This is a genomic window from Microbispora hainanensis (assembly GCF_006874475.1).
Taxonomy (GTDB): domain Bacteria; phylum Actinomycetota; class Actinomycetes; order Streptosporangiales; family Streptosporangiaceae; genus Microbispora; species Microbispora hainanensis.
Map to the genome: position 1 here is coordinate 114,940 of NZ_VIRM01000009.1, position 57,266 is coordinate 172,205.

The following is a 57,266-nucleotide window of genomic DNA, read 5'->3' on the forward strand; positions in this document are numbered from 1 at the left end:
AGCGGGTCCCGCCGTGCTCAGGTCACCGGGATCCGCCCGTCACTAGTTGCCGATGTCGGCCAGGTTGTCGTTGTACGGCTGGGCGATCTCGTCCAGGACCTCCTCGGGCTTCTTGCTGCCGTTGATCAGTTCCTGGATGCCGGCGACGAGCACGTCGTAGTAGCCGGGAGCCGGCCAGTCAGGGTAGAAGGCCAGGCCGTCCTGCGTCGAGAGCTTGTTGAAGTTCTCGATGAGCTCCTTGTTCCGCGCGTCGGTGATCGCCGCTGGGTCGGCCGCGACCGGGACACCGCCCGAGTTGCCGAGCAGGTTCTGGATCTCCTTCTTCATCGTGATGTCGATGAAGTCGTAGGCGAGGTCCTTGTTCTCGGACTTCTCCGGCACGACCCAGATGTTGCCGCTGGATCCGGGGGCGAACTGGCCGGGCCACAGGAACGAGCCCCACTCGAAGTCCTTGATCTCCTGCTGCATGCGGCCGAACCACCAGCTGCCCGACACCATGATCGGATACTTGCCGCCGATGAACGCCACGCCCATGTCCTCGGCCTTCATGCCGGCCGAGTCCTTGCCGATGTAGCCCTTCTTCACCCAGTCCGAGATGGTCTGCGCGGCGTAGGTGAACTCGGGACCGTGGAAGTCGACCTTGCCCTTGTAGAGCTCGAAGGAGTCGATCCAGGCACGGTTGGCCTTGTTCAGCGCGAGCAGGTAGAACAGCTGCTGGGCCGGATATTCGGCGCCCGCCGTCGCGATCGGCGTGGTGCCCTTCTTCGCGAACGCGTCGAGCGCGGCGGTGAACTCGTCGAACGTGGTGGGCACCTTGATGCCCGCCTTATCGAACATGTCCTTGTTGTAGTAGACCATCACGTACTCGCCGTAGTTCGGCACGCCGAACCACTTGCCCGAGCCCATGATGCCGCGCTCGTCATACTTCGCGGTGGTCTGCAGCGACGGGCTGAGCAGCTTGTCCCAGCCGCGCTTGGTGGCCTCCTCGGTCAGGTCGGTGAGCAGACCTTGCTTGGACAGCAGGCCCGCGGTGGCGTTGCCCTTGTTGTACTCCATGATGTCCGGGGCCTGGTCGGAGTTGAGGACCATGCCCGCGGTCTTCTGGATCTGCTCGAAGCCCTTCTCCTCGAACTTCACCTTGACGCCGGGGTGGCCGGCCTCGAAGTCCTTCATCGCCTGCGCCCAGGCGGTGCCCATGGCGCTGTTGCCGGTCTCGTAGTGCCAGAGGGTGAGGGTCCTGCCCTCCGCGGAGCCGCCGCTGCCACCCGAACTATCCGAAGAGGAACCGCCGCACGCGGTGAGCGCGAGCGCGGCCGCGGCCAGCGCCGCCACCACGCTCCTGCCTACTCTGAACATGGTCTTTCTCCAGGGGGTTTCTCGTTGATGACGACCGGGGCGCCGGGGCCGACGAACTCGACGCCGTCGATCTGCTTGGGGCCCTCGGCGGTGACGACCAGCCGGTCGCCGTCCCGCACCGCCGTGACCGTCGTGTCCCCGTCCAGGTCCCTGATCGTCGTACGGCTCTCGCGCTCCGGCAGGCCGAAGGCGAGCAGCGAGACCCGTGGGGCGTCGGCCACCGTGTCGCCCGGCTCGGTGACCGGGATCAGCGAGCCGTGCCGTACGAACAGGGGGATCTGGTCGAGCGGCGGCGACACCGTGACGTAACGCCCGCCGTCGACGGCCTCCCCCGTCCAGTAGTCCACCCACACCCCCGAGGGCAGGTAGACCTTCCGGGTGCCGTCGGCGGAGGTCATCGGGGCGACGAGCAGGTCGGTGCCGAGAAGGTACTGCAGGTCCGCCTGCCAGGCCACCGGGTCGTCCGGGTAGTCGACGCACAGGGCGCGCAGGATCGGCGCGCCCGTCTCGGCCGCGGTGACGGCCGCCGAATAGATGTACGGCATGAGCCGGTAGCGCAGCCGCAGCGCCTCGATGGCGGCCTGCTCGGCGTGCGGCGGGAACTCCCAGGGCTCCCGCGTGGTCGTGCCGTGGAACCGCACGAGCGGGGACAGCGCGGCGAACTGCGACCAGCGGATGTAGAGGTCCGGGCTGGGCGTGCCGCTGAAGCCGCCCGCGTCGTGGCTCCAGAACGGGATGCCGGACAGGCCGTGCGAGAGGCCGCCCCTGATCGTGCTGCCCATCGCGGGGTAGGTCGTGTCGGAGTCTCCGCTCCACTGGGCCGAGTGGCGCTGGCCGCCGAGGTAGGACGAGCGGGCCCAGACCAGGCCGTGCCCGTTCACCTCGCGGGTCACGTCCGAGACGATGTCGTTGAACAGCAGCGCGTAGACGTTGTGCAGCTCGGTGCCGGTCATGCCGTTGAAGGCCACGGCGTCGGCGGGCACCCCCTCGGCGAAGTCGGTCTTGAACGCCGCCACGCCCTCGCGCAGGCGCTCGCGCAGCAGGCCCTTGAACCACTCCACCGCCTCCGGATTGGTGAAGTCCACGATGCCGCAGGCGGGGTAGGAGCCGTGCCAGGTGTCGGCGACGTACGTCTCGCCGCCGGGCCGCTTGAGGAAGTAGCCCTTCTCCGCGGCCTCCGCGAAGGCCGGGCTGAGGTGCGAGATGTAGGAGTTCATCCAGAGGCAGACCTTGAAGCCCTGCTCCTTGAGCGTGGCCAGCATGCCCGCCGGGTCGGGGAACGTCTCGGGGTCCCACTGGAGATCCGACCAGTGCCCGTCCGCCTGCCAGTAGCAGTCGAGGTGGAGCACGTCACACGGGATGCCCCGCTCCCTGATCTTCCTGGCCCGATCCAGCACGCGTTCCTGGCTGTCGCGGAAGAAGCCCGAGGAGATCCAGGTGCCGAACGCCCACTTCGGCGGCAGCTCGGGCCGGCAGGTCAGCCCGTCGAACCGGTCGAGGACCTCGGCGGGGGTCGGTCCCGCGATCACGTAGTAGTCGATCAGGTCGTCGGGCACGATGATCTGCACGGCGCTGTGCGTCGACTGGCACACGTCGAACTCCACCGGCGTGCCGCTGTCGACGCAGATGCCGTACCCCCTGCTGGACAGGTAGAAGGGCACGTTCTTGTACGCGCGCTGCGACTCGGCGCCGAACGCGTCGAAGTTCCACATGAGCGGGCGCTGGCCGCGCTTGTCGAGCGGCGTGAACGACTCGCCGAAACCGCCGAACGCCTCGTCCGCCGGGGCCGCGAACGTGTCGTGGTAGGCGACGGGGGCGCCGTCCAGCGTCGAGCGGCCGAACGGCAGCGTGCGCAGCCGGCCGCTGATGTCGGGGTGGCCCGGGTCCTGCTCCACCAGCGTCCGGCCGGCCCGGTCGGTGAAGCGCAGCTTCCAGGGGTTCAGCCGCACCTCGGCCCGCAGCGACCCGGCGTCGACCACCACGCGGCTGTGGCTCGCCTCCACGACGGCCCCGCCGTACTCCCCGGGGGCGACCATCGAGATCGCGCGGGAAGACCGGGTGCGCGCGTCGGGGTCCTCCGACAGGCGCACCCGGATCACCCCCTCACCCGCGACCGTGATCTGCACGACGAGCGTCTCCTCGGCCGAGGTGGAGCCCTTGAGCGTCACGCCCTGCCCGTCGAAGGCCACCACCTCCGCGCTGGTCAGCGCGGACAGGCCCTCCTCACCCGGCTCGCGCACCGGAAGCTCTGGAGGATCCGCCACGAAGAACTCGCGCGCGATCAATGGGGGACGGTACGGCATTGCGGCACTCCATCGGCTCATCCGGCGATTTGGAGTTAGTTTGCCGTCCATCCCAACAAAGGTCAATGGGTTAGCAGGGCTCCAGATTTGTCCAAGTAATTCCTATTTATGTCCGTTTGGGGTAATGTGACCGCAATTCCCCGTCTAGGTAGGTGACATGGACAGGTTCGTACACGTGATGCCACTCGACGACGTGATCGACCACGAGGGCAGCCCCGAGTGTGTCTGCGGCCCGGGCGGGCAGCCCGTCACCGCCGCCGACCTCGGCGAGCCGGTCCCGCACACGGAGCGCGAAGCGGTCATCCTCGGCTGGCCCCACCCCGCCGTCGGCGTGATCTACCAGCACCACCCGCTCAGCCCCTGCCACGAGTGGGAAGCCGTCCCCGAGTCCTGACCCCGCCCAGTAAAGCCGCCAATCACCGCCATTTTCGAGAACACGCGGTAATCGACTGACAACAATCAGTAACGTCTCCGTCATGCCCGGTATTGATCACGAGATGCCGCTCGAACTCATCCGCAACCGGCCGGAGACCGCCCTGGAGCTGCTGCGCTGCGCGCAGGAGGTCGACATCCCGCCGCACGCCACCGCCCGCCTGGAGACGGTCGACTGCACTCAGACGCCGATAGAGTTCCGCGCCGATTCGGTGGTGGTGCTCCGGGACGAGACCGGAGCGGCGTTGATGGCCGTCATCGTGGAGGTGCAGCTCCGCAGAGATCTCGGCAAGCGCTTCAGCTGGCCGGTCTACGTCACGACGCTGCGGTCCCAGCACAGGTGCGACACCGTGCTGCTGGTCATCTGCCCTGACCGGTCGATCGCCCGATGGTGCGAGAGAGCCATCAAGCTGGGCCCGAGCGGCGTCATCACGCCACTGGCGATCGACCCCGGCCGCGTGCCCCTGATCACCGACCCCGACCAGGCCCGCGCCTGCCCGGAGCTCGCGGTGCTCTCGGCGGTGGCGCATCCGGAGGAGGCCGAGGACGGCCCCGCACTGGAAGCCATGCTGGCAGGGTTGAAGACCCTGGATCGGGAGCACAGGAACCTATATTTGAACTACGTGTTCAGATCGCTACCCGAAGTGACGATCAAGCGTCTGGAGGAGATGGTGACCACCATTCGGGACTTCGAGGACCTCGGCAAGAAGTACTTCTCCCACTGGGTGGCGGAAGGCGAAGCGAAGGGCGAGGCCAAGGGCGAGGCGAAGGGCGAGGCGAAGGCGATTCTCCTCGTGCTCGACTCCCGCCGTCTGGAGGTCTCGGACGACGCGCGCGAACGGATCCAGCGATGCGAGGACACGAACCAACTGGACGCCTGGGCCAGCAAGGTCGGCATCATCACCTCGGTCGAGGAACTGTTCGCCGAGTAGTTCTCCGGCCTGTCGGCACCGCCCCGCCAGACACCGAGGTGCCTGGCGGGCCGCCTGGCTCGCGGAGGTGGCCGGATATCCGGGGTACGGCCCGGCGGACGGCAGCGGAAATCTCCCGGATCGGATCAGACCCCCGGCACCGCGCCGCAGGTCAGGTGCGGCACGACGCCAGGGCGTCAGGTGCGGACGACCACCACGCCTCCCGCCGGCACCGTCGCCGAGCCGTCGTACGCCGCGCCGTCGAGCACGCCGGCGCCGGTCACCCCGTCGACCGTCACCGGCGCGTCCGCGTGGTTGATGAGGAACAGGTGGTCACCCCTGCGTACGAGCTCCAGCGTGTCGGGCAGCCCGCGCGGCCGGGAGACGCCCGCGTGGTCGAGCACCTCGGCGACGAGGTCGCGCAGGCCCGACTCGCCGTCGAGGGCGGTGGAGACATACCAGGCGCTGCCTGCTCCGAGGTCGTGCCGGGTGACGGCGGGATGCCCCGCGTCGGGGCCGTCGGCGAACTCGCGTACGGCTTCCGCCCCCGCGAGCCGTACGCGCTCGGACCAGATCCGGCCCGTCGCCGCGGGCTGCGACACTTCCGGCGACCCCGGCGAGCGCAGCATCACGGTCTCGTGTTCGCGGAGCGGGTGGAACTCCTCGACGGCCACGCCGAGCACGTCGCGCAGCGCCCCGGGATACGGCCCCGGGTGGATGGTGTCATTCTCGTCCACGATGCCGGAGAAGTACGACACGAGCAGGTGGCCGCCCGCCTCCACGTAGAGGTGCAGGTTCTTCGCCGCCGCCTCGGCGAGCAGGTAGGAGCTGGGCGCGACGACCAGCCGGTACGGCGACAGGTCGGCCGACGAGTGCACGAAGTCGACGGTGACGTGCTCGCGCCACAGCGCCTCGTAGTAGGCCTCTATCCGTTCCCGGAAGCGCAGGTCGGCCGAGGGACGCCACTCGAATTCGAGCGCCCAGTAGGACTCCCAGTCCCACACCACGGCGACCTCGGCCGTCACCCGCGCGCCCCTGACCTCCGCCAGTGCGCGCAGGTCCGCGCCGAGCGCCACCACGTCGCGCCAGATCCGGGAGTCGGTGCCGGCGTGCGGCACCATCGCCGAGTGGAACTTCTCCGCGCCATATCGGGAGGCGCGCCACTGGAAGAACATCGCCGAGTCCGAGCCGCGCGCCACGTGGGCGAGGGTGTTGCGGCGCATCTCCCCCGGCCGTTTCGCCAGGTTGCGCGGCTGCCAGTTGACCGCGCCCGTCGAGTGTTCCATCAGCATCCACGGACGGCCCCCGGCCACCGACCGGGTGAGGTCGGCGGCCATGGCGAGCTCGATGTGCGGGTCGGCGCGGGCCGAGTCGAGGTAGTGGTCGTTGGCCACGACGTCGACCTCCGCCGCCCAGCGCCAGTAGTCCATGGGCTTGCAGTTGGGGATCATGAAGTTGGTCGTGACGGGCAGGTCGCTGAACCGCCGGATCGTGTCGCGCTCCCTGCGGAAGCAGGCGATGTGGGCGTCGACCGAGAACCGCATGAAGTCGAGCTGGAGCCCGGTGAGCAGGCCCACCGGCGCGGCGACGGGCGGCTCGACCTCGTCGAACGAGCCGTAGGTCAGCCCCCAGAAGGTGGTGCCCCAGGCGGCGTTGAGCGCGCCCACGTCTCCGTACCTCTCGCGCAGCCAGGCGCGGAACGCCTCGGTCGACGTCGCGCAGTAGCAGTGGGCGTTGGCCCAGCCGTATTCGTTGTGCACGTGCCACATCGCCACGGCGGGGTGGGCGGCGTACCGCGCGGCCAGGGCGGCGACGACCCGCTCGGACGCGGCGGCGTAGTCGGGCGAGCTCGGGCAGAAGCTGTGCCGCGAGCCGCCGCCGAGCACGTGGCCCTCCCTGTCCACGAGGCGGCTGCCGGGGTAACGGCGGCGGAACCACGTGGGCGGCGATGAGGTGGGGGTGGCGAGGTCGGCGTACACCCCGGCCGAGTGGAGCAGGTCGAGGATCCGGTCGAGCCGGGAGAAGTCGTACTCGCCCTCCCGCGGCTCGATCAGTCCCCAGTTGAAGACGCCGACGGTGACCAGGGTGACCCCGGCCTCGCGCATCAGGCGGACGTCCTCCCGCCACACCTCTTCCGGCCACTGCTCGGGGTTGTAGTCCCCGCCGTAGGCGAGCCCCTCGGGCAGGACGGGATATCCGGGCACGTCTCCCCCTCGATTCTGCTTCTGTGAACGTGCACAGTAGCGCAGAACCGCCTCGCCGAGAAGGTAGGACCGATCTGTCCTGATCAACGCGGGTCGTTAACAACCGCGTAACGACCATTGACAGCAAACCGGGCACCTTTCAGTCTGTGAACGCTCCCAGACGTTCCAGCCTCCTGTCCCCCTCCCCATCCGCCTGGAGGAACATATGCGCGTGAACCGGTTAGCAGTGGCGGCGGCCGCGATCCTCACCGCCACGCTCGCGACGGCCTGCTCGGGCGGCTCCGAGGAGCCGTCCGTCCCCGCCGCGAGCCAGAGCGCGGCGCCGGCCGGCCCGGTGAATCTGACCTATTGGACCTGGGTCCCGAACATGGACAAGATCGTCGCAGTGTGGAACCAGGCCCACCCGGACATCCAGGTCACGGTCAGCAAGCAGGCGGGGGGCGACGACGCGGCGGCCAAGTTCCTCACCGCCGCCAAGGCGGGCAACCCGCCCGACCTCGTCCAGGCCGAGTATCAGATGCTGCCCTCCTTCGTCGCCGCCGACGCCGTGGCCGACCTCAAGGCCGAGACCGCGCAGGTGAAGGGCGAGTTCAGCGAGGGCGTCTGGGGCCTGGTGACCCTGGGCACCGACGCCGTCTACGCGGTGCCGCAGGACAGCGGGCCGATGATGCTCTACTACCGCAAGGACCTGTTCGAGAAGTACGGCATCGCGGTGCCGAAGACCTGGGACGAGTACGCCGAGGCCGCCCGCACGGTGCACAAGAAGGACCCCAAGGTCTTCCTCGGCACCTTCTCCAGCAAGGACCCGGGCTGGTTCGCCGGCCTCTCGCAGCAGGCGGGCGCGCAGTGGTGGTCGATCAGCGGCGACGCCTGGAAGGTCGCGGTGAACGACGAGGCCACCAAGAAGGTCGCCTCCTACTGGGGTGGCCTGGTGAAGGAGGGCGTCATCGACGGCATGCCCTACTTCACTCCGGAGTGGAACAAGGCGCTCAATGACGGCAAGCTGCTCACCTGGCCGTCGGCCGTGTGGGGCCCGGGCGTGCTGTCGGCCAACGCGCCGAAGGGCAAGGACAAGTGGGCCGTCGCCCCGCTGCCGCAGTGGAACGCGGGTGAGAACTACAGCGGCTTCTGGGGCGGCTCCTCCACCGCCGTCGCCGCCAAGTCGCCCAGCAAGGCGGCCGCCGCGCAGTTCGCCACTTGGCTGAACACCGACCCGGAGGCGCTCGGACTGCTGATCAAGGAGGGCGCGATCTATCCGGCCTCCGCCAAGGGCGCCGCGCTGATGACCGAGGCTCCCGGCTACTTCTCCAGCCAGCCCGACTTCTGGCAGCAGGCCGCCTCCATCGGTGCCACGGCCCGCGGCTTCACGTTCGGCCCCAACGTCAACGTGACGTACAACGCGTACAAGGACGCCTTCGACAAGGCCGTCGCCGCCACGTCCGACTTCGCCGCCGCGGTGCAGACGATGCAGGACGCCACCGTCGCCGACATGCAGAAGTCCGGCTTCACGCTCGCCCAGTGACCATGACGTCGCGGAACAAGAGCGCCCGCGCGCACCGCGCGGGCGCCGTGCCCTACCTGTTCCTCGCCCCGGCGATGGCGCTGTTCACGCTCTTCATGGCCCTGCCCATCGGCTACACGGTCTATCTGAGCCTGCGGCGCACCAAGGTCTCCGGCCTGGGCCTCGGCAAGGGCGCCCGCAAGGAGATCTTCGCCGGGCTCGCCAACTACGCCGCCGCCGTCGGCGACGGCGAGCTGTGGGCCGGATGGCTGCGCGTCCTCGCGTACGGAGCCCTCGTGCTCGTGCTGATGCTGGGGCTCGCCCTCGTGTTCGCGCTGATGCTCGACGCGGCGCACGTGCGGCTCGCCCGCCTCACCCGGATCTCGATCTTCCTGCCGTACGCCGTGCCGGGTGTGGCGGCGACGCTGATGTGGGGCTTCCTCTACCTGCCCAGCCTCAGTCCGTTCGGCGACCACCCGTTCCTGAGCGCCGGCCTGGTGACGTTCTCGATGGCGAACATCGCGGTCTGGGGCGGCACCGGCTTCAACATGCTGGTGCTCTACACGAACCTGCGGGCCGTGCCGCGGGAGTACTACGAGGCGGCCAGGATCGACGGCGCGAGCGAGCTGGGCATCGCGCTGCGCATCAAGATCCCGATCCTGGTGCCGTCGATCATCCTGACCACGGTGTTCTCCGTCATCGCGACCGTCCAGGTGTTCACGGAGCCGACCACCCTGCGGCCGCTGACGAACACGATCAGTTCGACCTGGAGTCCCTTGATGAAGGTGTACCGCGACGCGTTCGTCACCGGCGACCTCTACTCGGCCGCCGCGACGTCCATGGTGATCGCCGGGATCTCTCTCGTGCTGTCGTTCGGGTTCCTGCGGATCGTCAAGAACCACGCGTTCGGGGGGGGCTGATGGCCGCCGCCGCACTGCCGGGGACCCGCGGCCACGCCCGCCCCTCGCCGCGCCGCCCGGTGGGGATCGTGCCGACCGCGGTGCTCGTGCTGGGCGCGATCTACACCCTGTTCCCGGTGAGCTGGGTGGTGGTCGCGGCCACCAAGTCGAAGGCCGAGCTGTTCTCCACCTCGACCTTCGCGCCCGGCACCGGCCTGCTGTCCAACCTGGCCGACCTGTTCGCCTACCGCGACGGCGTCTTCTGGCTCTGGCTGCTCAACACCGCCCTGTACGCCGGGGGCGGCGCGGTGCTGTCGACGGCGGTGTCCACGATCTCGGGGTACGCGCTGGCGAAATACTCCTTCCCCGGCCGCAATCTGATCTTCAACCTGCTCATCGGCGGCATCCTCGTGCCGTCCGTCGTGCTGGCGATCCCGCAGTATCTGCTGTTCTCCAAGGCCGGCCTGGCCGACACGTACTGGTCGGTGCTGCTGCCGCAGATCCTGCACCCCTACAGCATCTATCTGGCCAGGATCTACGCGCAGGCGGCGATCCCCGCCTCGCTGCTGGAGGCGGGCAGGCTGGACGGCGCGGGCGAGTGGCGGCTGTTCCGCCGGGTGGCGCTGCCGCTGCTGACGCCGGGCATGGTGACGATCTTCCTGTTCCAGTTCGTCGCGATCTGGAACAACTTCCTGCTGCCGTTCATCATGCTGGGCGACGACCACAAGTTCCCGCTGACGGTCGGCCTCTACACGCTGCTCGCCGCGGGCGCCAACCAGCCGTCGCTCTACAACCTGATCATCACGGGCACGATGCTGTCGCTCATCCCGCTGATCGCGCTGTTCCTCACGATGCAGCGCTACTGGCGTACGGACCTGTCCGGCGGGGCCGTGAAAAGCTGATGGGCACGGGGGAACAGGCTGATCGGCGGGGGGACAATACGACCATGGCGAAGCGTCCGACCATTCATGACGTGGCCGCGGCGGCGGGCGTCTCCCGGGGCACCGTGTCCCGGGTGCTCAACGACGACCGCTACGTGAGCCCCGCCGCCCACGCCGCCGTCCGCCGCGCCATCGCCGAGACCGGCTACATCGTCAACCGCAACGCCCGCAGCCTGGTCACCCAGCGGACCGGGTCGGTGGTCATGGTGCTGTCGGAGCCGCACGAGAAGGTCTTCGAGGACCCCAACTACAGCACCACGATCCGCACGGCGATCCGGCGGCTCGGCGAGCGCGACGTCTCCCTGGTGATCATGCTGGCCGGGGACGACGGCGACCGGGCCCGGGTGGTCCACTACGTGCGCGGCGGCCACGCCGACGGGGTGCTGCTGATGTCGACGCACGCGGGCGACCCGCTCGTGGACGAGCTGGAGTCGCTGCGCATCCCGGCCGTCGCCTGCGGCGCCGTCATCGGCAAGGAGAACGTCATCCCCTACGCCGCGGCCGACGACCGCGAGGGCGCCCGGCAGATGGCCCGCTATCTGGTCGGGCAGGGCCGCAGGAAGATCGCCACGATCACCGGCCCGATGGACACGCCGGGCGGCATCCAGCGCTTGGAGGGCTTCGCCGACGTGCTCGGCAGGAAGGCGTCCAAGAAGCTGATCGAGCACGGCGACTGGACCCAGCTCAGCGGCGAGAGCGCGATGGCACGGCTGCTCGAACGCACCCCCGACCTCGACGCGGTCTTCGTGGCGTCCGACCTCATGGCGGCCGGCGCGCTGTCCACGCTGCGGGCCGCCGGACGCCGGGTGCCCGACGACGTGGCCGTGGGCGGCTTCGACGACTCGTCGGTCGCCGCCACCACGCACCCGCCTCTCACCACGATCCGCCAGCCGCTCGCCGAGGTCGCGGAGGAGACCGTACGGCTGCTGCTCGCGCTCATCGACGGAGGCGGCCCGGTGGAGCCGGTGATCCTGCCCACCCGCCTCATCGTGCGGGAGTCCGCCTGATCTGCGCGTCAGGGGATGTCACACACTGAGGGGGTGTCTCGTCCTCAGAATGTGAACGACCATGACGACGGCACCGAGTCCCCGGCGACGTTTGAGGAGACGTTCCAGGCGATGCGGCCCCGGCTGCTCGGCGTCGCGTACGGCCTGCTCGGCAGCCTCGACGAGGCCGAGGACGTCGTGCAGGACGCCTGGCTGCGGCTGAGGTCGGCCGAGGCCGCGGGCGGCGACGAGATCAGAGACGTGACCGGCTGGCTGGTGGTCACGGTCTCCCGGCTCGCTCTCGACGTGCTGCGCTCGGCGCGGCGCCGCAGGGAGGAGTACGTGGGCCCGTGGCTGCCCGAGCCCGTTCTCACCGGGCCTGTTCTCACTCAGACCGATCCCGCGGAGCGGGTGACGCTGGACGAGTCGATGAGCATGGCGATGCTCGTCGTGCTGGAGTCGCTCAGCCCGGCCGAGCGGACCGCGTTCGTGCTGCACGACGTGTTCGGCCTGACGTTCGCCGAGGTGGGCGAGGCGGTCGGGCGCAGCCCTGCGGCCTGCCGGCAGCTCGCCGCCCGGGCTCGGGCGCACGTCGCGTCGCGCGCGCCCCGGTTCGACGTGGACCCCTCCGAACACCGGCGGGTGGTCGACGCCTTCGCCCGGGCCTGCCTCGGCGACGACATGGACGCCCTGGTCGCGCTGCTCGACCCGGACGTCGTGTTGCGCAGCGACGGGGGCGGCCGGGTGCGCGCCGGGAGGCGGCCCGTCTCGGGAGCGGCCAAGGTGGCCAGGCTGCTGTCCGGCATCGGGAGGTTCGGCCGGTATGAGCTGGTCCCCGCCGTGGTGAACGGCTGGCCGGGCCTGCTGCGCTATCGCGACGGACGGCTGGTCGCGGTGATCGGCCTCACCGTCGCCGGCGGCCGGATCACCGCCGTCGACATGGTCCTGAACCCCGAGAAGCTCGCCCGCGTGACGCGGGCCGACGAGACGAGGAGATGTCGATGACCGCGAGGATCAACGTCCTCAAGCTGGCTCCAGAGGCCTACCAGGCCATGCGCGGGGTGGAGCGTTTCCTGCACGCGTGCGACGTGCCCCCCGCCACCCTGGAACTCATCAAGATCCGGGCCAGCCAGATCAACGGGTGCGCCTTCTGCCTCGACATGCACGTCCGCGACGCCAAGAAGGCCGGGGAGACCGACGAGCGCCTGTGGTCGGTCGCCGCCTGGCGGGAGGCGCCCTACTACACGGATGCCGAGCGGGCCGCGCTGGCGCTGACCGAGGCCGCGACCCGCCTCGCCGACCGGCCCGACCCCGTGCCGGACGAGATCTGGGCGGACGCCGCCGAGCACTACTCCGAGGAGCAGCTGGCCGCGCTGGTCGTCGCCATCGCGCAGATCAACGCCTGGAACCGGATCTCCGTCGTGAGCCGCAAGGAGCCCGGCTCTCTCTGAACGAAAACGGGAGGACGGCGGCACGCTGGGCGAATAGTCTGCGTAACGTCATGGAAGGAGGAAGGGCCATGAGACGTGTCAGGATCCGCCGGCCCCGCCGCGTCCGTCGTCCCGCAGTCGAGCTCGACCTGCGCACCCCCTCCGGCCGGGCGCTTCCGTACTGAGCCGCTCCCGGAAACCGGTGTGACACGAGGGGCTTTACGCCCCTTTTACCGGCTCTCCGATATCTATACCGGAATAGGTCACGGAACCATCACGGTCGGGGGGAACGAACATGGTCACGGTGGTGCCGTCGCTCGCCGAAGTCCAGTCGCTTGCCAAAGTGAGGGACATCAGGACCGCGCTGCGGCGCGGGCCCAGGCGAGACAGAAAAGACAGAAAGATCGTCGATTTCAGCGCCTACACCGGCGGAAACGTCATCCGGTTCCCGAGGACGTCCGGTCCGACGTCCGTCGCCTGAGCGGCGCAGGCGCCCGTCGCGGGCGTCTTCCCGTCCTCCGGAGCGATCCACGAGTCGGCCCGCCCGGCGTCCCCGCCGGGCGGGCCGACCGCTTTGCTGGTTGAATGTCGCCTCATGAGCGATCTGTCCGCCACCGAACGGACCCGGCACCGCCGGTTGCGAGAGCAGGGCCGCACCGACCGGGAGGCGCTGTTCGAGGTGCTCCGGGCCGGGTTCGTCTGCCATCTCGGCGTCGTCGTGGACGGCGACCCCATGGTGGTGCCGACGGTGTACGGCTTCGACGACGACCATCTGTACGTGCACGGCTCGGTGGCCGGCCGCAGCCTCACCCGCGGCACGACGGTCTGCGTGACGATCACCCATGTCGACGGCCTGGTGCTGGCCCGGTCGGTCTTCGAGCACGGCGTGAACTACCGCAGCGCGATGATCTACGGCGTGCCGCGCGTGCTGGAGGGCGACGAGAAGCTCGCCGCCCTGCGGTGCCTGACCGAGCACGTCACCCCCGGCCGGTGGGACTACGCCCGCCGGCCGAACCGCAAGGAGCTGGCCGCGACGACGATCCTCGCGGTGCCGCTAGCGGAGGCGTCGGTCAAGGTGCGCGAGGGCCACCCGGAGGACGCCGACGACCCGCACGACGTCTGGGCCGGGATCCTGCCGCTCACCCGGTCGTGGCAGACCCCGGTGACCGACCCGCAGGCGGCCGCCCACCCCGTGCCCCCGCACATCCTCGCCCGCACCACACCCCACTGACCTCTGCGCCGTGCTGATCTCCGAGCCGTGCTGACCCCGGCGCCGTACGGGCGGTCGGGGCGGGCCGGGGCTCGGCTCACCGCGCCGGCAGCGACACCGTGCCCGAGCCCCGGACGAGCCGCCGCCTATGACTGCGCGCTCGGCTTGAGCCGGACGCCGCCGTCGACGGTCAGCACGGTGCCCGTCGCGTAGCCCGTCTCGATCAGGTAGGCGATCGCGTTCGCCACCTCGCCGGGAGCGCCGATCCTGCCGACCGTGGTGCCGGCGGCGAACGCGTCGAGCGTGCCCTGCCGGCCGTCCCCCAGCCCGTCCCACCACTCGGTGTCGATCACACCGGGCGACACCGCGTTGACCCGGAGCGGGGCGAGCTCCACCGCCAGGCCGGGGATCATCGACTCGATCGCGCCGTTCACCGCCGCGAGCCCGGCCACCCCGGCCATCGAGCTGTTCGCGCTGGCCGCCGCGACGAACGTCAGCGACCCGTCCCGCCGCAGCGCCGGAAGCGCGGCCTGTGCGGTGACCACGTGCGCGATCAGCTTGTCGTCGAGGGCGGCGCGCAGCTCGTCCGGCGAGAGCGAGTGGAACGGCCCGCCTCCCTTCCGGCCCGACACGTTGACCACGACGTGGTCCACCGGGCCCACCTCGGCGAACAGGGCGCGCATCGCCTCCGGGTCGCGTGCGTCGGCCACCGCGCCGGAGCCCCGTTCGCCGATCTCCTTGACGGCCCGCTCCAGCCGTTCGGGCGTGCGTCCGGTGACGACGACCTCGCGGCCCGACGCCGCCAGCCGTACGGCGGTGGCCAGGCCGATGCCGCTCGCGCCCCCGACGATCACCACGCGCTCACTCATCGATTCCCCCCAATGCGAGACATCATGCCTCGAAACTATAATCGAGACACGGTGTCCTGTAAAGTGGCGGCATGGTGGGGAGACCACGCAGCGAGCAGGCGCGCCGGGCGATACTCGAGGCCGCGCTGCGGCTGTGCGAGCGCGACGGCTATCCGAACGTGACACTGAAGGGCATCGCCGAGGAGGCGGGAACCGGCAGGCAGACCCTCTACCGCTGGTGGGACACCAAGGCCGACCTGCTGCTCGAGGCGATGACCGACCTCGTGGAGAGCTCCCGCGCGCCGTCGCAGGCCGACCTGGAGACGTTCCTGCGCGAGACCTTCGCGCTCGCGGACGGCGCGGTCGGCAGGGTGGTGGCCGGCCTCATGGCGGAGGCCCAGAGCGATCCCGCCCTGGCCGAGCGCCTGCGGGCGCGGCTGATCGGCCCGCGACGGGACGCCCTGCGGGCGGTGCTGGAGCGGATGCCGCCACCCCCCGGCGCCGACCTCGACCTCCTGATCGACATGATCTTCGGGGTCATGTGGTATCGGCTGCTCAACCGGCATGCCCCGCTCGACGCCGCCCTTGCGGAGGACATCACGACGCTCGTCGCCAGGATCGGCGCGAGCCCGTGACCCCACGCCGAGCTCCCAGGCTGACCCGCCCCCAGAGGAGGGCGAGCCGGAAAAGCCGGGCGCGACGGCCACCGGGCTCCTCCCCCGCATCGTGTGTCACGTCTGCCACTTCACCGACGGCGCCATGGGGCAGGATGGAGCGGTGACGCCTTCCCCAGCGGTTGTCCAGCCGGACCGGGACCTCCTTGAGGAGATCCTCGACGAGCTGGACATCGAGCACACGACAGACACAGAGGGCGACCTGACGATCTCCACCGCCCACCTCACGATCTACTTCCTCTTCGGCGGGGAAGGAGACATGTTCACCGTACGGTCCCTCTACGCGAGGGAGTATTCGGTGGACGACAAGCGGATGCTGCTCACGGCGCTCAACGAGTGGAACGCCGACACAATGTGGCCGAAGGTGTACACGTTCACCCAGGACAACGGCACCATGCGGGTCGTCGGCGACTCCCAGGTCTACATCGGCGCCGGTGTGACCAGGGAGCACCTGACCACGATGGTGGCCCACTGGGTCAGGTTCTCGATCAAGTTCTACCGCTGGTTCACCGACCGCCTCGCCTTCGAGGCCGACTGACCAGACGGGCTGACCAGAACAGACTGCTGACCAGGACCGGCTCACCGGCACCGGCTGATCAGGCCGGCGGAGTTCCCGGCAGCCCCTGCGTCCCCGGCGTACGCAGTCCGTCGAGCACGATCCGCAGGTTCCGGCCCCACTGCTCGTCCCCGGCCCGGAGCCTGAGCGTGCGCGGACCGGTCGCCACGGCCGCCAGCAGGAACGGCACGTCCTGCCAGGCCACGTCGGCCCGCATCACCCCCGCCTTCTGCGCGCGTTCCACCAGGACCCGCAGGCCCTCCTGGATCTCCCCGAGAACGGGGTCGAGATTCGGCCCGCAGGCGCCGCCCACGGCCTCGCGGATGCCGCAGCTCTCCGCGCGCAGCCGCACGTAGGTGGCGGCGAAGGTCTCGAACGCGCGCCAGGGGTCGGGGTCGGCCGCGGCGTTCGCGGCAAGGTCGGCCATTTCCGCGAGCACCTCGTCGAGGACCGCCTCCAGCAGCGCCTCCCGGGAGGACACGCGCCGATAGAAGGTGCCGATGCCCACTCCGGCCCTGCGGGCGATCTCGTGCGCCGTGACCTCGACTCCGATCTCGGCCACCGCCGCCCGCGCGGCCTCCACCAGCCGCTCCATGTTGCGCCGCGCGTCAGCCCGGGGCGTCCGCCCCGGCTCCGCCGCCAGCAGAGCGCCGACCGCCCCGTCCCTACTGCTCATGAACGCACCCTATCAAGCGGACTCGCCAAGTCCGCTTATGCTAGGGTCATAAGCGGACGAAGCAAGTCCGGTTATCGTCTGGAGGCGGACAATGAGCAGAATCCGTGTGGGCATCGTCGGCGCCAATCCCGACCGCGGCTGGGCGGTGCGCGCGCACGTCCCGGCGCTGCGGGCGCTGCCGGATTACGAGATCACGGCCGTGGCGACCAGCCGGGAGGACAGCGCCCGCGAGGCCGCGCGCAGGTTCGGCGCCGCGCACGCGTTCACCGACCCCCGGGCCCTCGCCGCGCACCCCGAGGTGGACCTCGTCGCCATCACGGTGAAGGTCCCTCACCACGCCGAGCTCGTGGAAGCCGCGGTGGATGCCGGCACAGACGTGCTGTGCGAGTGGCCCTTGGCCCGTACGACCGACGAGGCGCGGCACCTGCTCGACCGGGCACGGGCGGCCGGTGTTCGCCTCGCCCTCGGACTGCAGGGCCGGTTCGCCCCCACCGTGACCTACGCTCGCGACCTGCTCAGGGACGGCGCGGTGGGCCGGGTCACCGCGGTGAACGTCCACTCTGCGGTCGGCAAGGGCGCGAGCGGCAGGCTGCCGTCCTGGGCGGCGTACACGGTCACCCGCGCCGGTGCGGCCGGGCTGCTCGAGGTCGTGGGCGGGCACACGCTCGACGTCGTGGAGCATCTCCTGGGCGGCGTCGGCTCCCTGTCCGCCGCCCTCTCCGTGCAGCGCGGGCACTACGTAATCGAGGAGAGCGGCGAGACGATCGAGGCCGACACCCCTGACCAGCTCCTGCTCTCCGCCACCATGACGAGCGGCGCGGTGCTCTCTTTGCACCTGCACAGCGGCAAGCTCACCGAGCCGGGCACGCGGATCGAGATCTCCGGCACGGAGGGCGACCTCGCCCTCGTGTCCACCGGTCCCGGCAGCCCGTACGGCGTCCAGATCACCGAGCTGCGCCTGCACGGGACGGCGGGCGGCGCGTGGAAGGAGCTGCCGGTTCCCGAGCAGTACGTCCGGGCGCCCGGGGCGGCGGGCGACGCGCGCAACGTCGCGGAGCTCTACGCCGCGCTCGCCGCCGACCTGCGAACGGGCGGAGATCGGGTGCCGGACTTCGCGCACGGCCTGCGCCTGCACGGCCTGCTCGACGCGGTCCGCCGCTCCGCGGAGACCGGCACCCGCCAGACGGTGACTCCCGCCTGATCCGCCACTCCGCGGAGACCGGGACTGCCGATCCGCCGTCCGGCGGGAGACAGGCGCCCGCCGGACGGTCGCTCCCGGCTGATCCGTCAGCCCTTGGCGAGGGCCTCGCGCAGCTCCGTGGCGGTGAAGCGGGGGCCGTAGGCGGGCTTGTCCCGCTGGAACCGTCGTCCCTCCGCGAGCGGACCCGCGTCGACCACGTCGAAGCCGAACGCGTCGATCAGCTCGGTGACCGTCTTCTTGGCCTCGTCGTCGTCACCCGCGATGGGCAGCGCCCGCCGGTTCTCCGTGCCCGCGGGCTGCCCCTGCTCGGCGAGGTGGGCGTAGTGGATGGAGTTGAACGCCTTCACGACCCGCGACCCCGGCAGGTGCGCGGCGAGCAGCTCGGTGTCGGTGGTCTCCCCCGCGTCGAGCTCCGGGAAGTGACCGTCCCGCTCGAAGTAGTAGTTGTTCGTGTCGATGACGATCTTGCCGTCCAGCGGCTCGACCGGCACCTCCCGGTATCTGCCGAAGGGAATCGTCACGACCACGATGTCCCCCGCCGCCGCGGCCTCGGCCGCGGTGGCGGCGCGCGCGTTCGGGCCCAGGCCCGCCACGAGTTCGGCGAGCGTGTCCGGCCCGCGGGAGTTGCTCAGCACCACCGAGTGCCCGGCGTCGACCGCCAGCTTCGCGAGGGTGCCGCCGATGTTGCCGCTGCCGATGAATCCAATGAGCATGCTTGCGGCAACACGACGCCCCCCGGCCTCATTCCCGGGCCCGGGTGTCCTCCAGGACGACCACGGCCCGTTCCAGCAGGTCACGTAGCCGCTCGGCCTCCTCGGGCGTGAACTCCTCCACCAGCCGGCGCTCCACGGCCACCGCCGCCGCGTCGGCCTTGCGCAGCAGCGCCTGCCCGGCGCGGGTGAGCCGGGTGACGAGCACCTGGGCGTGGTCGCTGGACGGACGCCGCTCCACGAGTCCGCGCGACTCCAGCGTCTTGAGCACGGTCGTCATGCTCTGGGGGGTGACCGAACAGAACCGCGCCAGTTTCGCCCCGGAGATGCCGGGCGCGAGGGACAGCGCGTACATCGCGGCGTACTGCGGGACGGTCAGCCCGAACGGCCGCAGCACACGGGTCTTCTCCGCGATCAGCGCCTGTTCCGCGCGCTTGATGGCGTTGCCGGGCCGCCACGCCACCGCCTCGGCGATCCTCGCCTCCTCGGCTCCCATCTTCACCCTCCCGGGGCCGTCGGGGCTCTGACACGCGGACCCTATCACCGGTTTGACAGGCCTCCCCCTATTCATCCACTCTCTGATATCCATCAGTGTTCTTATGGTTATCAGGATTGGATGGTATCGATGCCTGTGGACTGTGCCGGCCGCCCTCGGCGGCGCGCGCCGTCGCTCGCGGTGGTCTGCGCCGCGGTGCTGCTCGTCCCGGTGACCGCGACGGGCACCGCCGAGGCGCTCGGCGACATCGGCGCGGACCTGCGCGCAGGGCTGGACGCCACCCAGTGGGTGGTCAACGCCTTCTTCCTCACCTTCGCCGCGTTCATGGCGAGCACCGGGGCGCTGGCCGACCGGATCGGGCGGCGCAGGATATTCGTCGTCGGCGCCGGCGTGTTCACCGCGTCGATGCTCGTGGCCGCCGCCGCCCCGGACATCGGCGTACTGATCGCGGCCAGAGCTCTCGCGGGGGCGGGCGCCGCCGCGGCCACGACCGGCGGCACCGCGCTGCTCGCGCACGCCTACCCCGCGGGCACCGGCAGGACCAGGGCGTTCGCGTGGTTCGGCACCACGATCGGGCTGGGGCTGGCCTTCGGCCCGGTGATCGCCGGAACGCTGGTCGGCGCCGTCGGCTGGCGCAGCCTGTTCGCCGCTGCCGGGATCGCACTGCTGCCCGTGCTGCCGCTGAGCGCGCTGCTGGACGAGTCGCATGCCGCTTCGGACGGCCCCATGGACTGGGGCGGCGCGGTCACCTTCACCCTCGCGCTCACCGCCTTCACCTTCGGCGTGATCGAGGGGCCGGCTCTCGGGTGGACGCATCCGGCGGTGCCGGCCGCCTTCGCCGCCTGCGCGGTCCTGTCGGCGGCCTTCGCCATGACCGAACGCCGTCACCCCGCCCCGCTTGTCGACCTGTCGCTGCTGGCCCGGCCCCGGTTCGCGGCGATCGCTTCCATGCCGTTCCTGCTCGCCTTCGGCTTCGTCGCGCTGACGATCGTGCTGCCGCCGTACCTCATGGCCACCTCGGGCTGTTCGGCCCGGCAGGCGGGTCTGACGTTGCTGCTGCTGACCGGGCCGACGCTGGTGATGCCGCCCGTCGCCGGAGCCCTGGCCCGCCGCCTGTCACAGCGTGTCCTGCTGGTGGCCACGCTGCTGCTGGTCGCGGCCGGGACCGGTCTGCTGGCGGCGGTGCCCGCCGGATCGGGCCCGGCGCGGCTCGCCGTGCCGTTGCTGCTGATCGGGACGGGTTTCGGCGTGTCGCTTGCCGTGGTCGACGGGGCGGCGGTCTCCTCCGTCGAGCCCGCGCGGGCCGGCATGGCGGCGGGGCTGTTCAACACGGCCCGCATCACCGGCGAGGTCGTCGCCATCGCCGTGCTCGGCGCCGTGCTGTCCGCGCTGACCCGGGCCAGCCTGACCGGCCCGTACGGCGAGGCGCGCGCGGCCCGGGCGACCTCCCGCCTGCTGCAGGGCGACATCGCGGGGGCCGTGCCGGCGGGAGCCGGACGGCTGGAGTTCACCCGCCTGGCGAGCGCCGGCTACACGGACGCCCTGCACACCGCCCTGTGGCTGCTGACCCTCCTGACCCTGGCCGGCGCGCTCGCCGTCGGCCTCCTGACGTCCGTCCGCGAACCCGCGCGGATCACCACGTGAAAGGAACGACCATGCCCGTCGTCACCGTCGGCTCGAACACCGTCAACTATCTCGTCACCGGAACCGGCCCCGGTCTCGTCCTCGTGCACGGCACCGGCGCCGACGGGCGGACCAACTGGGGCCCGCTGATCGACGCCGTCTCCGGCCGCTTCACCGTGGTCGCCCCCGACCTGTCCGGCTCCGGCGCCACCGTGGACGCGGGCGGGCCGATCCTGGTCGAGGACCTGGTCGCCCAGGTGCTCGGCGCGGCCGAGCACGCCGGTCTGGAGCGCTTCCACCTCGTCGGCCACTCGCTCGGCGCCGTCGTCGCGCCGGCGGCGGCGGGCACCCGGCCGGAGAAGATCCTGTCGCTGACCGCGCACGCCGGATGGGCCAGGACCGACCCGTGGATGGCCTTCCAGATGGACCTGTGGGTCCGCCTGGTGCGCACCGACCCCGAGTTGCTGGCCCGCCTGCTCCAGGTCACCGCGATGGGCGAGGAGACACTCCGCGCCCGGTCGGCGGTGGACTTCGAGCAGGCCGCCGCCGCCTTCACGGCGATGCTCGACGGCGCGGAGGACGGGTTCGCCAGGCAGACCCTGGCCGACATCTCCGTCGACATCACGGAGCTGCTGCCGCAGGTGTCCGCGCCGACGCTGATCGTCTCCAGTGCCGGCGACCGCATCGTGCCGCCGCACCATCAGCGTGAGCTCGCCCGGCTCATTCCCCACGCCGAGCTCGTGACGGTCCCCGGCGGCCACGGCCTGCCGTTCGAGGACCCCGCCGCGTTCACCGCCGTCATCACCGGCCACCTCGACCGCATGGCCGCGACGGCCTGAGGTCTCCCGCCGTGAACACGCCGGCGGGGCGCCGGATCTCTCCGGCGCCCCGCCTGACGACGAACCGATCAGCTGCAGCCGCTGGTGCTGCCGCAGCCCTCGCAGACGTAGCAGCTACCGGCAGGACGCATCTTGGTGCCGCAGGTCATGCACAGCGGCGCGTCCGCCGTACGGCCCTGGTGGCTCTCCAGCGAGGCGCCGACCCGGCGCGGCTCCGGCACGGCCACCGGCGCGGCCTGGGCCTTCTCGACCGGCACGGGCTGCGCCTTTTCCACGGGCGCGGCCTGCCCGCTCTCGATCGGCGCCGACTGGGCCAGTGCCGCGGTGTCCACGTCCTGGAGCGCGGCCGGGTCCTCGCCACGCTGCTGCGCGGCCCGCTCGGACGCGGAGAAGATCCCCAGCGCGGCCCGGTCCTCGTACGGCAGGTAGTCGAGCGCGAGCCGCCGGAAGATGTAGTCCATCACGGACTGCGCCATCCGGACGTCGGGGTCGTCGGTCATGCCCGCCGGCTCGAAGCGCATGTTGACGAACTTCTGCACGTACGTGTCGAGCGGCACGCCGTACTGAAGGCCGATCGAGATCGCCACGGAGAAGGCGTCCATCACGCCCGCGAGGGTCGAGCCCTGCTTGGACATCTTGAGGAAGACCTCGCCCAGACCGTCGTCCGGGTAGGACGAGGCGGTCATGTAGCCCTTGGCGCCGCCCACCGTGAAGCGGGTGGTGGTGCTCGGCCGCTGGTTCGGCATGCGCCGCCTGGTCGGCCGCGCCACCTCCACGACCTGGACGACCGGCTCCTTCTCCGCCGCCACGGCGGGAGCCTCCTCTGAGGTCTTCTTCGCGACCGACAGCGGCTGGCCGACCTTGCAGTTGTCGCGGTAGACGGCCAGCGCCTTGAGGCCGAGCTTCCAGCCCTCCAGGTAGACCTGCTCGATGTCGTCCACCGTGGCCGACTCGGGCAGGTTCACGGTCTTGGAGATGGCGCCGGACAGGAACGGCTGGACGGCCGCCATCATCCGGACGTGGCCCATCGGGGCGATGGCACGCTCGCCCATCGCGCAGTCGAACACCTCGTAGTGCTCCGGCCGCAGGCCGGGGGCGTCCACGACGTGGCCGTGCTCGGCGATGTACTCGACGATGGCCTCGACCTGCTCCTCCTGGTAGCCGAGCCGGCGCAGCGCCCGCGGGATCGTCTGGTTGACGATCTGCATCGAGCCGCCGCCGACGAGCTTCTTGAACTTCACCAGCGCCAGGTCGGGCTCGATGCCGGTGGTGTCGCAGTCCATCATCAGGCCGATGGTGCCGGTCGGGGCGAGCAGCGACGCCTGGGCGTTGCGGTAGCCGTTCCTCTCGCCCAGCTTGAGGCACTCCTGCCACTGCCGGGTGGCCTCGGCGTGCAGGGCCTTGTCCATGTCGTCGAGCGTGCGCAGGTCGTCGTTGGCCGCGGCGTGCTTGCGCATGACCCGCTTGTGCGGCTCGGCGTTGCGCTGGTAACCGTCGTACGGGCCGACGATCCCGGCCATCTCGGCCGAGCGGCGGTAGGACACGGCGGTCATCAGCGACGTGATCCCGGCCGCGATGGCCCGGCCGCCGTCGGAGTCGTACGCGTGCCCGGTCGCCATCAGCAGCGCACCGAGGTTGGCGTAGCCGATGCCGAGCTGGCGGTACGCCCGGGTGGTCTCGGCGATCTTCTGCGTCGGGAAGTCGGCGAAGGTGATCGAGATGTCCATCGCGGTGATGATCAGCTCGGTGACCTTCACGAAGGTCGCGACGTCGAAGGAGTCGTCGTCGCGCAGGAACTTCAGCAGGTTGATCGACGCGAGGTTGCACGAGGAGTTGTCCAGGTGGACGTACTCCGAGCAGGGGTTGCTGGCCGTGATCCGCCCGGTCTCGGGGCAGGTGTGCCAGTCGTTGATCGTGTCGTCGTACTGCAGGCCGGGGTCGGCGCACTCCCAGGCGGCCTGGGCCATCTTGCGGAACAGCGACCGCGCCTCGACCTCCTCGATGACCTCGCCGGTCAGCCGGGCCCGCAGGCCGAACTTCTCTCCGGCCTCGACGGACCGCATGAACTCGTCGGAGACCCGCACCGAGTTGTTGGCGTTCTGGTACTGCACGGACACGATGTCCTTGCCGCCGAGGTCCATGTCGAACCCGGCGTCGCGCAGCGCGCGGATCTTGTCCTCCTCGCGCGCCTTGGTCTCGATGAACTCCTCGATGTCGGGGTGGTCCACGTCGAGGACGACCATCTTGGCCGCCCTGCGGGTGGCGCCGCCCGACTTGATGGTGCCGGCGGAGGCGTCGGCGCCGCGCATGAAGGAGACCGGGCCGCTGGCCGTGCCGCCGCTCGACAGCAGCTCCTTGGACGAGCGGATGCGGGAGAGGTTGACCCCGGAGCCGGAGCCGCCCTTGAAGATGACGCCCTCTTCCTTGTACCAGTCGAGGATCGACTCCATCGTGTCGTCCACGGCCAGGATGAAGCAGGCGCTCACCTGCTGGGGGGAGCGGGTGCCGACGTTGAACCACACCGGCGAGTTGAAGCTGAAGATCTGGTGGATCAGCGCGTGCTTGAGCTCGTGGTCGAAGATCTCCGCGTCCTCGTCGGAGGCGAAGTAGCCGTTCTCGACGCCGGTCCTGGTGTAGACGCCCACGACCCGGTCGACGAGCTGCTTGAGGCTCGACTCGCGCTGCGGGGTGCCCACCGCCCCGCGGAAGTACTTGGTGGTGACGATGTTGGCCGCGTTGACCGACCAGAAGTCCGGGAACTCCACGCCGTGCTGCTCGAAGTTGACCGAGCCGTCCCGCCAGTTCGTCATCACGACGTCGCGCCGCTCCCAGCGGACCTCGTCGTACGGGTGGACGCCCGGGGTGGTGAAGATGCGCTTCATCTTCAGGCCCTTGCGCGGGCGCTTGCCGGGACGGCCCCCCGCACCCGATACCGTGCCGCTCACGGTCTCCGTCATGACTTCCCCCTCCCAGGGCCCGATGGAGCCCCTTCTCCGGACCACGCTCGTTGAAACCACATAGTCGCGGCGCGCCGTCGCACGCCGCCCGCCTCGTCCCGGTCCCCCGGAAGGCGCCTTATTCCTCGCCCCCGGTGCCATGGGCTGCGGTGCCGTGGGCCGCGCGGAGCCGCTCGATCTCCGCCTCGAAGTCCGCCAGCGTCTCGAAGCTGCGGTAGACCGACGCGAAGCGCAGGTACGCCACCTCGTCGAGGTCGCGGAGCGGGCCCAGGATGGCCAGGCCCACCTCGTGGGAGGCGATCTCGGCCGCGCCGGTGCCCCGGATGCTCTCCTCGACGCGCTGCCCGAGCTGGGCGAGGGAGTCCTCGCTGACCGGGCGCCCCTGGCAGGCCCGCCGCACGCCGGCGATGACCTTCTCGCGCGAGAAGGGCTCGGTGACCCCGCTGCGCTTGCTCACCATCAGCAGTACGGTCTCCTGCGTGGTGAACCTGCGCCCGCACTCGGGACAGGTGCGCCGGCGACGGATCGCCGCCCCGTCCTCTGCCGCGCGGCTGTCCACGACCCGGGTGTCCGGGTGGCGACAGAACGGACAGTGCACTTCATCGCCTCCCTGAACGCACATCCCCGAACACAAGGTGTGGTGAACTTACACCGGTGTGACTACTAGATGTTGTGGTCCAACCGTAGGAGCGCCCGACCTTGAACGCAAGTCGAACCGGCCCCGGGCGAGGAAGTTCCTGCTCCGCCCGCGTGTCGCACCTCCGGTCACGGCCGCATCACGTGCCCCGGCCGTCGCGGAATAGGCCGTTTACGCGCCTTTTCCCGGCCGTTTTTCGACGGCTTCTGACCTGGGCCTACACCGGCCTGAGAAGATCGGGGAAATCGAACACGGGATCGATCGAACTCCCGTACGATGAGGTGGACAGCGAGATCGGCGATTTCGCTGGATATCGAACAATTGTTTGACGGTGATCTTGAATCGCGGTACGGTCGCTCTGTGCGACACGAGGAACACGGATTGAGAGGTGGCATCGTGAGTGACCGAAGTGAGCAGGCGAATGGCGTCAGCGACCTCGCGGTTCGCAGGCGCGACTCGCTTGGCCTCACCCCCAGGCAGCGGAAGATCCTCGAGGTGATCCGCGACTCGGTCCAGCAGCGCGGTTATCCGCCCTCCATGCGGGAGATCGGGGAAGCGGTCCAGCTGACCAGCACCTCCAGCGTGTCGCACCAGCTCACGGCGCTCCAGCGTAAGGGCTACCTCCGGCGTGATCCCCATCGGCCCCGGGCCCTGGAGGTCCGGCTGCCGGGCGAGCCGGTGCTGTGGGTGGACCCCGACGCCGCCTCCGAGGAGGACTCCGGCTTCAGCCGGCCCACCGCGGCCTACGTGCCGCTGGTCGGCCGCATCGCGGCCGGTGGCCCCATCCTCGCCGAGCAGAGCATCGAGGACGTGTTCGCCCTGCCCAAGCAGCTCGTGGGCGAGGGCACGCTGTTCCTGCTCCAGGTCTCCGGCGACTCGATGATCGAGGCCGCCATCGCCGACGGCGACTGGGTCGTGGTCCGGCAGCAGCCGGTCGCCGACAACGGCGACATCGTGGCCGCGATGATCGACGGCGAGGCCACCGTGAAGACGTTCAAGCGCAAGGACGGGCACGTGTGGCTGGTGCCGCACAACCCCAACTACGAGCCGATCCCGGGCGACGAGGCCACCGTGCTCGGCAAGGTCACGGCCGTCCTGCGCAAGCTGTAGCCGCGCCGGCGCCCCGCGGCACGACCGGCATCGCGGGGCGCGGCGGCCACCTTTCCGGTGGTCGTTAATCGGCAATTAGGGTGAGTCGGATGAAGCTCGACTCCCTCTCCCTCGACGCGGCCCGCGGCCGTGACGGAATCAAGTGGGCGCAGGCCGCGCCCGGCGTCATCCCCGCCTGGGTCGCCGACATGGACTTCCCCGTGCCCGACGCCGTCACGGAGGCCGTCGCGCGACGCGCCGCCAAAGACCTCGGCTATCCCGCCTGGCTGGACACGCCGACCGCGGGACCCCTGGCGGAGGCGTTCGCCGAGCGGATGGAGACACGCCACGGCTGGCGGGCCGATCCGGCCCACGTGCGGTCCTTCACCGACCTCAACCAGGCCCTCCAGGTGCTGCTGCACGTCCTGACCGAGCCCGGCGACGCCGTGGCCCTGCACGTCCCCGCCTACGATCCCTTCCTCACCACCATCACGGGGATGAACCGCCGCCTGGTGCCCATGCCGCTGACGGCCGACGGCAGGTTCGAGGTCCCCGGCGAGCCCGTCCGGGTGCTCCTGCTGGTCAACCCGCAGAACCCGTCGGGCCGCTCGTTCACCCGTGAGGAGCTCGAGGGCGTCGCCGCGTACGCCGACCGGCACGGCACGCTGGTGATCGCCGACGAGATCCACGCCGACCTGACGTACGCCCCGAAGCGGCACATCCCGTTCGCCACGATCCTCCCCGAGCGCACGGTCACGCTGACCTCCGCCAGCAAGGCCTTCAACATGGGCGGACTGCACTGCTCGGTGGCCCACCTCGGTGCGAAGGAGGCCAGGGACGCCCTCGGCCGCCAGCCCGCCCACATCTACGGGGCGCCCAGCGTGCTCGGGGTGGAGGCCACGGTGGCCGCCTGGCGGCACGGCGACGCGTGGCTGGAGGAGGTGCTCGCGATCCTCGACCGCAACCGCAGGCTCGTCGCCGAGCGGCTCCCGTCGGTCGGCTACCGCATTCCCGAGGCCACCTATCTCGCGTGGCTCGACTTCGGCGTGCCCGACGCGGCGGCGTTCGTCGAGCGGGAGGCCCGGGTCAAGCTCAACCCGGGCCCGAACTACGGAGGCGGCGACACCTTCGCCCGCCTCAACTTCGCGACCTCGGCGGCGATCCTGGAGGAGATCCTGTCGAGGATCGCCGCCGTGCTGACGTGACGCGCCCGCTCAGCTCGCCGTACAGGTGACCGAGGACGGAACGCCGTTGCTGCCCGACCAGCTTCCGTTGAAGCCGAACATGGTCGAGGCGCCGGCGCCCAGCGCGCCGTTGTAGGACATGTTCGTCACCGTGACGTTGGACCCGCTCGCGCTGAGCGTGCCGTTCCAGAGCTGGCTGATGCTCTGGCCGTTCGGGAAGGACCAGTTCACGGTCCAGCCCGAGATGGCCGACGAACCCGCCTTGACCGTGACCTCGCCCTGGAAGCCGCCGGGATACTCGTTGGCGACCCTGTACGTGGCCGTGCAGGTCTTCCCGCCCGGCGACGAGGGAGACGCGGACGGCGACGGGGACGGGGAGGGAGACCTCGTCGGGGACGCCGACGGCGACGGGGAGGGCGAGCGCGTCGGAGACGCCGACGGCGAGGCCGAGGGCGAGGGCGACACCGGCGGCGACGGGTTGACGCCGCCGGTCGGCGGGATCAGGTAGGGCGAGATGATGCTCTGCTTGGCCTGGTCGACCGTCGCCCAGTCGTCCTTGAGGATGCCGCCCGTGTCACCCGAGTTGGGGTTCCACGACCAGTAGGTGAACGACATGCCGTTCACGCCGGTGCCCATGTACTTCATGAGCTCCTGGAGCCAGACCTTGTCGATGTTGCTGGCGAGCGTCGTGCCGAACTCGCCCACCATGATCGGGGCGATGTTCTGCTTGTAGAGGTAGCCCCAGTACTTGTCCCAGATGGCCGGCATGTTGGCCGGGTATGACGGGTCGTCGAACCAGTTCTGGTGGAAGACCGAGGTGGCGTACTCGTGGGGCGAGTAGACGAGCCGGTTGGCCACGTTGAGCCGCACCGGGTATTGCCCGGCCTTGGTGAGGTTGCCGCCCCACCAGCCGCAGTCCTCGTCGTTGCTGGTGTCGTTGTCCCAGACGTTGGACAGGCCGCCGCTCGGGCAGCTCACGCCCTCAACGAAGATCAGCCAGTTGGGCTGCACGGACAGGATGGCGTTGCCGGCGCGCTCGGCCGCCAGGCGCCAGTCGCGCGACTCGTCGCCGCAGCCCCAGCAGGAGCCGGTCGCGTTCGGGTTGGTGCCGTCGGCGTGCGGCTCGTTGTGCAGGTCGGCCCCGATGACGGTGGTGTTGCCCGCGTAGTGCTGGGCCAGCGACTTCCAGTTGTTGATCCAGGTCGACTCGGGGACGCCGGAGGTGTACCACAGCGCCGTCTGGCCCGCGCTGGTCGGCCGGTGCCGGTCGAGGATGATCCGCATGCCCTTCTGGCCCGCGTAGTCCACGATCTTGTCGAGGATCTGCAGCGGGGACAGGCCGATCAGGTCGGGGTTGGAGTAGGTGTTGACGCTCGTCGCCTGCGCGCCCGGCTTCAGCGCGTCGTCGGAGAACGGCACCCGGATGGTGTTGTAGCCGAGGCTCGCCATGAGGTCGAGCTGGCTCTTCCACGGGTTGTTCGCCCACAACCCGTGGAAGGTCTTGTTGTCGGTCTCCATGCCGAACCAGTTGATGCCGGTCAGCCGGACCGTCGCGCCGGTGCTGTCGACGATCTTGTTCCCGCTGGTGTGCAGGTAGCCGGTGCCCGTGCCGGCGGCGTTCGCCGGCGACCCGGTGACGACGAGCACGGTCGCCGCCACCGCGGCGGCGGTCGTCAGCCCGCCGAGAATTCGTCTGTACAAGACGTGCCTCCCACACGGGGCGCACGCCGACGGCGAGCCATACGGTCAGGCGCGCAACCCCAGACCACCGCCGGAGCGGTGGTGGTCGCGGCATGCCCTGACCGCACGCCTACATCGATATGAACTGGTTTTGTGGCTCGGGCGTAATTTTGTCCGGTAGGCCAGTCGATCGTCAACGTCCCGTCACGGCACCGTGCGAAGCACGGCATCACGGCACCGTGCGAAGCACGGCATCACGGCAGCGGCGGCAGCTCCGGCGGGGTGGCCGGCCGCCTGTCCTCGAGCGCCGCCAGGGCCAGCTCCACCGCCCGCGCCAGCTGCGGATCCCGCCCCGCGACCAGGTCCTGCGGCGTCGCGACGACCTCGACGTCCGGATCGACGCCGTGGTTCTCGACCCCCCACCCCTCGCCCTCCAGCCAGAAGGAGTAGCGCGGCTGGGTGACGACGGTCCCGTCCACCAGGGAGTAGCGCGAGTCGATGCCGATCACGCCGCCCCAGGTCCGCGTGCCCACGAGCGGCCCGATGCCGCGGTTCTTGATCCCGGCGCTGACGATGTCGCCGTCCGATCCGGCGAACTCGTCGGTGACGGCCACGACGGGCCCGCGCGGCGCGTCCTCCGGATATCGCGCGGGCTCGTATCCCCGGCTGAGCGACCACCCGGTCACCCGCCGCTGCAGCTTCTCCAGCACCAGCTCGGAGACGTGACCGCCGCCGTTGTCGCGGATGTCCACGACGAGCGTGTCGAAGTCCATCTCGGCGCGCAGATCCCGGTGGAACTGCGCCCAGCCGGTGGACATCATGTCCGGCACGTGCAGGTAGCCGACCCGCCCGCCCGACGCCTCGCGCACGAACGCCCGCCGCCCGGCCACCCAGTCGTGATAGCGCAGCCGCGTCTCGTCGGCGACGGGCCTGACGACGACCCGCCGGGTCTCGCCGCCGGAGCCGGGCCGTACGGTCAGCTCCACGGGCCGCCCCGCCATCCCGGACAGCAGTGCCAGCGGCCCGCGCACCGGGTCCACCGGGCGCCCGCCCACGGCCACGATCGCGTCGCCCTCCCGTACGGCGACGCCGGGCGCGAGCAGCGGCGAGCGGGCCTCGTGGTCCGACGACTCCCCCGGCAGGATGCGGCCGATCCGCCACACCCCGTCGTCGTCCCGGGTGAGATCGGCGCCGAGCAGGCCCTGGCGGCGCCGCGGATCGCGGCCCGCGCCGACGGGCCGCGCGTACGCGTGGGAGGTGGCCAGCTCGCCCTGGACCTCCCAGAGCAGGTCGATCAGCTCGGAGTAGGCGCCGATCCGCTCGACGAGGGGGCCGTAGCGGTCGAGCGTGCCCGCCCAGTCGACACCGTTCATGTCCGCCCGCCAGAAGTGGTCGCGCATGAGCCGCCCGGCCTCGTTGTACGCCTGCCGCCACTCGGCGACCGGGTCGATGGTCACGGCCACGCGGTCCAGGTCGATGGTGACGACCTCGTCGTCCTCCCCGGTGGAACGGGTCTGCAGGCCGTGCGTGCCGGTGCCTACCAGGCGCGTGCCGTCGCCGCTGACCTCGAAGGCCCCGAACTCCCCGTCCAGCTCGGCGACCTTGCGCTTGACGAGGTCGTAGCGTTCGAGGACCGGCTCGCCGGGCTCCGTTCCGTCACCGAGCTCGCCGTTGAGCGGATGACACAGCCACAGCAGGCCGCCCTTGGCGGCACGCAGGTTGGAGTAGACGCCCGCCGGCACCGGCACGGGCACGATCCGGGCCGCCAGCCCGTCGGCGTCCACCTCGGTCACCCGCGGCGGCTCGGACTTGCCGTCGCTCTTGGCGTCCTGGCTGTTCTCGGAGGCCCGGGAGTCCGCGCCGGCCTCGTCCTCCCCGCCGAAGCCGCGGCCGTTCAGCGAGGGATCGAACGGCGAGGGCGTCGTGGCCTTGAGCGGCACCAGATAGGGCCGGCAACTGGCCGGAAACGACAGGTCGAAGACGTGCCTGTCATAGACCGGGTTGAACGTGCGGTCGGACAGGAAGGCCAGGTGTCTGCCGTCCGTCGTGAAGGACGGGCTGTAGTCGTTGAAGCGCGGCGGGGTGACCTCGATCGTGGTGCTGCCGTCCACGCGGGCGAGCTTCAGGTGGTAGCGCCAGGGCTGGTAGGCGTGCGCCCACGCGAGCCAGGCCGAGTCGGGCGAGAACGTGAGGTGCTGCACGTCGCCATGGGTGGTGCGGTCCACCTCGCGGACGTTCCCGGAGTCGAGGTCCACCACCAGCAGCCGCCCGTCGTGGGTGGCGACCGCGGCGTGCGTGCCGTCCGGGGCGGCGGCCAGGTCGAGCACCCGGCCGAGCCGCCCGGCGGCCAGGGTGCGGATCTCACCGCCGGGCGTGCCGATCTCCAGCGCGTCCTCGCCGGAGGCGTCCGACACCCAGACGGCCCGGCCGGCCTGCGACTGCGGAGAGGAGCCGAGCGGCCGCGGCAGCCGCACCCGGACGCCGGGCTCGGCCCGCAGCGTGCCGGAGGGGCCGTCGCGGTGGGTCAGCCAGTGAGCGGTGCCGCGGATCTCGACCACGCTGGCCCGCCCGGTGCGGTCCGGGGCGAAGCCGCCGGCACTGTTCGGCGCCGGCCGCCTGGCCCTGGCCGGGCGCGGCCCGCTCAGCGTGATGTCCAGCCTGCGCGGCTCGGCGTCGAGGCTGTCCAGCAGCCACAGGTCGCCGGCGAGGCTGTAGACGACGCGGGAGCCGTCCGACGCGGCGTGGCGCGCGTAGAAGCCGCGGTGCGTGGTGTGCTGCCGCAGGTCGGAGCCGTCGGGCAGGCAGGAGTAGAGGTTGCCGTCGCCGTCGGTGTCGGCGAGGAAGGCCAGGCGCTCGCCCACCCACATGACCGACCAGTGCTGCGCGGGATTGCCCGCGAACAGGCGGGTGAACGCGCCGTCGCCCGTGGCGTCCACCCAGATCTTGGCCGCCGTGCCGCCGCGGTATCGCTTCCACTGTGACGGCTCGCGCCACACCGCCGAGACGGTCGCCACCGTGCCGCCGCTCACCGCCGCCTCGCTGACCCTGCCGTACGGCAGAGCCGTCGCCGGGCCGCCGTCCAGCGGCACCGCATGCGCCCACTGCCATGAACGCGAGCCGTGCCCCGCGGCGGTGACGGCCAGCACGTTCCCGTCCTCGGTCCAGCCGCGCACGCCCGTCATGGCGTCGCCCCAGTGCGTGAGCCGCTCGCCCTCGCCGCCGTCCAGGTCTGCGGCGAACACCTCGGGAGCGCCGTCAAGGGTGCTCGTCCAGGCGATGCGGGCGCCGTCAGGGGAGAACCGGGGGTGCGAGACCTCGACCCGGTCGGCCGTGAACCGCCAGGCCCTGCCGCCGCCGGCCGGCGCCAGCCAGACGTCGTCGTCCGCCACGAAGGTGAGGAGGTCGCCGTTCAGATGGGGGTATCTCAGGTATGCACCATTGGCCACGTGCGCACCCTATGCCGAACGGCGACGGCTCCGCCGTACCGGGTAGGTTCGATCACGGTACGGCGGAGCCGGGTCGCCCGTTACGGGACGACGTTGACCAGCTTGGGAGCCCGCACGATCACCTTGCGCGGCTCGCCGTCGAGGTAGGGCCGGACCTTGTCCGACGCCAGGGCCAGGGCCTGCAGGTCGGCCTCGGAGATGTCCGGGGAGACCTCCAGCCGGTCGCGGACCTTGCCCGCCACCTGCACCACGGCCGTGACCGACTCCTGGACCAGCAACGCCGGGTCGGCCTCGGGCCAGCCGGCCTTGGCGACCGACGGCGCGTGCCCGAGCCGCTCCCAGCCCTCCTCCGCGACGTACGGCGCGACCAGCGACAGCATGATCGCCAGGGTCTCGGCGGCCTCGCGGACGGCCGGGTCGGCCGCGCCGGGCCCGGAGTCGATGGCCCGGCGGGCGGCCGTGGTCAGCTCCATCATGCGGGCCACCGCGACGTTGAACCGGTAGCTCTCGACGAGCTTGGTCACCTCGTCGATGGTCCGGTGGGTGACCTTGCGCAGCTCGACGTCGCCGCCGGAGACGTCGATCCCCGGAGCGGACGCCGCACCGGCCTCGGCCATGACGCGGAACGCGCGGGCGAGGAACTTCTGCGACGCGGCCGGCGAGACGTCGGCCCAGTCGATGTCGTCCTCCGGCGGCCCGGCGAAGATCATCGTCAGCCGGACGGCGTCCACGCCGTACGCGTCGATCTGCTCGCCCAGGTCGACGCCGTTGCCCAGCGACTTCGACATCGCCTTGCCCCGGTTGATGACCTGGCCCTGGTTGAGCAGGCGCATGAACGGCTCGGTGAATTCGACCAGGCCCATGTCGTGCAGGACCTTGGTGAAGAACCGCGCGTACAGCAGGTGGAGCACGGCGTGCTCGACGCCGCCCACGTACTGGTCGATCGGCCCCCACTTGCGGACCTTCTCGACGTCGAACGGCCCGTCCTCGTACTGAGGATCGCAGTAACGCAGGTAGTACCACGACGAGTCGACGAAGGTGTCCATCGTGTCGGTGTCCCGCTGGGCGGGGCCGCCGCACTTGGGACAGGCGACGTTGACCCAGTCGGTCGCCGCGGCCAGTGGCGAGACGCCCTTCGGCTGCAGGGCCGCACCGCGCAGGTCGGGCAGCGTGACCGGGAGCTGCTCGTCCGGCACCGGGACCTCGCCGCAGTCCGGGCAGTGGATGATCGGGATGGGCGTGCCCCAGAACCGCTGCCGCGACAGCAGCCAGTCGCGCAGCCGGTAGTTCACCGCGGCCCTGCCGGTGCCGCGCTCCTCCAGGACCTCGATGATCTTCTTGATCGCCTCGGCCTTCGTCAGCCCGTCCAGCGGGCCGGAGTTGACCAGCGTGCCCTCGCCGGGCGTGGCGATTCCGGTCTCGCCCGGGTCGGCCAGGCCGGTGTGCACGACGACCTTGACCGGCAGGCCGAACTTCCGCGCGAAGTCGAGGTCGCGCTGGTCGTGCGCGGGCACCGCCATGATCGCGCCGTGGCCGTAGTCGGACAGCACATAGTCGGCCGCCCAGACCGGGATGCGCTCCCCGTTGACCGGGTTGATCGCGTACGTGCCCAGGAAGACGCCGGTCTTCTCCTTCTCCGTGGACAGCCGCTCGATGTCGGAGAGCTTGGCGACCTCGGCCCGGTAGGCGGCCAGCGCCTCCGCCTGCTCGGGGGCGACGATCTCCTCCGCCAGCGGTGCGTCCGCGGCCACGACGAAGAACGTCGCGCCGTACAGCGTGTCGGGGCGGGTCGTGTAGACGGTGACCGGCTCGTCGCGGCCCTCGATGCGGAACTGGACGTCGGCGCCGGTGGAGCGGCCGATCCAGTTGCGCTGCATGGTGAGGATGCGCTCGGGCCAGCCGCCCTCGATCTGCGCCATGTCGTCGAGCAGCCGGTCGGCGTAGTCAGTGATCTTGAAGTACCACTGTGTCAGCTCGCGGCGGACGACGTCGGCGCCGCAGCGCTCGCACTTGCCCGCCACGACCTGCTCGTTGGCGAGCACGGTCTGGTCCTGCGGGCACCAGTTGACCAGGCCGCCCTTGCGGTAGGCCAGGCCGCGCTCGTAGAAGCGGGTGAACAGCCACTGGTTCCAGCGGAAGTACTCCGGGTCGCTGGTGTGCAGGCGCCGCGACCAGTCGAAGGAGATGGCGTAGCGCTTGAACGAGTTCGCCTGGGTCTCGATGTTCTTGTACGTCCACTCGGCGGGGTGGGCGTTGCGCTTGATGGCCGCGTTCTCGGCGGGCAGGCCGAAGGAGTCCCACCCGATCGGGTGCAGGACGTTGTAGCCCTTCTGGAACCAGTAGCGCGCGACGACGTCGCCGATCGCGAAGACCTCGCCGTGCCCCATGTGGAGGTCGCCGGAGGGATAGGGGAACATGTCGAGCATGTACTTGCGCGGCCTGGTGTCCGCAAGGTCCTCGACCGCCGCGAAGGGGTTCAGCTCCTCCCAGCGCGGCAGCCACTTGGCCTGCAGCGCCTGCGGGTCGTACACCGGCTCGTCCACTTCCACTCCTCGCCAGGCGGCTGGAATCACACACACAGATGATGGCGTCCGCCGGGGGCAGGTCCCCGCGTCACAGTCGAGGCAGCCCCGTCTCCGCGCTCTCGCGCTCCGAGGCGGCTGCCCGCTCAGCAGGGTGGCGGCACGCATGTCAAGCCTAGCGCAGACCACAACCGGGTCGCCGATCGATCTTGCGGGCTGACCTCGCGTGTCAGAGCGCGATACACGATGGTGATAGTTCCGTTGTGGGCTCTTATGTCCCTTCCCCTACTGTGCTGCCGTGGCCAACTCATTTCCGCCCGCGGATTTGCCGATGCAGGACCCGCCTACCGATCCCACCGGTGAGCAGTTCCGCGAGGCATTCCGCGGTTTCGCTGCGGCAGCCCCCGGCTCGCATGAGATCATGCCAGGCACCCCCAATTCGGGCATGATCTCGGGAGGTACCGTGCCCACGGACCGCAGCGAACACCAGCGGGAGCCGTCGTGGCCGGAGATCCCGCCGGCCTGGCCCGAGGCGCCGCCTCCGTCCTCGTCCTCCTTCACCCCGACCGTCCGGTCGTTCGTCGAGGGGGCGCCCCAGCAGTCCGCGGACGCGACCGCGACCATGGCGGGCGCGGCTCCGGGCGCGGCTCCGGGCGCGGCTCCGGACCGGTCCTACCCCGCCTTCACCCGGGACGGCTACAGCGGCTCGGAGGGCTTCGCGGGCCCCTCGCCGGCGTACGGCACGCAGGGCCCCGCGGGGCACAGTCAGGACCAGAACCGGCACCAGGGCCTGGGTCAGGGGCCGGGACAGGGACACGTACAGGGACAGCCCGGCCCGCACGGAGACCGGTTCTCCGGCGGCTCGGCCCAGGGTGGCCACATGCCCGGCGGCGCGATGAGCGGCGGCCCGGCCCACGGCGGCCAGATGAGCGGTGGCGCGGCCCAGGGTGGCCACATGCCCGGCGGCCCGGACCACTCCCGGCCGTCCGCGCCGTTCACCCCGTCGGTCCGCTCCTACGCCGAGTCCGCCCCGCCTGCTCCGGCCACTCCGCCCGCTCCCTCCGCCTCCGCCGCGACGCCGCACGCCTCCAGCGCGCCGCCCCAAGCGGAGGACCCGTACCGGCCGTTCGTGACGGCGGGACAGATCAGCGGGCCCAAGACGCCTCCCGCCCACCGGCAGCAGGAGCTGTGGAACACGGTCTTCGGGGAGAACTACCAGGCCATCGACGAGTACGAGGACGACGAGGGCGGCCGGCCGGTCTGGCTGTACGCGCTGGTCGCCTCGGTCGTCGCCGCGCTCGTCGGGGTGCTCGTGTGGGCGTTCGCCGCCGGGCCGCTCAGCTCCGGCGACGCGGCCGAGGCGGCGACGTCGGCGAAGCCGACCCCTACGAAGACCGCCGCCACGACCAAGCCGCAGACGCAGACCGCGTCGCGGCTGCCCGTCTACAAGGGCACCGCCTCCCCCGTGAACGGCGTGCTCACCGACACCGCCGGCCGCATCACGCTGCCCAAGCTCGGCGGCCCCTGGCAGGCGGACGCCGACCCGGCGCAGGTCAAGGCGACGTACGGCTTCACCACCAGGCAGTACGTGCCGGCCGGCATGACGACCAACGGCAAGCGCGAGTTCGCCGTGGTGATGTCGGGCACGCTGGCGCAGTCGCTGGCCGCGAAGTACACCACTCCCGACAATCTGGGCCCGGTGCTCAACGCGGTGATGTACCGGGCGCGGCAGACCCAGTTCCCCAAGGACAACAAGATCGCCAAGGTGGCCCAGCAGCGCCTGGCGCGCAACCACCTCACCGGGCTGGCCGCGGCCTACAAGGTGACCGCCGACGGTGCGACCACCACGGTCGTGGTCGCGGCCGTGAACACCGGCGCCGACCTTCCCACGATCGTCTACATGGCCGTGCCGCAGCTCAAGAACGAGCTGCTCCCCGACATCAACACGGTCTTCCGGTCGATCAAGCCCCTCGGCTGACCACTGGCCGGGCCCGGAGCCCGGCCGGTCAGAACTCGCAGGGCATGTGCTTGATGCCGTTGATGAAGCTGGACAGCAGTCGCTCCGGCGTGCCCGCCTCGATCTGCGGCACCCGCCGCAGCAGCTCGCGGAACATCGCGGTGATCTCGCGGCGGGCCAGGTGGGCGCCGAGGCAGAAGTGGGGTCCCGGGCCGCCGAAGCCGACGTGCGGGTTCGGGTCGCGCAGGATGTCGAAGCGCAGCGGGTCGTCGAACACCCGCTCGTCGCGGTTGGCCGCCCAGTAGTACAGCAGGACCTTCTCGCCCTTGCGGTAGAGGTTGCCGTTCATCTCGTGGTCGCGGGTGACCTTGCGGCGCATGTAGTTGACCGGCGCGGCCAGCCGGACGATCTCCTCGATCGCGCGCGGCGCCCGGCCCTCGAAGTCCTCCAGCCACAGCCGGCGCTGGTCCGGGTTGAGCGTGAGCAGCCGCATGCCGTGCGAGATGGCGTTGCGGGTGGTCTCGTTGCCGGCCACGACGAGCAGGATGAAGAACGAGCCGAGCTCCTGGGCGGTCAGCCGCTCCCCGTCGATGTTGGCGTTGACGAGGGACGAGGTGAGGTCGTCGGTGGGCGTCTCGATCCGCAGCGCGGCCAGGTCCTGGACGAGCTGCTGCAGCTCCATCCCCGCGGTGAGCAGCGCATGGGCGATGTCCTCGCGCTTGCTGACATATTCGGGGTCGGTGGCGCCGAGGACGATGTTCGAGCGGTCGAAGACGAACCGATAGTCCTTCTCCGGGATGCCCATCATGTCGCAGATGATCTTCAGGGGCAGCTTGGCCGCCACCTCGGTGACGAAGTCGCAGCCGGAGCCGGTCTCCAGCAGCTCGTCCACGATGCGCGAGGCGGCGGCGTCCACGTCGGACTCGAACTGCTTGATCATCCTCGGCGTGAAGGCACGCGAGACGATCCGCCGCAGGCGCGCGTGCCGCGGGTCGTCCATGTTGATCATCGAGCCGAAATATTCGGCGAACTCCCCAGGCAGATCGGGGATGTTGGTGGCCCCGCCGTCACCCGAGCAGAAGACCTCGGGGTTGCGGCTGGCCTCCAGGATGTCGGCGTGCCGGACGAGCGCGTGATAGCCCGGCCCGGTGATGCCGCCCAGGCTGAACTCGGGCTCGGGGAAGAAGGCCGGCTTGTCCAGGTCGCGCAGCAGCCGGAACGCGTGCTCCCGCTCCTCGTCCGGGCGGCCCCAGAAGTCCCAGTCGTTCAGGTCGATGTCCGCCGCCGAGGTGATGGGCGTACGCCCCGCGGGCTCCGTGGGCTGTGTCGTCATGGTGGGGGCCGGCCCTTCCGAGTGACTAGAACCACATTCGGTTGCCAGTCTGCCACATGCGGCCGTTCAACCGCAGTGGGTCAGACGGCCATGCGTCCGCCGGCAGCGCGGATCCCAGTGCGCACCGAACCGCATCAACGAGGCGGCCAGATCAGGGTGCGCCGCGGCCCAGACGTCGTCGAAGAAGAACCACTGACGGTGCCCGGACCACCCGTCCATGTGGATCGACATCTGGGCCAGGTGATCGTCACACCGGATGAGCGTGCGGCCGGGGTCGCGTCCATCGGCCGGGACGCATTCCTCCAGCAGACGCAGCGCGTGCTCGTGCGCCCGGGGGTGCGGAGCAGTGATCTCGGGCGGCCACTCCTCCAGCGGCCCCCAGCGGTTGCAGCGCTCCAGCCCGGGCGCGATCTCCTCATCCCCGGGGGCGACCAGGGCACGCAGGGCACACAACTCTCCGGAAAGGAGAGCGGGGCCGGCCGCGCGCAGGGCCCCCGCGAGCCCCGGCAGCCGTACGCCCGGGAACGCATGCGGCCGTGAACCTCCCACGCTGTTGCAGGTGGCGTGAAACGTGATCAGCACGGCGTACGTCACGCCCTCCCCGCCCGGCGGCGCGGGACTGACCACGTCGACCGGGACCGGAGGCGTGAAGGTCCGCGCGGACGGTGGTGTGCCCGGGGGCAGGTCCCAGCTCTCGTGCACGAGGTAGGCCCAGCGATCGGGTTCGTCCGCCACCACGTGGTCGTCCACGAAGAAGTAGGCAAGCTCGACCTCGTCGTCATCGGTGAGCACCCGCACGCTGTGCCGGTCCACCCGCAGCGTCCGCTCGACGTACAGATGTTCCTTGAGCATCCGGCGCAACTCGGCATGGGTGCGGGGGGCCGGCAGCCCTGTCTCGAAGATGGTGTGCAGTCCGTAGACGTCCGCGCCGAGCTCGCGCTCCACCCACGCGTACGCGTCCTGCGACGCCGCGTCGTCCCATACCCTGCGGAACCAGTCGAGCACGGTGGCGTCGGGGAAGTGCCGGACGAGCCTGCCGGACGGCCCCTCGTAGACGCTGCGGTAGACGAAGTAGACCACGCCACCACGATCGCAGGCGGCACCGACAGAATCGCCGAGAGCGTCCAAGGCTGGACGGACGGGAAGCGCAGGATTTCGGACCTGTTCTCGTCTCGCTCCTTGGCGGGTCCCCGGGGCGCCCGGACAGTTGGGCCATGACTGATACGACGCCTGAAGGACACGCCGGTCACGAGAGCGGCACACTGCGCTGGGGACGTTTCGCCCTCCACTACGTCGAGATGATCATCGCGATGTTCGTCGGGATGTTCGCGCTCCGCCTGCTGTGGTCCGCCCTGGGGATCGATCCCTCGTACGACCGTGATCCCGAGCCGGCCTATCTGCTGATGGCGTTCGACATGTCGGCCGGCATGGCCGCGTGGATGCGGGTGCGCGGGCACTCCTGGGCTCCGACCCTGGAGATGTGCGCCGTGATGTTCGCCCCGGTCGTGCCGCTCTTCCCGCTCCTGTGGCTGGGCGTGATCGACGGCATGGCCGTGATGGTCGCCGCCCACGTCGTGATGTTCCCGCTGATGCTGGCGGCGATGATCTGGCGCCGTGACGAGTACGCCTGCTGACGCCGGCGTTCAGAAGCGATAACTCATGTGCTTGACGCCGTTGATGAAGTTGGACAGCAGGTAGGACGGCTCGCCCACGGATCGGATGGCGGGCATCCGGTCGAACAGCTCCCGGAACATCACGGTGATCTCCCGGCGGGCGAGGTGGGCGCCGAGGCAGTAATGGGGGCCGTGGCCGCCGAAGCCGACATGGGGGTTGGGACTGCGGGTGATGTCGAAGACGTCGGGATCACGGAAGACCGTCTCGTCGCGGTTCGCCGAGTTGTAGAACAGCAGGACCTTGTCGCCCGCGCGGTAATCGTGGCCGTTCATCGTGTGGTCCCGGGTCACGGTGCGCCGGAACTGGATGACCGGGCTGGAGTAGCGGACGATCTCCTCCACGGCGCCCGCGATGCGCCCGTCGAAGTCCTCAAACAGCAACGCGCGCTGGCCGGGGTGGTCGGTGAGCAGTTTGAGCCCGTGGGCGACGGCGTTGCGGGTGGTCTCGCTGCCCGCGACGACCAGCAGGATGAAGAACGAGCCGAGCTCCTGGGCGGTCAGGTGTTCCTCGCCGTTCACGAGCTTGCTGGTCAGGTCGTCGGTGGGCCGGCGGCGGCGCTCCCCGGCCAGGCGGCGGGCCAGCGCGTTCAGGTCGTGCCCGGCCCGCAGCAGCGCGGCCAGGCCCCGGGCCGTGGTCCAGCGGCCGAAGGAGCCGTCCGGCCGGGACGGGTCGGCCGCGACCCCCGAATATTCGGAGTCGGCGTTGGCCAGGATCGTGTTCGTACGGCGCAGCACCCGGTCGTGATGCTCGGCCGGGATGCCCATCATGTCGCAGATCACCCGTACGGGTAATCGGGCGGCGATCTGAGTGACGAAGTCGCCCGGCCCCTCCCGCACGGCCTCGCCGACGATCTCCCGGGCGGCCCGGCTCAGATCCTCCTCCATCTTGGCCAGGATGCGCGGGGTGAACGCCCGCGAGACGATCCGCCGCAGCCGGGCGTGCCGGGGGTCGTCCATGTTGATCATGGAGCCGAAGTAGACCGCCAGCCAGCGCGGCATGTCCGGGATGCTGTTGGCCGTCGGCTCGCTGCTGAAGACGGCGGGGTCGCGGCTGGCCTCGGTCACGTCGGCGTGCCGCACCAGCGCGTAGTAACCCGCGCCGTGACCGATGAAGGGGATCTTGTTCTCGCGGAAGAAGGCGGGATGGTCGAGCGCCCGCAGGCGGCGGAACGCGTCGTGCCGCTCGGCCTGGGGCAGCCCCCAGAACGGGATGTGGGACAGGTCGGCAGCCGTGTCCATGCCGCCCACTCTCGTGCGGGGGCACAGCATCGTCAAGGGTCGGGAACGCCCTTGTAACCGGACCCTCAAAATCCGCAGCCCGAGCCGTTACGCTGAGGTACCTACCGGTTGGTATGGACCGAGGGGTCCGATAGAAGAGGGAGCGGCGATGCTCAACCTGGCCGTCGTGCTGGAAGACAGCGCACGGGAGAAGCCCGACGCCACCGCGGTCGTCTTCGGCGACATGCGCCTGCCGTACTCGCTCGTGAACACCGTCGCCAACCAGGTCGCCAACCTGCTGGTCTCGCGCGGCCTCGGCAGGGGCGACAAGGTGGCGCTGGCCTGCCCCAACGTGCCGTACTTCCCGTTCGTCTACTACGGGATCCTCAAGGCGGGCGCGACCGTCGTCCCGCTGAACGTGCTGCTGCAGGCCCGGGAGATCGCCTATCACCTGGACGACTCCGACGCCAAGGCCTTCTTCTGCTTCGAGGGCACGCCCGAGCTGCCGCTGGGCGAGCGGGGCCGGGCCGGCTTCGCCGACGCCGAGGGCGCCGAGCACTTCTTCGTGCTGCCGGCCACGCCGTTCGCCACGGAGTCCGAGCTCGGCGAGACACTGTGGGCGGCCCTCGACGGGGTGTCCGGCGAGTTCGAGACCGTGCAGACCTCCGCCGACGACACGGCGGTGATCCTCTACACGAGCGGCACCACCGGCCAGCCGAAGGGCGCCGAGCTCACCCACCAGAACATGGTCATGAACGCCATGGTCAGCGACGGCATGTTCCCCCGGCAAGGAGATGACACCTATCTCGTCGCGCTGCCGCTGTTCCACTCCTTCGGGCAGACGGTGCTGATGAACGCCGGGTTCCGGCGCGGCGGCGCGCTCGTGCTGATGCCGCGCTTCGAGCCGGTCGAGGCCCTCACGCTGATGAACCGGGAGAAGGTCACGCTGTTCGCGGGAGTGCCGACCATGTATTGGGCCATGCTCACCGCCGTGCACGCCGGGGCGGCCGAGGTGCCGTCGTCGCTGGTCACGGCGGCCTCCGGCGGCTCGGCGCTGCCGGTCGAGGTGCTCAAGGACTTCGGCGCGACGTTCGGCGTGAACGTCCTGGAGGGGTACGGCCTGTCGGAGACCGCGCCCGTGGCCTCGTTCAACCAGCCGGGCAGGCCCGCGAAGGCCGGCTCGATCGGCACGCCGATCTGGGGCGTGGAGATGAAGCTGGTCGACGCCGAGTGGAACACCACCGACGAGATCGGCGAGATCGCCATCCGCGGCCACAACATCATGAAGGGCTACTACAACCGGCCCGAGGCGACGGCCCAGGTCATGAAGGACGGCTGGTTCCGCACGGGCGACGTGGCCCGGCGCGACGAGGACGGCTACTACTTCATCGTCGACCGGGCCAAGGACATGATCATCCGAGGCGGATTCAACGTCTATCCGCGGGAGATCGAGGAGGTCCTCATGACCCACCCCGCGGTCTCGCTCGCCGCGGTCGTCGGGGTGCCCCACGACTCCCACGGCGAGGAGGTCAAGGCGTACGTCATCCGCAAGCCCGGCGTCACGATCACCGAGGAGGAGCTGGTGGCGTGGTGCCGGGAGACGATGGCGGCCTACAAGTACCCGCGGATCGTGGAGTTCCGCGAATCCCTGCCGATGACCGCCACCGGCAAGATCCTCAAGCGCGAGCTGCGGTAGGGCTTTTCACGGCCAGTCGAGGGACGGGCGCAGCGGCATGTGTGCCTGTCCCTCGTCGTCGAGCCGGACGCCGAGCACCTGGTGCAGCTGCACCTTGTTGCGCTCGAACCCGACGACGCAGCCGGCCATGTAGAGCCGCCAGACCCGGGCGGTGCCCTGGCCGACCTCCTCGACCGCCTCGTCCCAGTTGGAGTCGAGGTTCTTGCACCACTCGCGCAGCGTCAGCGCGTAGTGCTCGCGCAGGTTCTCCTCGTGGCGGACCTCGAAACCGGTGTCCTCCATCTGGCGGATCAGGTAGCCCACCGACTCCAGCTCGCCGTCAGGGAAGACGTAGCGGTTGATGAAGCCGCCCTTGTTGATGGTCTTCTCGGTGCTGGTGGGGCGGGTGATGCAGTGGTTGAGAATGCGCCCGCCCGGCTTGAGCTTGCCGTACAGGAAGGAGAAGTACGACGGCAGGTTGTCCTTGCCGATGTGCTCGGTGAGGCCGATCGAGCTGACCCGGTCGAAACCGGTTTCCGGGACGTCGCGGTAGTCCATGTAGCGGACCTCGGCGAGCTCCGACAGCCCGGCCTCTGCGATGGCCTTCTGCGCCCACTCGGCCTGCTGGCGCGACAGCGTGACGCCCAGGCCCTTCACGCCGTACTCCTTGGCGGCGTGCATGACCATGCCGCCCCAGCCGCAGCCGACGTCGAGCAGCCGCATGCCGGGCTTGAGGTCGAGCTTCTTGGCGACCAGGTCGAACTTCGCGTACTGCGCCTCCTCCAGCGTCGCGTCCGGCCGCGGGAAGACCGCGCACGTGTACGCCATGGAGGGGCCGAGCACCCACTCGTAGAAGCGGTTGGAGACGTCGTAGTGGTGGTGGATCACCTCGGCGTCGCGCTGCTTGGCGTGCCGGCTGCCCAGCTTCGCCAGCGTGCTCTGCCGCGCCTCCTGCGGGGGCGGCGGGACACGCATCAGCAGCGGCTTGATCCCGAGCGACCGGATCGCGGCGACCTTCTCGCTGAGCGGCAGGTCGTTCAGGGTCAGCGACCACATCCGGTCGAGCAGGGTGTACATGTCCCCGTGCACGTCGATGTGCCCGGAGATGTACGCGCGGGCGAGGCCGAGCTCTCCCGGCGCCTGCGCGAGGTAGGCCACCGCCACCGGCGACTTCACCTCGATGCGGAGGTCCGCCCCCGAGGATCCGGCCTTGCTGCCGTCATAGGCGACGAACTCGACGCCGGCGTCAGGACCGACGATCTTCTCGAAGATCTTCGCAAGAGTCATTGCACCTCTCCCGACGTATCGACGCCTACCGGCCTCTGACGCACTTGTCGTAGAGGTCCAGCAGCCGGCTGCCCGGGTCGTAGGCGCGCTTGACCGGCCAGTAGGCGTCTCCGTTGTAAAGCCGCCAGAACTCCTCCCGCTCGTAGAAGGAGGTGGAGTAGAGCGACTTGTGGCCGTCGAGCGAGTGCACCGCCCGCTCGATCAGCCGGTTGTAGTACCCGTCGTACTGGCCGCGCGGCAGCGGAACCATGCCCCAGAAACCGAAGTTCACGTACAGGCGGCCGGGCTCCAGCGGGTAGAGGGCCCACCGGCCGGTCGCCTTGAGCGGGCACATCCACACCGGGGTCATGCCGACCCTGTCGTGGAAGACCTCCAGGAACTCGGCGCCCCGTTCAATGGGCACCTCGACGTCCTGGATGACCGACTCGTGCATGGGGTTGTTCCGCCAGCGGTCGATCCGGGCGGTCACGCCGTACCTCTGGTCGAGGCCGACGAGCTTGCGATAGACGTCCGACCGCAGGTAGCGGCGCGGCAGGAGCGAGCGGACCAGCGGCTGCTGCACACCGAAGGCGCGCGAGCACCAGAACCAGTCGGTGTCCCAGCGCCACAGGTAGTCGCGCACCGTCAGCCAGTCGCGGACGCGGCTGCGGATCGACTGGTAGTAGATCCGCATGCCGGTGTAGTCGGACGTGTAGGGCGCCCGGTCGGAGAACGAGCCCACCGTGATGTACAGCTCGTCCGGGCCGAAGAACGTGCCGTCGACGAAGTCGACCTGCTCGCCGTCGTGCTCGCGGCTGTCGCAGATCTCCTGCATGGCGAGCATGCACTTGCCGGCGTCGCTGAAGCGGATGTGCGTCAGCTTGACGTACGGCTTCACCCTGGCCAGCTTGATGCGGATCCGCAGCGCGTAGCCGAGCGTGCCGTAGGAGTTGGGGAACGCGTGGAACAGGTCCGCGTGCTCGTTGTCGGCCCGGGCCACCACGATCCGCCCGTCGCCGGTGAGGATCTCCAGCTCCTCGACCGACTCGTGCGGCAGACCGTCCTTGAAGCTCGTCGACTCGATGCCGAGGCCCGTGACCGCGCCGCCCAGCGTGATCGTCTTGAGCTGCGGCACCACGTAGGGCATGAGCCCGTACGGAAGCGTGGCGTCCACCAGGTTCTCGTACGTCGTCATGCCCTGGACCTCGGCGGTCATGGTCACCGGGTCGACGTGGATGACCTGGTCCAGATCGCGGGCGGACAGCGTCGCCGTCTTGGCCGGCGCGCGGAAGCGGAACAGGTTCGTCGTGGCCTTGGCCAGCCGGGGAGCGGAGTCCTCGGGTATGGCCGCGTAGGAGTCCCTGATCTGCTCGACGGCCTTCTGATGGGCGGTCATACTGGCCGTGCGCTCTGGCATGACACCACCCCCATGGATCGTAGAGATCGGCTCTTGGCACGCTATCCCCGACGGGGAACGCAGACCAGAGTAGACACGTTACGCCCGCGAAAACTATCTGGAATTCCCGCGGCGCACCGTCGGCGTAGATCGTATCCTGCTCTTTTTCATCGCCTCCGGCGCCCCTGCCGTAACAGGGGAAATCGTCATCAGCTGGGCACGCGACGGCGAACCAGGGGATCGGCGCCGTTGACCACGTTGACGACCGGACGGCCTTCTGTCGCGGCGGTGACATTGTCGAGCACGCACCGGATCAGCCGCATCGTCGCCTCGGGCGTCACCCCGGCGGCGTGCGGCGACAGCAGGACCTGCGGGCAGGAGCGCAGCGGGTCGTCCGGCGCCGGGGGCTCGCTGTCGTACACGTCCAGCGCCGCTCCGGCGAGATGACCGGACTCCAGTGCGGCTGACAGTGCCGCGTTGTCGACCACCGCGCCCCTGGCCGCGTTGACCAGCATCGACCCCCTGGGCATACGGGCGATCCGCGCCGCGTCGATCAGCCCGAGGGTCTCCGGCGCGAGCGCCACGGCCAGGACGACCACGTCGCTGCCCGCCACCAGCGCGTCGAGGTCCGAATAGTCCGCGCCGTACGTCTCCGGCTTGGGCGTACGCGACCAGTAGGAGACCCGGCAGCCGAGCGCGCCGAACATGCGGGCGCAGGCCGCGCCGATCGGCCCGAAGCCGATCACTCCCACCCGGCATCCGGACAGCTCGCGGCGCTGGTAGGCGAACTGCGGCCACTCCCCCGCCCGCATGGCCCGGTCGCCGTCCGCGAGGTGGCGCAGCAGCGCCAGCGCGGCGGCCAGGCACCACTCGGCCACCGCGGCGGCGTTCACCCCCGCGGTGTTGGCGAGGGGCACCCCGGCGCGGGCCAGCGCCTCCAGGTCGTGCCCGTCCACGCCGACCGACGGCTGCTGCACGAACGCCAGGCGCGGCGCCAGCCGTACGGCCTCCGCGTCGAGGGCCAGGGCACCGCTCCAGTCGCCGACGACGATCTCGGCCTCGGGCAGTGCGTCGAGCAGCGCCGCGCGGTCGTGGCGGGCGGGGACGCGCACCTCGACACGGCCGTCGAGGTCGGCGAGCAGGCCGCGCACCGCGTCCTCCGGGAGCGGTGGCAGCGCGAGAACATTCCACGTCACGCGCGCAGTCTCGCATGCCTCCAGAAACATGTTCTACTAAAGCGCGTGAAGTGATGTCGCTCTGAGGAGGGTTCGGATGGAGGAGTCGCGGGGGCCGCTGACGGGGATCCGGGTACTTGAGCTGGCCGGTCTCGCGCCCGGGCCGTTCGCCGGGATGATGCTGGCCGACCACGGCGCCGAAGTTCTGCGCGTCGACCGGGTGAAGGCCGTGAACGACACCCCGCGCCGCGACGTCATGGACCGCGGCAAGCGCACGATCGGCCTCGATCTGAAGTCGCCGGAGGGCGTGGCCGCCTTCAAGCGGCTGGCCGAACGGGCCGACGTGGTGATCGAGGTGTTCCGGCCCGGAGTCGCGGAACGGCTCGGCATCGGGCCCGCCGACCTGCACGCGGTCAACGAGCGGCTGGTCTACGGCCGCATGACCGGCTGGGGGCAGGACGGCCCGCTCGCCTCCAGGGCCGGGCACGACATCGACTACATCGCGATCGCCGGGGTGCTGTCGATGCTGGGCCGCGCGGGCGACAAGCCCACCCCGCCGATCAACATCCTCGGCGACTTCGCCGGCGGCGGGCTCATGCTGGCGTACGGCGTGCTGCTGGCGCTGCTGGAGCGCGAGCGCACCGGACGCGGCCGGGTGGTGGACGCCGCGATGGTCGACGGCGCGGCGCTGCTGTTCTCGATGTTCTACGCCGGGGTGCACTCCGGTCGCTGGGGCCCGCGCGGCACCAACCTCCTCGACACCGGCGCCCCCATGTACGACACGTACGAGACGGCCGACGGCGGCCATCTCGCCGTGGGCGCGCTCGAACCGCAGTTCTGGGCGGAGATGCTCGCCCGGATGGGCGTCGACGACATGCCCGACCGCGACGACCCGGCCAACTGGCCCGCCATCAGGGAGCGGCTGACCGAGATCTTCCGGTCGCGCACCCGGGCCGAGTGGGAGGCGGTCTTCGAAGGGTCCGACGCCTGCGTGTCCCCGGTGCTCGACCCGCGCGAGGCCGTACGGCATCCGCACAACCGGGCGCGCGGCACGTTCGTGGAGGTCGACGGGCTGCCGCAGGCCGCGCCCGCGCCCCGGCTGGCCGGCGCTCCGCGCGGCGACCTGTCCCCGGCCACCCGGCTGCACGACCTGAGCGCCTGGGGCCTGCCCGGCGACGAGGCGAAGGCCCTGCGCGCCGCCGGCGTGCTGGCCTGACCGGTTCCCGCAGCGCCCCACCTTCTCCGGGGTTCCAACCCCGGCCCCGCCCCTCGGCCGTTCCGGCCCGACCGGCTCCCCTGCTGTTCCGGCCTGACCGGCTCTCGCGCCGACCGTCCCCCTGGCCGGTCCGGCCCGCCCCCCTGCCCCCCGTTTCCCCCCGACGATCGAGGAGTTCCCCCCGCACATGGACATTTTCGAGGCCCTCTACACGACCCGCGCCATGCGGCGGGTCAAGCCCGACCCGATCCCCACGGAGGTGCAGGAACGCATCCTGGACGCCGCCGTCCGCGCCCCCAGCCCGGGCAACACCCAGAGCTGGCGGTTCCTGCTGGTGGACGATCCCGAGGTGAAGGAGCAGCTCGGGCCGCTCTACCGGCAGGCGCTCGGCGTCCTGTTCGAGACGCACTACAAGCCGATGCGCGAGCGGGCCGAGGCGACCGGCGACACCCGCACGCTCAACGTCATGCGGTCGGCCCAGCACCTGGCCGACCACTTCGAGTCCTATCCGCTGATGCTGTTCGCCTTCACCCGCAACGACCCCAGCGGCGGCTCCATCTACCCCTCGGTCTGGAGCGCCCAGCTCGCCGCCCGCGCGTTCGGGGTCGGCAGCGCGCTGACCACCGTGCTGGGGCTGTTCCACGGCGAGGAGACCATGCGGATCCTCGGCGTTCCCGAGGGCAAGGGCTGGCAGATCGCCTGCACCGTCACCTTCGGCTATCCGACCGGCCGCTGGGGCGTGGCCCCGCGCCGGCCCGTCCACGAGGTGTCCTTCCGCAACCAGTGGGGCGAGCCGGTCGGCTTCGAGATCCCCGAGCCCCTCTGGACGCCCTGAGCCGATCACGCTGACCGCCCTCCGATGAAGCAGGTGTTGAATCGAATGTAGTACAACTACTACATTCGACAGCACGGCTACTTCATTGGAGGGCGCATGCATGACGTCGCCATCCGCGTACGCGGACTCCGCATGGCGTACGGGCCCGTTCAGGTCCTGAACGGCGTCGACCTCGACCTGCGCAGGGGCGAGGTGTTCACGCTGCTGGGGCCCAACGGCGCCGGCAAGACCACCCTGGTCGAGATCCTGGAAGGGTTCCGTACGGGCTGGTCCGGCGAGGTCGAGGTGCTCGGCGAGAACCCGGCGCGCGCCGGGGACGCCTGGCGGGCACGGCTCGGCGTGGTGATGCAGTCGTGGCGCGATCACCCCCGCTGGCGGGTGCGCGACCTGCTCGCGCACGTCGCGGCGCACTACGACGATCCCCACGACGTCGACGAGCTGCTCGCCACGCTCGGCCTGACCGACGCGGCGCGCAACCGGGCGGGGGTGCTGTCCGGGGGCCAGCGCCGCAGGCTCGACGTCGCGCTCGGCATCGTCGGCCGCCCCGACGTGCTGTTCCTCGACGAGCCCACGACCGGGTTCGACCCCGAGGCCCGGCGGGAGTTCCACCTGCTGATCGAGCGGCTGGCCGGCGAGGACGGCCTGACCGTGCTGCTCACCACGCACGACCTGGCCGAGGCAGAGCGGCTGTCCGGGCGGATCGCCGTGCTCGTGGCCGGGCGGGTGGTCACCTGCGGCAGCCCGGCCGAGCTGGCGCACGCCGTACAGGCGCCGTCGCTGGTCCGCTGGGCGGACGGCGAGCTGGAGACCGCCGACCCCTCCGGGGTGGCCTGGGACCTGCACCAGCGGTACGGCGGCCCGGTCCCGGGGCTGGAGATCAGGCGGCCGACCCTGGAGGAGAGCTACCTGGATCTCATCGAGGAGGCGCGGGGAACGCGCGAGACGGCGGCTGTGGGAGGGGCACGATGAACGCGACGATTCTGGGCCTGCGGCGGGGCTGGACCGAGCAGCTCAATATCTGGAGCGACCGCAAGGAGCTGCTGAACGGCCTTGCCGGGACCGTCGGCACCTACGTGGTGCTCATCCTGTTCATCGGCGGCAACAACGTGCCCGGCACACCCGTGTCCATGGCCGCGTTCATGACGCCGGGGTTCCTGGCGTTCGCGGTGTTCTCGACCGGGCTGATGGGGCTGCCCATGCTGATCGCCGCCGATCGCGAGGAGGGCACGCTGATGCGCGCCCGGACGCTGCCCGGAGGCATCCGGGTCTACCTGACCGGGCGGGCCGTCACGACGCTGCTCACGATCGCGCTGAACGCCGCGCTCGTCCTGCTGGCGGCCGTGCCGCTCGCCGGTGTGGCCGCGCCGCCGACGCCCGGGCGGTGGCTGACGCTCGTCTGGGTCCTGGTGCTCGGCACGCTGGCCGTCGTGCCCATCGGCGCGGCGATCGGCACCCTGGTGTCCGGCCCGAAGGCGGCCGCGGCCATGCTCGCCCTGCCGGCGATGCTCCTGATGCTCATCTCCGGGGTGATGTTCCCGCTGGAGATGATGCCCGGCGTGGTGCGCGGCATCGCCCAGGTCTTCCCGCTCTACTGGCAGGGCCTCGGACTGCGCGCGGTGTTCCTGCCCGACTCGGTCCTCGCGGCCGAGCTCGGGAACAGCCGGCCGCTCGGCCGGGCCGCGGCCGTTCTGGGCGCGTGGGCCGTCGGCGGTATCGTTCTAGCCCCCTGGTTGCTGCGCCGGGTCCGTGGACGGTGAGCGGACTCGTGGGCCCGACGGAGGTGAGACGTGGCCGAGGAGCCGGTGTTCAACCGCATCGCGGTGCTGAGGGCCGACCGCGGCGTCTCTCGCCGGGACCTGGCCGCCGCGCTCGGGGTGCACTATCAGACGGTGGGCTACCTGGAGCGCGGGGAATACAGCCCGAGCCTCCACCTGGCCCTGCGGATCGCCGAGTTCTTCGAGGTGCCGGTGGAGGTCGTCTTCTCCCTCAAACCGTTCCCCAAGCTCGGGAGCACATCGTGAACTGGGGCGAGAGATGGCACGCGCACGTCGCCCGCAGCATGGAACACCCGATGTTCGTGCCGCTGTACCGCACCCGCGCCCGGCGCCGCCTGCTGGTCGCCATGGGCGCGACCGGCCTGCTGGTGATGTGGGCCGACGCGATCGTGTCGTGGTGCATCGCGCCGAGCGACATGGCCGTGACGGTCAACTTCGTGCTGCTGGCCGTCGCGCTCGTGTGCTACCTGCCCGCGGTGACGGCGCTGAACGCCGCCACCCGCGGACTGGCCTCGCTGCCGGAGCACCGCCTGGACGAGCGGCAGGTCACGGAACGGCTGCGCGCCTACACGGTGGCCAACACGCTGATGCGGCTGATCCTCACGGTCGTCACGGCCCTGGTGCTCGCCGCGATGTGGGGAGACGGCCCCGCGGCCCGGGTGCCGGGGGCCGCCGTCGCCCTCGGCCTCATCTCGGTGTGGCTGACGCACTACCTGCTGCCGTTGCTGGTCGCCGGGTGGCGGCTGCCCGACCCGCCGCCGGACGACGACGACCCGGACGACGAGCAGTGACCGAAGTGACGACGTTCAGGCCGGCGTGGCCTGAGCCTGCGCCGGGGGCCCTGAGGGCTCGCCGAACGACGGCAGCGTGGCCACGAAGAGGTCGACGCCGTCGGGATGGTGGATCTCCAGGTCGGTGGTGAAGGCGCGGACCGGCGCGCCGCCCGACTCGGTGTGCTTCCACACCTGCTGCCAGACCTCGGTGAGCGCCCCCGGCATCGGTCCCCGCGCCTCGAACAGCAGCGCCGGCACGCCCGGCACCCGTACGGCGACCATGCCCTCGGGCAGTCGCGCCGCCGTGCGCACGGCCACGCCGACGATCTGGGTGTAGGCGCCGTTGTGGTCGTTCTCGTAGTCGGTGAGCACGGCGTACAGGTTCTCGTCGACCCGGCCGGGCACGTGCGCGAAGGCTCCGGGCGCTCCGGCACGGGCCCACAGGCCCGGCAGTTGGGCGCGGGCCGGGTCCGCCTCCGCCGCGTTGGTCGTCCGCACGGCATAGCCGACGACGAGCGCCTCCGGACGGTCAACGATGATCACGTGCTCTCCTTTCAGGCGAGGTCAATGTATCCCGGGTCCGGGTCTGCTCAGGCGTCGGCCGGGAATGCCGGTTATGACCCGCTCACAACGTAGGCTGGACAAACGTGCGATTCCTCAATGATGTGACGCCGCCCTACGATCTCACGTACAGCGATGTCTTCATGGTGCCGTCCCGCTCCTCGGTCGGGTCGCGCCTGGCTGTAGACCTGTCCGCCGGCGACGGAACCGGCACGACGATCCCCGTCGTCGTCGCCAATATGACGGCCGTGGCAGGCCGCCGCATGGCCGAGACCGTCGCCCGGCGCGGCGGCATCGCCGTCATCCCCCAGGACATCCCGATCGACGTGGTGGCCGACGTCATCGAATGGGTGAAGAGCCGCGACCTCGTCCATGACACGGCCATCACCCTCACCCCTCACGACACCGTGGGCGAGGCGCTCACCCTGCTGCCCAAGCGGGCGCACGGCGCGGTCATCGTCGTCGACTGGGACAACCGCCCGGTCGGCGTGGTGACCGAGGCCGACTGCCACGGTGTCGACATGTTCACCCAGCTCTCCCAGGTCATGACCGCCTCGCCGCAGACGCTGCCGCGGGGCGTCGACCCGCAGTCCGCGTTCGACGCGCTGCACGAGGGCCGCCACCGGCTGGCGCCCGTGGTGGACGAGGACGGCCGCCTGGTCGGCATCCTCACCCGCACCGGGGCCCTGCGCTCCACCCTCTATCAGCCCGCCGTGGACGCGAACGGCCGGCTGCGGATCGCCGCGGCGGTCGGGGTGAACGGCGACGTGGCCGCCAAGTCCAAGGAACTGCTCGACGCCGGCGTCGACGTGCTCGTGGTCGACACGGCGCACGGCCACCAGGAGAAGATGATGTCGGCGCTGCGGGCCGTGCGGGCGCTGAAGCCCTCGGTGCCGGTCGCCGCGGGCAACGTCGTCACCGCCGAGGGCGTACGCGACCTCGTGGAGGCGGGTGCCGACATCGTGAAGGTCGGCGTGGGGCCGGGCGCCATGTGCACGACCCGGATGATGACCGGCGTGGGGCGGCCGCAGTTCTCCGCCGTGCTGGAGTGCTCGGCCGAGGCCCGCCGCCTGGGCCGGCACGTGTGGGCCGACGGCGGCGTGCGCCACCCCCGCGACGTCGCGCTGGCGCTCGCCGCCGGTGCCTCCAACGTCATGATCGGCTCGTGGTTCGCCGGCACGTACGAGTCGCCGGGCGACACCCGCACCGCCCCCGACGGGCGCAAGTACAAGGAGAACTTCGGCATGGCCTCGGCCCGTGCCGTACGGCTGCGCACCGCCGAGGACTCGCCGTTCGAGCGGGCCCGCAAGGCGCTGTTCGAGGAAGGCATCTCGACCTCGCGGATGTACCTCGACCCGGCGCGGCCCAGCGTGGAGGACCAGATCGACGCCATCGTGGCCGGGCTGCGCTCCTCCTGCACCTACGCGGGCGCCGCCACCCTGGAGGAGTTCCACGAGCGGGCGGTGATCGGCGTGCAGAGCGCCTCCGGCTACACCGAGGGCATGCCGCTGCACCAGAGCTGGTGACTCGTCCTGTTCCCTAGAGGCATATCCGGCTCTCCGGGGGTAGTGCGTTCGTGTACCGACCGCACTACCCCGCGGAGGCGAGCATGCAGTACTCCCCGGCCGGAGGGCCGGTCAGTATGGCGGCCGACAGACGGCTGCTGGTCAGTTACGACAACTACGCCGCGGCGCAGCGTGCCGTCGACACCCTGTCGGACGCCGGGTTCCCGGTGGAGAACAGCGCGATCGTCGGCAGCGACCTGCGCCTGGAGGAGACCGTCACCGGGCGGCTCACCAACGGCAGGGCGGCGCTGTCCGGCCTGATCACCGGCGCGGTGTTCGGACTCATCGTCGGCCTGTTCCTCGGGCTGTTCACCTCGGCCACGACCTCGTTCTTCGGGCTGGTGCTGTGGTCGATCCTCTGGGGCGCCATCGCCGGCGCGGCCTTCGGCTTCACCAGCCACGCCTTCACCGGCGGGACGCGCGACTTCTCCTCCAGGAGCTCGATCGTCGCGGGGCGCTACGACGTGCTGGTGGCCTCTTCCCTGCTCGACCAGGCCCAGGCGCTGCTGCAGGGCGGTGCGCGGCCGGCCGACACCGTCGTCGTCCAGCGTCCGCCGACGGCCGGACCCCTCACGACGTCACCGGCCGCGGGCGACACCGCTCCGCAGGCCGCCGCCTACCCGGCGGCGGAGGACCGGGTGGAGGCGCGCGTGGACGAGGCCCGTACCGAGCAGGTCCGCGTGGACGAGGCCCGCGCCCAGGAGTCGCGTGCTCAGGAGGCGCGTGCTCAGGAGACGCGCGACGACGGCTGGGCGGACCTGTCGAGGGGCCGCCGCCCGTGACCCTTCGCCATCGGCGGAGTTCCGACGCCTTCCCCACCCCGGGTGGGGAAGGCGTTCTCGTGTCGGCCGCCCCCGGTAGAGTCGTCAGCCTGCCGGAACCGCCGGCACTGAAAGCGCTTGGGGCACTACAGAAGCAGGAGGCCCACGTGGCACTGGAGAAGCCGGAGATCGACTTTCCCGAGGGCGCCCCGCCCGCGGACCTGGAGATCGTCGATCTCGTCGAAGGGGACGGGCCGGAGGCCAAGCCGGGGCAGAACGTGACCGTCCACTACGTAGGGGTGGCGTTCTCCACGGGTGAGGAGTTCGACGCCTCCTGGAACCGCGGCCAGCCGTTCCAGTTCCCGCTCGGCGGCGGCCGGGTCATCGCCGGCTGGGACCGCGGCGTGGCCGGCATGAAGGTCGGCGGCCGGCGGCGTCTGACGATCCCCCCGCACCTCGGGTACGGCAACCGCGGGGCCGGGGCCCTCATCAAGCCCGGCGAGACGCTCATCTTCGTCGTCGACCTGCTCGGCGTCGGCTGACCGGTCGCCTGACCGGCGTCGGCTGACCGGCGTCGGCTGACCGGCGTCGGCTGACCGGCGCACCCGCCGAGGCGAGGGCGGCGTCCCCGGATTCAGGGGTAGGAGAGCGGAAGCGGTTCGAGGATGATGGCCGGGTGGCAGATACCCCCCCGAACCGCCTCTCCATGACCCCCCTCGATCGGGGTTCCTCCCCTCACGGCCGCCCGCGGGGCGGCCCCCCGCGAACGCCGGCTTCCGGGAGACCGGCGTGACCGCGGACGGCAAGGTGACCGGCGGCACGCCGGCACAGGACGACACCGAGGGGGCGTCCCCCGGTGGGGGCGGCCGTACGGGCGCTCCGCTCGCCGCGACACCCCGGGCCGTTCCCGCGATCGCCGCCGTGACCGTGGCCGTGCTGCTCGCGGTGAGCCCGTGGTATGGCTATCACCGCGACGAGCTGTACTTCCGCATGCTGGGCGAGCGGCCGCGGCTCGGATATTTCGACACCCCGCCGCTGACGCCGATGATCGCCCGGCTGTCCACGACGGCCTTCGGTGACACGGTCGTCGCGCTGCGGATCGTTCCCGCCCTGTGCGCCGGGGCTCTCGTCGTGCTCGTCGCGCTGGCCGCCCGGGAGCTGGGCGGCGGCCGTACGGCCCAGATCCTCGCCGCGGCCGGGACGGCCACCTCCGTGCTGCCGCTGCTGGCCGGTCACTCGCTGCTGACCCTCACCCCCGACCTCGTGCTGTGGAGCGCGGTCACGCTGTGCCTGCTCCGGGTGCTGCTCAGAGGTGACGGGCGCTACTGGCTCTGGGCGGGAGCGCTGTCCGGCATCGCTTCGTACAACCGCGATCTGATCGTGGTGCTGCTGGGCACCGTCGGCCTGGGCATACTCGCGGCGGGCCCGCGCGAGGTGCTGCGGGACAGGCGGCTGTGGGCCGGCGCCCTCCTGGCCCTGGTGATCGCCTCGCCCAACCTGATCTATCAGGTGACGCACGACTGGCCGCAGTTCCAGATGGCCGACGCGCTGCGTGCCGACGAGGGCGCGGACAACCGGGCGGCCTTCGTCCCCCTGCAGATCGTGCTGCTCGGGCCCGTGCAGGCGGTGATCTGCGTGGCCGGCTGGCTGCGGCTGTGGCGGAACCGCCGGGTGCGTTCGCTCGCCATCGCCTACCCCGTGGCCTGCGCGCTGTTCCTCTTCTCGGGGGGCCGCCCCGACTACACCGGCGCGTTCCTGCTCTACCTGTTCGCGGCCGGTTGCGTCACGGCGGCCGGATGGCGGTGGAGACGGACGCTGGTCGCGGCGCTGGCTGTGGACGCCGTGGTGGCGGTGGTCGTGGCGCTGCCGGTCATCCCGGCGGCGTCGCTCGGCGGAACACCGGTCGCCGCCATCAACGAGGTGGCCCGTGAGTCGGTGGGCATGCGCGATGTGGCGGCGCAGACGGCCCGGGTCGTGAACGGCCTGCCCGCCGGCGAGCGCGCCGGTGCGGTGCTGCTCACGGGGAACTACGGCGAGGCCGGCGCGCTGCGCCGCTACGCGGGCGAGTTCGGGCTGCCGGCGGTCTACAGCGGCCACAACGAGCTGTGGTGGTGGGGACCCCCGCCGGAGGGGACGCGGGTGGTCGTAGCCGTCGGCCTTCCGCCCGGCGAGCTCGCCACCGCCTTCGCCCGCTGTGCTCCGGGAGGCAGGCTGAGCGGGATGCCCGGCGAGGAGGACGGCGTGCCGATCACGGTCTGCCACGACCCCGTACGCCCCTGGCACGAGCTGTGGCCGTCCACCCGCCACTACAGTTAGCCGCCCCCCGGCCTGGGCACCTGGCGCTGTGGTGAGGCAGGATTACGGTGTGTTGCTGATCGACCTTGCGCGGACGTCCGCGGCCGTCGCCGCGGACTCGGCTCGGCTCGCCAAGATCAGGCACCTCGCCGAGCTGCTCGGCAGGGTGGGACCGGACGAGGCCGAGATCGCCATCGCCTACCTGTCGGGTGAGCTGCCACAGCGCCAGATCGGGGTGGGCTGGCGGAGCCTGTCGGACCTCCCCGAGCCGCGTCAGATCGCCACGGCGACCCTGACGCAGGTCGACGCGCTGCTCGAACGCATCAAGTCGCAGTCGGGCACCGGTTCGCAGGCCGCGCGCCGTGAGCTGCTCGGCGAGCTGTTCGGCGCCCTCACCCGGCAGGAGCAGTCGTTCCTGCACCGGCTGCTGACCGGCGAGCTGCGCCAGGGAGCGCTCAACGGCGTGATGATCGAGGCGATC

50 protein-coding genes (1 of these 50 running past the window's edge) are annotated in these 57,266 nt (G+C 70.9%); 31 read left to right on the forward strand and 19 right to left on the reverse strand.

From position 1 onward, the window contains the following. Positions 1 to 42: 42 nt before the first annotated feature. Together FLX08_RS10180 and FLX08_RS10185 are read right to left on the reverse strand one after the other, a co-directional pair. A complete protein-coding gene (locus FLX08_RS10180; protein ID WP_142618167.1) occupies positions 43 to 1,356 on the reverse strand; it encodes an ABC transporter substrate-binding protein in 1,314 nt (437 codons plus the stop codon). Next, the gene (locus FLX08_RS10185; RefSeq protein ID WP_142618169.1) at positions 1,344 to 3,659 is read right to left on the reverse strand and encodes a TIM-barrel domain-containing protein; all 2,316 of its coding nucleotides are present in this window, start codon (positions 3,657 to 3,659) and stop codon (positions 1,344 to 1,346) included. Before FLX08_RS10185 ends, FLX08_RS10180 begins: the two co-directional genes overlap by 13 nt. A 157-nt stretch (positions 3,660 to 3,816) precedes the next feature. Here FLX08_RS10185 and FLX08_RS10190 point away from each other — a divergent pair, with 157 nt between their 5' ends. Together FLX08_RS10190 and FLX08_RS10195 are read left to right on the forward strand one after the other, a co-directional pair. Next, complete coding sequence (locus FLX08_RS10190) at positions 3,817 to 4,053, forward strand: hypothetical protein (RefSeq protein WP_142618171.1); 237 nt, start codon at positions 3,817 to 3,819, stop codon at positions 4,051 to 4,053. A gap of 82 nt (positions 4,054 to 4,135) precedes the next feature. Then, positions 4,136 to 5,023, forward strand: coding sequence for a hypothetical protein (locus FLX08_RS10195; RefSeq protein WP_142618173.1), 888 nt, complete (start codon positions 4,136 to 4,138; stop codon positions 5,021 to 5,023). Between the two features lie 176 nt (positions 5,024 to 5,199). Here the strand turns inward: FLX08_RS10195 and FLX08_RS10200 are convergent, their stop codons facing one another. Then, the gene (locus tag FLX08_RS10200; protein ID WP_244312530.1) at positions 5,200 to 7,206 is read right to left on the reverse strand and encodes a beta-galactosidase; all 2,007 of its coding nucleotides are present in this window, start codon (positions 7,204 to 7,206) and stop codon (positions 5,200 to 5,202) included. 205 nt (positions 7,207 to 7,411) lie between these two features. Here FLX08_RS10200 and FLX08_RS10205 point away from each other — a divergent pair, with 205 nt between their 5' ends. The 8 genes from FLX08_RS10205 to FLX08_RS10240 all read left to right on the forward strand — a co-directional run bounded on the left by FLX08_RS10205 (position 7,412) and on the right by FLX08_RS10240 (position 14,194). Beyond that, entirely contained in the window at positions 7,412 to 8,728 is a 1,317-nt protein-coding gene (locus FLX08_RS10205; protein WP_142618175.1) for an ABC transporter substrate-binding protein, read from the forward strand. Positions 8,729 to 8,730: 2 nt separating this feature from the next. Then, the gene (locus FLX08_RS10210) at positions 8,731 to 9,627 is read left to right on the forward strand and encodes a carbohydrate ABC transporter permease (protein ID WP_142618324.1); all 897 of its coding nucleotides are present in this window, start codon (positions 8,731 to 8,733) and stop codon (positions 9,625 to 9,627) included. Then, on the forward strand, positions 9,627 to 10,508 hold the full coding sequence (locus FLX08_RS10215) for a carbohydrate ABC transporter permease (protein WP_142618177.1): 882 nt from the start codon (positions 9,627 to 9,629) through the stop codon (positions 10,506 to 10,508). The genes FLX08_RS10210 and FLX08_RS10215 overlap by 1 nt, the downstream gene beginning before the upstream one ends. 44 nt (positions 10,509 to 10,552) lie before the next feature. Further along, positions 10,553 to 11,554, forward strand: coding sequence for a LacI family DNA-binding transcriptional regulator (locus tag FLX08_RS10220; RefSeq protein ID WP_142618178.1), 1,002 nt, complete (start codon positions 10,553 to 10,555; stop codon positions 11,552 to 11,554). Between the two features lie 51 nt (positions 11,555 to 11,605). Continuing rightward, complete coding sequence (gene sigJ, locus FLX08_RS10225; RefSeq protein ID WP_244312531.1) at positions 11,606 to 12,538, forward strand: RNA polymerase sigma factor SigJ; 933 nt, start codon at positions 11,606 to 11,608, stop codon at positions 12,536 to 12,538. Further along, positions 12,535 to 12,984, forward strand: a complete 450-nt coding sequence (locus tag FLX08_RS10230; protein WP_142618182.1) for a carboxymuconolactone decarboxylase family protein — start codon at positions 12,535 to 12,537, stop codon at positions 12,982 to 12,984. The genes sigJ and FLX08_RS10230 overlap by 4 nt, the downstream gene beginning before the upstream one ends. Positions 12,985 to 13,258: 274 nt before the next feature. After that, entirely contained in the window at positions 13,259 to 13,444 is a 186-nt protein-coding gene (locus FLX08_RS10235) for a hypothetical protein (protein WP_142618184.1), read from the forward strand. 114 nt (positions 13,445 to 13,558) lie between these two features. Continuing rightward, positions 13,559 to 14,194 (forward strand): pyridoxamine 5'-phosphate oxidase family protein, encoded by a 636-nt coding sequence (locus tag FLX08_RS10240; RefSeq protein WP_142618186.1) that lies wholly within the window; start codon positions 13,559 to 13,561, stop codon positions 14,192 to 14,194. A 125-nt stretch (positions 14,195 to 14,319) separates the two neighbouring features. Here the strand turns inward: FLX08_RS10240 and FLX08_RS10245 are convergent, their stop codons facing one another. Continuing rightward, the gene (locus FLX08_RS10245) at positions 14,320 to 15,042 is read right to left on the reverse strand and encodes an SDR family oxidoreductase (protein ID WP_142618188.1); all 723 of its coding nucleotides are present in this window, start codon (positions 15,040 to 15,042) and stop codon (positions 14,320 to 14,322) included. Between the two features lie 71 nt (positions 15,043 to 15,113). Between FLX08_RS10245 and FLX08_RS10250 the strand changes: the two genes are divergently transcribed. Both FLX08_RS10250 and FLX08_RS10255 read left to right on the forward strand, forming a co-directional pair. Beyond that, positions 15,114 to 15,656, forward strand: coding sequence for a TetR/AcrR family transcriptional regulator (locus FLX08_RS10250; RefSeq protein WP_142618189.1), 543 nt, complete (start codon positions 15,114 to 15,116; stop codon positions 15,654 to 15,656). 142 nt (positions 15,657 to 15,798) lie between these two features. Then, positions 15,799 to 16,233, forward strand: coding sequence for a type III secretion system chaperone family protein (locus tag FLX08_RS10255; RefSeq protein WP_167530348.1), 435 nt, complete (start codon positions 15,799 to 15,801; stop codon positions 16,231 to 16,233). Between the two features lie 58 nt (positions 16,234 to 16,291). On the opposite strand, the gene FLX08_RS10260 is transcribed toward FLX08_RS10255, so the two are convergent. Next, entirely contained in the window at positions 16,292 to 16,927 is a 636-nt protein-coding gene (locus FLX08_RS10260; RefSeq protein WP_142618193.1) for a TetR/AcrR family transcriptional regulator, read from the reverse strand. A 91-nt stretch (positions 16,928 to 17,018) separates the two neighbouring features. Between FLX08_RS10260 and FLX08_RS10265 the strand changes: the two genes are divergently transcribed. Beyond that, the gene (locus FLX08_RS10265) at positions 17,019 to 18,128 is read left to right on the forward strand and encodes a Gfo/Idh/MocA family protein (protein WP_142618195.1); all 1,110 of its coding nucleotides are present in this window, start codon (positions 17,019 to 17,021) and stop codon (positions 18,126 to 18,128) included. 86 nt (positions 18,129 to 18,214) lie between these two features. Here FLX08_RS10265 and FLX08_RS10270 read toward each other — a convergent pair whose 3' ends face one another. Continuing rightward, positions 18,215 to 18,841 carry an NADPH-dependent F420 reductase gene (locus FLX08_RS10270; protein ID WP_142618197.1) on the reverse strand — a complete coding sequence of 209 codons (627 nt, stop codon included), beginning with the start codon at positions 18,839 to 18,841 and terminating at the stop codon, positions 18,215 to 18,217. Between the two features lie 28 nt (positions 18,842 to 18,869). Further along, positions 18,870 to 19,334 (reverse strand): MarR family winged helix-turn-helix transcriptional regulator, encoded by a 465-nt coding sequence (locus tag FLX08_RS10275; protein WP_142618199.1) that lies wholly within the window; start codon positions 19,332 to 19,334, stop codon positions 18,870 to 18,872. A gap of 129 nt (positions 19,335 to 19,463) precedes the next feature. Between FLX08_RS10275 and FLX08_RS10280 the strand changes: the two genes are divergently transcribed. Further along, positions 19,464 to 20,978 carry an MFS transporter gene (locus tag FLX08_RS10280; protein WP_142618201.1) on the forward strand — a complete coding sequence of 505 codons (1,515 nt, stop codon included), beginning with the start codon at positions 19,464 to 19,466 and terminating at the stop codon, positions 20,976 to 20,978. Positions 20,979 to 20,989: 11 nt separating this feature from the next. Continuing rightward, positions 20,990 to 21,796 (forward strand): alpha/beta fold hydrolase, encoded by an 807-nt coding sequence (locus FLX08_RS10285; protein WP_142618203.1) that lies wholly within the window; start codon positions 20,990 to 20,992, stop codon positions 21,794 to 21,796. A gap of 68 nt (positions 21,797 to 21,864) precedes the next feature. Here FLX08_RS10285 and FLX08_RS10290 read toward each other — a convergent pair whose 3' ends face one another. Both FLX08_RS10290 and nrdR read right to left on the reverse strand, forming a co-directional pair. Then, positions 21,865 to 24,753 (reverse strand): vitamin B12-dependent ribonucleotide reductase, encoded by a 2,889-nt coding sequence (locus FLX08_RS10290; RefSeq protein WP_142618205.1) that lies wholly within the window; start codon positions 24,751 to 24,753, stop codon positions 21,865 to 21,867. A 118-nt stretch (positions 24,754 to 24,871) separates the two neighbouring features. Then, on the reverse strand, positions 24,872 to 25,351 hold the full coding sequence (nrdR, locus tag FLX08_RS10295) for a transcriptional regulator NrdR (protein ID WP_142618207.1): 480 nt from the start codon (positions 25,349 to 25,351) through the stop codon (positions 24,872 to 24,874). 432 nt (positions 25,352 to 25,783) lie between these two features. Here nrdR and lexA point away from each other — a divergent pair, with 432 nt between their 5' ends. Then, positions 25,784 to 26,500, forward strand: coding sequence for a transcriptional repressor LexA (gene lexA / locus FLX08_RS10300; protein WP_425280621.1), 717 nt, complete (start codon positions 25,784 to 25,786; stop codon positions 26,498 to 26,500). 89 nt (positions 26,501 to 26,589) lie between these two features. Then, the gene (locus tag FLX08_RS10305) at positions 26,590 to 27,684 is read left to right on the forward strand and encodes a MalY/PatB family protein (RefSeq protein ID WP_142618211.1); all 1,095 of its coding nucleotides are present in this window, start codon (positions 26,590 to 26,592) and stop codon (positions 27,682 to 27,684) included. Positions 27,685 to 27,693: 9 nt separating this feature from the next. Here the strand turns inward: FLX08_RS10305 and FLX08_RS42000 are convergent, their stop codons facing one another. The 3 genes from FLX08_RS42000 to leuS form a co-directional block, all read right to left on the reverse strand. Beyond that, positions 27,694 to 29,364: a cellulase family glycosylhydrolase gene (locus tag FLX08_RS42000; protein WP_142618213.1), complete on the reverse strand. Its 1,671-nt coding sequence runs from the start codon at positions 29,362 to 29,364 to the stop codon at positions 27,694 to 27,696. 233 nt (positions 29,365 to 29,597) lie between these two features. Beyond that, positions 29,598 to 32,789 (reverse strand): S41 family peptidase, encoded by a 3,192-nt coding sequence (locus FLX08_RS10315; RefSeq protein ID WP_142618215.1) that lies wholly within the window; start codon positions 32,787 to 32,789, stop codon positions 29,598 to 29,600. Positions 32,790 to 32,869: 80 nt separating this feature from the next. Further along, complete coding sequence (gene leuS / locus FLX08_RS10320; RefSeq protein ID WP_244312532.1) at positions 32,870 to 35,332, reverse strand: leucine--tRNA ligase; 2,463 nt, start codon at positions 35,330 to 35,332, stop codon at positions 32,870 to 32,872. Between the two features lie 442 nt (positions 35,333 to 35,774). Between leuS and FLX08_RS10325 the strand changes: the two genes are divergently transcribed. Continuing rightward, complete coding sequence (locus FLX08_RS10325) at positions 35,775 to 37,289, forward strand: hypothetical protein (RefSeq protein WP_142618219.1); 1,515 nt, start codon at positions 35,775 to 35,777, stop codon at positions 37,287 to 37,289. A 28-nt stretch (positions 37,290 to 37,317) separates the two neighbouring features. Here FLX08_RS10325 and FLX08_RS10330 read toward each other — a convergent pair whose 3' ends face one another. Both FLX08_RS10330 and FLX08_RS41295 read right to left on the reverse strand, forming a co-directional pair. After that, positions 37,318 to 38,601: a cytochrome P450 gene (locus FLX08_RS10330; protein ID WP_142618220.1), complete on the reverse strand. Its 1,284-nt coding sequence runs from the start codon at positions 38,599 to 38,601 to the stop codon at positions 37,318 to 37,320. A gap of 66 nt (positions 38,602 to 38,667) precedes the next feature. After that, positions 38,668 to 39,681 carry a hypothetical protein gene (locus FLX08_RS41295; protein WP_208761369.1) on the reverse strand — a complete coding sequence of 338 codons (1,014 nt, stop codon included), beginning with the start codon at positions 39,679 to 39,681 and terminating at the stop codon, positions 38,668 to 38,670. A 134-nt stretch (positions 39,682 to 39,815) separates the two neighbouring features. On the opposite strand from FLX08_RS41295, the gene FLX08_RS10340 reads away from it, so the two are divergent. Then, complete coding sequence (locus tag FLX08_RS10340) at positions 39,816 to 40,235, forward strand: hypothetical protein (RefSeq protein ID WP_142618222.1); 420 nt, start codon at positions 39,816 to 39,818, stop codon at positions 40,233 to 40,235. 9 nt (positions 40,236 to 40,244) lie between these two features. On the opposite strand, the gene FLX08_RS10345 is transcribed toward FLX08_RS10340, so the two are convergent. After that, on the reverse strand, positions 40,245 to 41,513 hold the full coding sequence (locus FLX08_RS10345; protein WP_142618223.1) for a cytochrome P450: 1,269 nt from the start codon (positions 41,511 to 41,513) through the stop codon (positions 40,245 to 40,247). A 148-nt stretch (positions 41,514 to 41,661) separates the two neighbouring features. Between FLX08_RS10345 and FLX08_RS10350 the strand changes: the two genes are divergently transcribed. Continuing rightward, positions 41,662 to 43,188, forward strand: coding sequence for a long-chain-fatty-acid--CoA ligase (locus tag FLX08_RS10350; protein ID WP_142618225.1), 1,527 nt, complete (start codon positions 41,662 to 41,664; stop codon positions 43,186 to 43,188). 6 nt (positions 43,189 to 43,194) lie between these two features. Here FLX08_RS10350 and FLX08_RS10355 read toward each other — a convergent pair whose 3' ends face one another. The 3 genes from FLX08_RS10355 to FLX08_RS10365 form a co-directional block, all read right to left on the reverse strand. After that, a complete protein-coding gene (locus FLX08_RS10355) occupies positions 43,195 to 44,454 on the reverse strand; it encodes a class I SAM-dependent methyltransferase (RefSeq protein WP_142618227.1) in 1,260 nt (419 codons plus the stop codon). A gap of 25 nt (positions 44,455 to 44,479) precedes the next feature. Beyond that, complete coding sequence (locus tag FLX08_RS10360) at positions 44,480 to 45,850, reverse strand: FAD-binding oxidoreductase (RefSeq protein ID WP_142618229.1); 1,371 nt, start codon at positions 45,848 to 45,850, stop codon at positions 44,480 to 44,482. 188 nt (positions 45,851 to 46,038) lie between these two features. Next, on the reverse strand, positions 46,039 to 47,025 hold the full coding sequence (locus FLX08_RS10365) for a 2-hydroxyacid dehydrogenase (RefSeq protein ID WP_142618231.1): 987 nt from the start codon (positions 47,023 to 47,025) through the stop codon (positions 46,039 to 46,041). Between the two features lie 76 nt (positions 47,026 to 47,101). Here FLX08_RS10365 and FLX08_RS10370 point away from each other — a divergent pair, with 76 nt between their 5' ends. The 6 genes from FLX08_RS10370 (at position 47,102) to FLX08_RS10395 (ending at position 51,621) form a co-directional block, all read left to right on the forward strand. Continuing rightward, positions 47,102 to 48,220, forward strand: coding sequence for a CaiB/BaiF CoA transferase family protein (locus FLX08_RS10370; protein WP_142618233.1), 1,119 nt, complete (start codon positions 47,102 to 47,104; stop codon positions 48,218 to 48,220). Between the two features lie 187 nt (positions 48,221 to 48,407). Next, positions 48,408 to 49,055 (forward strand): nitroreductase family protein, encoded by a 648-nt coding sequence (locus FLX08_RS10375; protein WP_142618235.1) that lies wholly within the window; start codon positions 48,408 to 48,410, stop codon positions 49,053 to 49,055. 96 nt (positions 49,056 to 49,151) lie between these two features. Next, positions 49,152 to 50,024: an ABC transporter ATP-binding protein gene (locus FLX08_RS10380; RefSeq protein ID WP_142618258.1), complete on the forward strand. Its 873-nt coding sequence runs from the start codon at positions 49,152 to 49,154 to the stop codon at positions 50,022 to 50,024. Beyond that, positions 50,021 to 50,812, forward strand: coding sequence for an ABC transporter permease (locus FLX08_RS10385; RefSeq protein ID WP_142618260.1), 792 nt, complete (start codon positions 50,021 to 50,023; stop codon positions 50,810 to 50,812). Before FLX08_RS10380 ends, FLX08_RS10385 begins: the two co-directional genes overlap by 4 nt. Before the next feature lie 30 nt (positions 50,813 to 50,842). Beyond that, positions 50,843 to 51,076, forward strand: a complete 234-nt coding sequence (locus FLX08_RS10390; RefSeq protein ID WP_076434397.1) for a helix-turn-helix transcriptional regulator — start codon at positions 50,843 to 50,845, stop codon at positions 51,074 to 51,076. Next, entirely contained in the window at positions 51,073 to 51,621 is a 549-nt protein-coding gene (locus FLX08_RS10395) for a hypothetical protein (protein WP_142618262.1), read from the forward strand. Before FLX08_RS10390 ends, FLX08_RS10395 begins: the two co-directional genes overlap by 4 nt. 15 nt (positions 51,622 to 51,636) lie before the next feature. Here the strand turns inward: FLX08_RS10395 and FLX08_RS10400 are convergent, their stop codons facing one another. Further along, positions 51,637 to 52,146, reverse strand: coding sequence for a GyrI-like domain-containing protein (locus FLX08_RS10400; protein WP_142618264.1), 510 nt, complete (start codon positions 52,144 to 52,146; stop codon positions 51,637 to 51,639). Between the two features lie 104 nt (positions 52,147 to 52,250). Here FLX08_RS10400 and FLX08_RS10405 point away from each other — a divergent pair, with 104 nt between their 5' ends. From FLX08_RS10405 to FLX08_RS10425, 5 genes are all read left to right on the forward strand, one after another. After that, entirely contained in the window at positions 52,251 to 53,690 is a 1,440-nt protein-coding gene (locus FLX08_RS10405) for a GuaB1 family IMP dehydrogenase-related protein (protein ID WP_142618266.1), read from the forward strand. Between the two features lie 83 nt (positions 53,691 to 53,773). Next, positions 53,774 to 54,511, forward strand: a complete 738-nt coding sequence (locus FLX08_RS41300; RefSeq protein WP_208761370.1) for a YflT domain-containing protein — start codon at positions 53,774 to 53,776, stop codon at positions 54,509 to 54,511. Positions 54,512 to 54,657: 146 nt separating this feature from the next. Next, on the forward strand, positions 54,658 to 55,032 hold the full coding sequence (locus FLX08_RS10415) for an FKBP-type peptidyl-prolyl cis-trans isomerase (protein WP_079316111.1): 375 nt from the start codon (positions 54,658 to 54,660) through the stop codon (positions 55,030 to 55,032). Between the two features lie 247 nt (positions 55,033 to 55,279). After that, positions 55,280 to 56,806 carry a glycosyltransferase family 39 protein gene (locus FLX08_RS10420; RefSeq protein WP_142618268.1) on the forward strand — a complete coding sequence of 509 codons (1,527 nt, stop codon included), beginning with the start codon at positions 55,280 to 55,282 and terminating at the stop codon, positions 56,804 to 56,806. A gap of 49 nt (positions 56,807 to 56,855) precedes the next feature. After that, positions 56,856 to 57,266: the start of an ATP-dependent DNA ligase gene (locus tag FLX08_RS10425; protein ID WP_142618270.1), read on the forward strand. 1,116 nt of this gene lie beyond the right edge of the window; only the first 411 of its 1,527 coding nucleotides appear in the window; it begins with the start codon at positions 56,856 to 56,858; its stop codon lies beyond the right edge, outside the window.

Bases quoted from the DNA above. Each gene is read 5' to 3' on its own strand.
- FLX08_RS10265 (WP_142618195.1), top strand. From the start codon at position 17,019: ATGAGCAGAATCCGTGTGGGCATCGTCGGCGCCAATCCCGACCGCGGC.
- FLX08_RS10250 (WP_142618189.1), top strand. From the start codon at position 15,114: ATGGTGGGGAGACCACGCAGCGAGCAGGCGCGCCGGGCGATACTCGAG.
- FLX08_RS10375 (WP_142618235.1), top strand. From the start codon at position 48,408: ATGGACATTTTCGAGGCCCTCTACACGACCCGCGCCATGCGGCGGGTC.
- FLX08_RS10355 (WP_142618227.1), bottom strand. From the start codon at position 44,454: ATGACTCTTGCGAAGATCTTCGAGAAGATCGTCGGTCCTGACGCCGGC.
- FLX08_RS10330 (WP_142618220.1), bottom strand. From the start codon at position 38,601: ATGACGACACAGCCCACGGAGCCCGCGGGGCGTACGCCCATCACCTCG.
- FLX08_RS10215 (WP_142618177.1), top strand. From the start codon at position 9,627: ATGGCCGCCGCCGCACTGCCGGGGACCCGCGGCCACGCCCGCCCCTCG.
- FLX08_RS10260 (WP_142618193.1), bottom strand. From the start codon at position 16,927: ATGAGCAGTAGGGACGGGGCGGTCGGCGCTCTGCTGGCGGCGGAGCCG.
- FLX08_RS10270 (WP_142618197.1), bottom strand. From the start codon at position 18,841: ATGCTCATTGGATTCATCGGCAGCGGCAACATCGGCGGCACCCTCGCG.
- FLX08_RS10245 (WP_142618188.1), bottom strand. From the start codon at position 15,042: ATGAGTGAGCGCGTGGTGATCGTCGGGGGCGCGAGCGGCATCGGCCTG.
- FLX08_RS10275 (WP_142618199.1), bottom strand. From the start codon at position 19,334: ATGGGAGCCGAGGAGGCGAGGATCGCCGAGGCGGTGGCGTGGCGGCCC.
- FLX08_RS10385 (WP_142618260.1), top strand. From the start codon at position 50,021: ATGAACGCGACGATTCTGGGCCTGCGGCGGGGCTGGACCGAGCAGCTC.
- FLX08_RS10195 (WP_142618173.1), top strand. From the start codon at position 4,136: ATGCCCGGTATTGATCACGAGATGCCGCTCGAACTCATCCGCAACCGG.
- FLX08_RS10305 (WP_142618211.1), top strand. From the start codon at position 26,590: ATGAAGCTCGACTCCCTCTCCCTCGACGCGGCCCGCGGCCGTGACGGA.
- FLX08_RS10205 (WP_142618175.1), top strand. From the start codon at position 7,412: ATGCGCGTGAACCGGTTAGCAGTGGCGGCGGCCGCGATCCTCACCGCC.
- FLX08_RS10285 (WP_142618203.1), top strand. From the start codon at position 20,990: ATGCCCGTCGTCACCGTCGGCTCGAACACCGTCAACTATCTCGTCACC.
- FLX08_RS10210 (WP_142618324.1), top strand. From the start codon at position 8,731: ATGACGTCGCGGAACAAGAGCGCCCGCGCGCACCGCGCGGGCGCCGTG.
- FLX08_RS10340 (WP_142618222.1), top strand. From the start codon at position 39,816: ATGACTGATACGACGCCTGAAGGACACGCCGGTCACGAGAGCGGCACA.
- FLX08_RS10185 (WP_142618169.1), bottom strand. From the start codon at position 3,659: ATGCCGTACCGTCCCCCATTGATCGCGCGCGAGTTCTTCGTGGCGGAT.
- FLX08_RS10380 (WP_142618258.1), top strand. From the start codon at position 49,152: ATGCATGACGTCGCCATCCGCGTACGCGGACTCCGCATGGCGTACGGG.
- FLX08_RS10290 (WP_142618205.1), bottom strand. From the start codon at position 24,753: ATGACGGAGACCGTGAGCGGCACGGTATCGGGTGCGGGGGGCCGTCCC.
- FLX08_RS10360 (WP_142618229.1), bottom strand. From the start codon at position 45,850: ATGCCAGAGCGCACGGCCAGTATGACCGCCCATCAGAAGGCCGTCGAG.
- FLX08_RS10190 (WP_142618171.1), top strand. From the start codon at position 3,817: ATGGACAGGTTCGTACACGTGATGCCACTCGACGACGTGATCGACCAC.
- FLX08_RS41300 (WP_208761370.1), top strand. From the start codon at position 53,774: ATGCAGTACTCCCCGGCCGGAGGGCCGGTCAGTATGGCGGCCGACAGA.
- FLX08_RS10370 (WP_142618233.1), top strand. From the start codon at position 47,102: ATGGAGGAGTCGCGGGGGCCGCTGACGGGGATCCGGGTACTTGAGCTG.
- FLX08_RS10350 (WP_142618225.1), top strand. From the start codon at position 41,662: ATGCTCAACCTGGCCGTCGTGCTGGAAGACAGCGCACGGGAGAAGCCC.
- FLX08_RS10230 (WP_142618182.1), top strand. From the start codon at position 12,535: ATGACCGCGAGGATCAACGTCCTCAAGCTGGCTCCAGAGGCCTACCAG.
- FLX08_RS10220 (WP_142618178.1), top strand. From the start codon at position 10,553: ATGGCGAAGCGTCCGACCATTCATGACGTGGCCGCGGCGGCGGGCGTC.
- FLX08_RS10240 (WP_142618186.1), top strand. From the start codon at position 13,559: ATGAGCGATCTGTCCGCCACCGAACGGACCCGGCACCGCCGGTTGCGA.
- FLX08_RS10235 (WP_142618184.1), top strand. From the start codon at position 13,259: ATGGTCACGGTGGTGCCGTCGCTCGCCGAAGTCCAGTCGCTTGCCAAA.
- FLX08_RS10180 (WP_142618167.1), bottom strand. From the start codon at position 1,356: ATGTTCAGAGTAGGCAGGAGCGTGGTGGCGGCGCTGGCCGCGGCCGCG.
- FLX08_RS10280 (WP_142618201.1), top strand. From the start codon at position 19,464: ATGCCTGTGGACTGTGCCGGCCGCCCTCGGCGGCGCGCGCCGTCGCTC.
- FLX08_RS10345 (WP_142618223.1), bottom strand. From the start codon at position 41,513: ATGGACACGGCTGCCGACCTGTCCCACATCCCGTTCTGGGGGCTGCCC.